The organism is Stenotrophomonas sp. Steno-C15 (genome assembly GCF_056393265.1).
This window is the reverse complement of record NZ_JBWJPF010000015.1, coordinates 1-55427: the sequence shown is the minus strand read 5'-3', so window position 1 is coordinate 55427 and position 55427 is coordinate 1. Positions and strand designations below refer to the sequence as shown.

Genomic DNA, 55427 nt, shown 5'->3' with positions numbered 1-55427 from the left:
GTGCACCGAGCAGGTGGCCGAGGTAGATGTTGTCGAGCGTCCCGGAGGCCAGCTGCAGAGCGTTGGTCAACAGCATCGGCAGCAACAACCCGAGATAGGCGCGCCACAGGGGGGGCGACACAGGCGCTGCGGACAGTGATGGGGGATTCATGGGCATTCCATGGGCAAAGCGTTGCCCTGCCCGGCCAAGGGGCCAGCAGGAGACGCAGGTGGGAGGAGTAACGGCCCGCGGTCAGCGCGGCCGCTTGCATGTGCGGGGCGGCAGGTCAGTCGTCGGTGCTGCCGGCAGGTTCGTCGAAGGCCAGACGCAAAGCGTGGCTGCGTACGTCGACAGGCCAGCTTTCCAGCACAGCCTGCAGGCGCGCGCGGTCGTGCGCGAACAGCGCACGCGTGGCTTCCTCGAAGCCGGGCAGATCGCCGCCGATGGTCTGCAGGAAGTGATACGCGCGTTCGGCGTTGCGGCGCTGCCGGTCCAGATCGGCACTGGCCCGGCTGGCCGCTTCCACCAGCCGCCGCAGCGCCACCGAGGCGCCGCCCGGCTGTCCGGCCAACCAGGTCCAATGACGCGGCAGCAGCGTGACCTCGCGCGCGACCACACCCAGTTTCGGTCGCCCGCGCCCGCGCGCCACCACCGGCTCATCGGTGGCCGCCGTCTGCACATCGGCGTGCGCGCGTGATGCCGGGAAGGCCTGGGCGATACGCACCAGCAGCTGCGCGACGCTGCCACGCGTGTCGAAATCCCGGGTCAGGCCGGTGGCGTTGTCGAACACCAGCAGCGGGCCGGCAGCCGCATCGGCACGCAGCTGCCTGAGCGCCAGCGCGGCGACGTCCGGCGTACCGGAAGCGACAAGTCGATGACCGTCGAAGCAGCTGAACGGCGGAAGGGGAGCATTGGACATGGCACGGGCACCGGGGCGATGCGGAAATATTACCCGGGCAATTTTATGGCGTCAATATCACCCGGGTATTAATCCGCACTGCCTCGACGCGGCTCACAGCCGGCTGAACGACCAGCTCTGCATGCGTCCGTCCTTGTACGGCATCACCCCGTGGAATGGACGCGGATCCGCATCGAACACCAGCGGCAGGAAATTGCGGTCGCCCTCCCACATCGGCAGCGTGTCGAGCTTGTCCAGGTCCACCCACTCCAGCGTGCCCTCATGGTTGCCGCCATGCGGGCTGCCTTCAAAGCCGTCGATCACGAACACGAACCCGAACCAGTCCTCACCGTGCTTGCCGAAACCCGGCCAGCTGATGGTACCGCGCAGACGCATCGAGGTACACGCGATGCCGGCTTCCTCTGCGATTTCGCGGCGCATGCCGGCTGCGACGTCCTCGCTCGGCTCGATCTTGCCCCCCAGGCCGTTGTACTTGCCCAGATGGTGGTCGCCGGGGCGGGTATTGCGATGGATCATCAGCACCTGGCGCCCGTCGGGCGAAAGCACATAGCCCAGGGTGGCGACGATCGGGGTATACGGCATGGCGGCATCCGGCGGCAGGTCAGCCCCGGATTATGGCCGATCAGCGCACCAGCGACAGGCGACGCTCGCCATCGGCTGCCGCGCTGCCGTCCGGATCGCGACGCAGGGTGGCCACGCCATGGCCACGCTCGGCCAGGTATTCCAGCCACTTGCCGAGGAAGGTGTTCATCCGCATGCGGTGGCTGATCAGTTCGGCCGGCGGCGGATACAGCCCCATGGTGTCCTGCCAGCGGCGGCCGACGTAGCAATGGGTGGTTTCAGCCTGGCGTGCGTCGCGGTACAGGCGCACATAGGCCGACGGGTCCGGCTCGCCGGTCACCGGGTCGGCCAGGTCGTAGGTCAGGCGCAGTTCGACGGTGTAGCGATGGCACTCGATCACGTCCAGGCGCACATCCAGGCCATCACCCACCGAAGAGATGTAGCTGCCCGCAACCAGCTCGGCCGGTGCGAACAGGCGCACCAGGTGCCGGTAGTTTTCCGCATACAGGCCCATGAGCCAGCTCAGCCGGCTCAGGCGGGGAATGCGTTCGGTTCGGGGCAAGGCTCGGGCCATGGGTCGATCCTACACGTTGGTGGTTCAACGTGGGGGCGGTTCACGCCGCAGCCAACCCACCGGCCGCGATCGTCCCTGTCCAGCCACGCGCCGACGGGTAGCGCTGGGGCATGCCCGGCGAGCACGCAGCGCAGCCATCAAGCGTGGCCCGGCATCGCCGGCGCCGCCGGGAGAGGATCAGTACATTTCGCGCTGCAGCCCCAGCGTGCCCAGCACCTTGCTGGAGATTTCCTCGATGGAAGTGTGCGTGGTGCTCAGGGTCGGAATCCTCTCCATGCGGAACATGGTCTCGGCCGCAGCCACTTCGCGCCGGCAGGTTTCCAGATTGGCGTAGCGCGAGTTCGGCCGGCGCTCCTGGCGGATCTGCTGCAGCCTGTCCGGGTCGATGGTCAGGCCGAACAGCTTCCGCCGGTAGTTGCGCAGCCGCGCAGGCAGGCGGTCGCTTTCCAGGTCTTCATCGGTCAGCGGGTAGTTGGCTGCGCGCACCCCGTAGTGCAGGGCCAGGTAGATGCAGGTCGGGGTCTTGCCGGCCCGCGACACCGCCACCAGGATCACGTCGGCATCGTCGTAGTTCACCGCGATGCCGTCGTCGTGGGTCAAGGCGAAGTTCATCGCATTGATGCGGCGGTGGTAGGTGTCGAAATCGACCATGCCGTGGGCCTGGCCGACCCGGGCCAGGCGCGGGCTGGACAGTTCCCGCTCCAGCGGCTCGATGAACGGCGCGAACACGTCCAGCATCAGCGCCCCGCTGTCTGCCAGGATCAGGCTCAGGCTCTGGTCCACGCAGGAGTTCACCACGATCGGCCGGACCTGGTAGCGCTCCCCCGCCGCCTGGATCCGGGCACAGGCTTCACGGGCCTTTTCGGGGTCATCGACGAACGACATGCGATCGGTAATGAAGCTGAACCCGGAGAACTGGGTCAGCAGGCTATGTCCAATGGTTTCAGCGGTGATACCGGTTCCATCGGAAACATAGAACACCGGGCGGATGGTCGACATGCGCGCTTTTACCCCCTACGAAGCCTAAAAAGGCCGCCAGCACAAGCTTGTGCCGACGGTACTCTGCCCGGCATCATATCGGCTTCTTCCTACGGACGCGGCCATTACAGCCCGCCTCGGGCGATGGCCAAACGGAGCATCGCGCTTGAACGAGAACATCCTGTGGTTGCACGAACTGCGTCTGGCCGACCTGGCCCGCGTAGGCGGCAAGAATTCGTCGCTGGGCGAGATGATCGGCAATCTGGCCGGTCTGGGCGTGTCGGTGCCAGGCGGTTATGCCACCACCGCTGAAGCCTTCAAGGACTTCATCGCGCACAACGATCTGTCCAAGCGCATCTTCGACAAGCTGGCCACGCTGGACGTCGAGGACGTTACCGCGCTGACCGCGGCCGGCAAGGAAATCCGTGGCTGGGTCATCGACGCTCCACTGCAGCCGCAGCTGGACCAGGACATCCGGACCGCGTACGCCAAGCTGAGCGCCGAGAACGGCGGCGGCGACGTGGCCGTGGCGGTGCGCTCTTCGGCCACCGCCGAAGATCTGCCCGACGCCTCGTTCGCCGGCCAGCAGGAAACCTTCCTCAACGTCACCGGTGCCGACGATGTCGTGCACAAGGTCAAGGAAGTGTTCGCTTCGCTGTACAACGACCGCGCCATCGCCTACCGCGTACACCACGGCTTCAAGCATGAGGACGTGTTCCTGTCCGCCGGCGTGCAGCTGATGGTGCGCTCGGGCGTGGGTTCCTCCGGCGTGCTGTTCACCCTGGATACCGAATCGGGCTTCCGCGACGTGGTGTTCGTCACCTCGTCCTTCGGCCTGGGCGAAATGGTCGTGCAGGGCGCGGTCAACCCGGACGAGTACTACGTCTACAAGCCCACCCTGCAGGCCGGCAAGCCGGCGATCCTGCGCCGCTCGCTCGGCAGCAAGGCGATCCGCATGGTTTACTCGGACGTTCCCGGCGAGCGCGTCAGGATCGAGGACACTCCGGCCGAACTGCGCAACACCTTCTCGATCAGCGACGAGGACGTGCAGGAACTGGCCAAGCAGGCGCTGGTGATCGAAAAGCACTACGGCCGCCCGATGGATATCGAGTGGGCCAAGGACGGTGTCAGCGGCAAGCTGTTCATCGTGCAGGCGCGCCCGGAGACGGTGAAGTCGCGCAGCCACGCCACCCAGATCGAGCGCTTCGCGCTGACCGAAAAGGGCGGCAACGTGCTGGCTGAAGGCCGTGCCGTGGGCGCCAAGATCGGTTCAGGCGTGGCCCGCGTGGTGAAGACGCTGGACGACATGAACCGCGTGCAGCCGGGCGACGTGCTGATTGCCGACATGACCGATCCCGATTGGGAGCCGGTGATGAAGCGCGCTTCGGCCATCGTCACCAACCGCGGTGGCCGTACCTGCCACGCCGCGATCATCGCCCGCGAGCTGGGCGTACCGGCCGTGGTCGGCTCGGGCAACGCCACCAAAGTCATCGAAGACGGCCAGCTGGTCACCGTCAGCTGCGCTGAAGGCGATACCGGCTTCATCTACGAAGGCAAGCTCGGCTTTGAGCGCACCACCACCGATCTGGGCAACATGCCGCCGGCTCCGCTGAAGATCATGATGAACGTGGCCAACCCGGAACGTGCCTTCGACTTCGGCCAGCTGCCGAACGCCGGCATCGGCCTGGCGCGCCTGGAAATGATCATCGCCAGCCACATCGGCATCCACCCGAACGCGCTGCTGGAGTACGACCGCCAGGACGCGGCAACGAAGAAGAAGATCGACGAGAAGATCGCCGGCTATGGCGACCCGGTCAGCTTCTACGTGGACCGCCTGGCCGAGGGCATCGCCACCCTCACCGCGTCGGTCGCGCCGAACCCGGTGATCGTGCGTCTGTCGGACTTCAAGTCCAACGAGTACGCCAACCTGATCGGCGGCAGCAGCTACGAGCCGCACGAAGAGAACCCGATGATCGGCTTCCGCGGCGCCAGCCGTTATGTCGATCCGAGCTTCTCGGCTGCTTTCGCGCTGGAGTGCAAGGCCGTACTGCGCGTGCGCAACGAAATGGGCCTGGACAACCTCTGGGTCATGATTCCGTTCGTGCGCACGCTGGAAGAAGGCCGCAAGGTGGTGGAAGTCCTCGCCCAGAACGGGCTGAAGCAGGGCGAGAACGGCCTGAAGATCATCATGATGTGCGAAGTGCCGTCCAACGCACTGCTCGCCGATGAGTTCCTGGAGATCTTCGACGGCTTCTCGATCGGCTCCAACGACCTGACCCAGCTCACCCTGGGCCTGGACCGCGACTCGTCGATCGTCGCCCATCTGTTCGACGAACGTAACCCGGCAGTGAAGAAGCTGCTGTCGATGGCGATCAAGTCGGCACGGGCCAAGGGCAAGTACGTCGGCATCTGTGGCCAAGGCCCGTCCGATCACCCGGACCTGGCCGAATGGCTGATGCAGGAAGGCATTGAATCGGTGTCGCTGAACCCGGACACCGTGGTCGATACCTGGCTGCGCCTGGCCAAGCTGAAGGCCAGCGCATGATGCGTTGAAGCTGCAGGCTGACGTCGTTTTCATCGACGTATGCCCATACTGCTGCTGCATGCAAGCCCCGCCTCTGCGGGGCTTGCTGTTTATGGCGTGCGCGCACGCCCTGCCCTAGGCAGCCCACTTCCGCAGCAGAGGACTACCCGCATGATCGCCGCCGCACCCGCTACGCCCGCCACGTCCTCCTGGTTCCACACCTTGAACTGGGAGCGACTGCTGGAAACCTATGGCGTGCCCCTGCTGGCCGCCATCGTGGTGCTGCTGGTCGGCCTGTGGGTGGCACGCCGCCTGTCCAACGCGATGCCGCGCGCGACCGCGCGAATGGGCGCCGACCCGATGCTGGGCAGCTTCCTGCGCAACGTGGTGTATGCGGCGTCGCTGGTGATCGTGGTGGTTCTGGCCATCGGCACGCTGGGCGTAAAGATCACCCCGCTGCTGGCCGTGCTCGGTACTGCAGGCCTGGCCGTCGGCCTGGCGCTGAAGGATTCGCTGTCCAACATCGCTTCAGGCGTGATGCTGGTGACCCTGCGCCCGTTCCGCGTGGGTGATGTGGTGACGGTCGCCGGCCAGACCGGCACGGTGCGCGAAGTGCGCATTTTCCAGACCGTCATCACCGGCGCTGACAACCAGCACACCACCATTCCGAACACCCTGATCACCGCGGCGCCGATCATCAACCTCACGGCCGAACCGACCCGTCGCGTCGAGCTGGTGGTCGGCATCGGCTACGACGACGACATCCAGTTGGCGCGCGATACCGCCCTCGCGCTGATGAAGGCCGACCCGCGCGTACTTCAGACGCCGGTGCCGGACGTAGTGGTCTACGAGCTGGGCGCGCACGCGATCAATCTGGGCATCCGCTGCTATGTGAAGTCGGCCGACTGGTTCGGCACGAAGGTGACGCTGCTCGAGCAGATCAAGCTGGGCTATGACAAGGCTGGCATCAACATTCCTTACCCGCAGCAGGACATGCATCTGTACCTGCACGGCAAGGACGGTGGCGTGGTCGAGGCCGACGCGCTGGTGCGCGACACGCCCTGACCGCTGCGCCTCATCCCGCGCTGCGCGCTCGCCGGGCATGGCCCGGCGCTACCTGCTCAAACGGTCGGCACGGGTAGCGCCGGGCCATGCCCGGCGGATGCGGAATCAGGCAGCGACGCTCTTTTCCAGCGTCGGGTAATCGGTGAAGCCCACCACCCCGCCTCCGAAGAACGTCGCGCGGTCCGGCAGGTTCAGTTCCGAACCTTGGCGCAGCCGCTCCGGCAGGTCCGGGTTGGCGATGAAGGGCCGGCCGAAACCAATCAGGTCAGCCCAGCCTTCGGCCAGTGCCTGCTCGGCGCGCTCGGCGGTGTACTTGCCGGCGTAGATCAGTGTGCCCGGATAGACCATGCGCAGCGCCTGCTTGAACGCCAGCGGCATCGGTGGTGCGTCGTCCCAGTCGGCTTCGGCGATGTGCAGGTAGCCCACGCCCAGCCCACCCAGCAGATGCGCGGCCGCCAGATAGGTGGCCTGCGGCGTATCGTCCACCGCCCCCTGCAGCGTGGTCAGCGGCGCCAGGCGCACCCCCACCCGGTCGCCGCCCGCCACCTCGACCACCGCCCGCGTCACCTCACGCAGGAAGCGCAGCCGGTTCTGCAGCGCGCCACCATAGCCATCGGTGCGCTGGTTGGCCTGCGAATCGATGAACTGGTTGATGAGATAGCCATTGGCCCCATGCAGCTCGACCCCGTCGAAGCCCGCCGCCAGTGCATTGCGCGCCGCCTGTGCATAGTCCTCGACGATGCCTGGAATCTCGTCCTCGCGCAGGGCGCGCGGCATCGAGTGCTGGATCATCTCGCCCACGCCGGCCTCCGGACCGGCACCGGTCGGGTCAACGAACACCTTCACGCCTTCGGCCAGCAATGCCGACGACGACACCGGAGCCTCACCGTTCGGCTGCAGGGCAACATGCGAAACACGGCCCACGTGCCACAGCTGCGCATAGATGCGTCCGCCGGCCGCGTGCACCGCATCGGTGACCTGGCGCCACCCCTGTACCTGTTGCGGACTGTGGATGCCCGGGGTCCAGGCATAACCCTGGCCCTGCGCGCTGATCTGGGTGCCTTCGCTGATGATCAGGCCGGCGCCGGCACGTTGCGCGTAGTACGCCGCCATTTCGGCGGTGGCAACATTACCGTGGGCCGCACGCGAACGGGTCATCGGCGGCATCACGATGCGGTTGGGCAGAGTCAGTGCGCCCAGGCGGTGGGGAGTGAACAGCATGTCGGCCATCTCTTGCGGGGGAGTGCCGCAAAGAATGGGGATGGCGCCCGCCGGGCAACAGGTACGGACTGGCAAAACAGTTGTTCCGCCGAGGCAATGATAGGCTCGCCCGAGGTCTCGCCCGGGGTCAGATCCCTTTGCACGGCAGAGGGATCTGACCCCGACACCGGTTAGAGCGTCGGCTCGATCAGGGCGCCGCCATGCGCCACGCGGTCATAGCAGGTGCGCACTACATCCTCACCGTACTTGCGCTCCAGCCGGCGCACGATGAAATGCCCGCGTGCCATGTCCTGGTAGTAGTCGGTGAACATGGTGTTGAGCGTGGCGCCGGCGGCAGCACCCACGATGGGGACCGCCTGCGCGGCGAACTTCTCGGTCACCACCACACCGAAACGCGCGGCGACCTTCTCCACCAGCTTGGCCAACAGCTTGCCGGCCTCCTTCGGGGCCACGCCCAGGGTGAGGTCGCGGCCGGTCACCACGCGGCCGGCCAGCTCGGCCGACAGGTGGCGCATCACATCGGTGGTGAAGCCGCGGGCCAGGTAGTAGCCGGTCTCGCTGGCGTCGTCGCGCGGCGAATTGCCGCCCAGCGCGAACACTTCCAGACAGGCCTGGCGTGTGCTGAACTCGGACAGGTCGAAGCCTTCGCTGCGCGCCACATCGGCCACGGCGCGCATCATGATGGTGGTCGACACCGGCAGTTCGATGAACAACGCGGCAAAACCGAAGGCACCGCCGACCGCGCCGGAGGTTGCGGCAGCCACCTTGTGCCAGCGGGTGGATGCGCCCTTGCCGGGTGAATTGTCCATGCTCCACAGCGCCGCCTGCGCGGATTTCGACAGCGCCGCCTGCACCGCGCCGTGGATGCGGCTGGACACCGACGTCGGCAGGGCCTTCACTGCGAACTCCAGCGGCGTGCCGACCAGGTTGGCCATGCGCGCGGTCAGGGTCGGCGCCTCCAGCAGTGCCACCGCCCGCTGCAGGTCGGACCAGTCGCGGGCGTCGTGGGCGATATCGCGCGGCAGCAGGATCGGCTCGTTCATGGGCCGATAGTAGCGCCACGCGGTTGAACGATGGGTAGCGCCGGGCCATGCCCGGCGTCGTCGTTCAGGCAGTCGGCAACCCCGAAAGCGCGCCCATGAACCGGCGGTAGTGGCGCAGCTCGTTGATCGAATCATGCACGTCGCTGAGTGCGGTGTGGCTGCTGTTCTTGCCGACGCCGGCGGCCACGCCCGGCGCCCAGCGCCTGGCCAGTTCCTTCACCGTGGACACATCCAGGTTGCGGTAGTGGAAGTACTTCTCCAGGCGCGGCATCTGGCGGTGCAGGAAGCGGCGATCCTGGCAGATCGAATTGCCGCACATCGGCGACAGGCCAGCCGGAATCCACTCCGCCAGGAAATTCACCGTCTGCGCCTCGGCCTGGGCAAGGGTCACGCTGCTGTCCAGAACGCGCTGCCACAGGCCGGAACGACGATGCTGGTTGCGGTTCCACTCGTCCATCGCCTCCAGCGTCTCCAGCGGATGATGGATGGCGAATTCCGGTCCTTCGGCCAGCACGTTGAGCTGGGCATCGGTCACTACGGTGGCGATCTCGATGATCGAATCGTTGTCGGTATCCAACCCGGTCATTTCCAGGTCGATCCAGATCAATCGCTCGTTGGCCGCGCCGTTCTCCACCATCGTGTCGTCTCGCTGCAGGGCTGGCCCGCGGGCCGCCGGAAAAGGAAAGGGGCGCCCATCATACCCTTTCGCTGCTCAACCCTCGTCCGCAGGGCCTTCCAGCAGCAGGGGCGGCTTGCCGCGCTTGGCCCGGAAGTAGTTGGTCAGCCGCGTGCTCGCCTCCTTGGCCAGCACACCGCCGTGGATCTCCACGCGGTGGTTGTGGCGCGCGTCGCCCAGCAGGTCGAACACGCTGCCACAGGCACCGGTCTTCGGGTCGCTGGCACCGTAGACCAGCCGCGACACGCGCGCATGCACGATTGCCATCGCGCACATCGCGCAGGGCTCCAGCGTCACGTACAGCGTGCTGCCCAACAGTCGATGGTTGGCCAGCGCCTTGCCGCCGGCACGCATCGCCACGATCTCGGCGTGCGCGCTGGGATCGTGCGAAGCGATATTGAGGTTCCAGCCCTCACCCAGCAGCTGGCCGTCGGCACCGACCAGCACCGCACCGACCGGGATCTCGTCGAACTCGCGCTGCGCGCGTTCGGCCAGCGCCAACGCATGGCGCATCCACTGTTCGTCGGCGTCGTGCACCGGTACACCCGGGGCGTCGGTCATGGCGGTTTCCGTGAGGCGGCGGAGCTCAGGCGCACAGTGTAACGCCGGGCTGCGCAGCGGATGCCAGAATGACGTCATACTGTGCTGCCTGCCCGCTTCACGTTCCCCCCCATGACCACCCTGCGCCCCTCGCGCGCCGATGACGGTGCCGCACTCGTCGACCTGTGGCGCCGCGCCGTCGACGCCACCCACGACTTCCTCAGCCCTGAAGACCGCCTGGCCATCGATGCCGAAGTGGCTGGTTTCCTGCCCCAGGCGCCGACCACCGTGGCCGTGGATGCAGATGATCGTCCTCTGGGCTTCATGTTGATCGACGGGACGCATCTGGAAGCCTTGTTCATCGACCCGGACGTGCGCGGCACCGGCATCGGCCGTCAGCTGCTGCAGCACGCACTGGCCGTGCATCCGCAGCTGAGCACCGACGTCAATGCGCAGAATGCGCAGGCAGTGGGGTTCTACCTGCGCATGGGCTTCACCGAGACCGGCCGCTCAGCGCTGGATTCACAGGGCCGTCCGTATCCGCTGATCCATCTTCGGCACGCGGGCTGAACGCCCGCGATCAGTGGGTCGCTTCGAACGCCCGGGAGTAGCGCACCTCTCCCTGCGCCAGTGGCGGCTGCAGGCACAGCGCCTGGAAGTACTCGGCAGGAACGCCCGGCAGCACCAGCCCCGGCTCGGCGCGGAAGCCGAAACGAGCGTAGTACGCCGGCTCGCCCAGCAACACGCAGCCTCGCGCGTGCTGCTGGCGAAGCGCCTCGATGGCCGCGCGCATCAATGCGGTACCGATGCCCTGCCCCTGTCGCTCCGGCAGCACCGAGATCGGGCCCAGGCCGTACCAGCCGCTGCTGCCGTCGCTGACGGACACCGGCGAAACAGCGACGTGGCCGATGACTTCTCCGGCCGCGTCGGCCACCAGCGAGATGCTCAGCTCGCCGCGCTCGCGCAGCGCATCAACGATGTACTGCTCGGTGTGACTGCTGTGTCCGGCCGCGGCGAAAGCGGCGGTGGTCAGGGCATGGATGGCGGCGATGTCGGCCGGCATTTCAGTACGGATGGAAAGTGTCATGGAGCACCTTGAGCTAGGCCACGCACCGGCCCGGAGACCGCCGCGACAGGGAACGAAGGGTGTAACAACCGTGCATCCGCGATTGTCCAACCGCGGAGGTCTCGCGGAAGACAGCGATGCAGCCTGGGCAGGCACCCGCACGGTGCTCTGCTCCGCTATGGAGATGTTCATGGAAATGGAGATCCCGTCAACATGCGGTGCGCAGCACTACCACTGGCCGGACGCTGATTCTTGGCAGCCGGCGATGACCCCTGTTGCGGTGCAGCAGTACAATAGCCTGCTCCCCCGCCCCCTGCGCCCCCGCATGAGCCCCAATTCCTCCCTGGCCGCGCAGCTGACGCCCCGCCAGCGCACCCTGATCATCCTCGCCCTGTCGCTCGGCGGCTTTGCCATCGGTACCAGCGAGTTCGCCAGCATGGGCCTGATGCTGGAAATCAGTCGTGGCCTGTCGATCACCGAAACACAGGTCGGCCATCTCATCAGCGCCTACGCCATCGGCGTGGTGGTCGGTGCACCGGTCCTGGCGTTCGTCGGCGCCAGCTTCCCGCGCCGTCGCCTGCTGCTGGCGCTGATGGGCTTCTATGCAGTCGGCAATCTGGCCAGCGCGCTGGCACCGAACTACGCCACCATGCTCATCGCGCGCTTCGTCGCGGGCCTTCCGCATGGCGCTTACTTTGGCGTGGCGATGCTGGTAGCGGCGGCGATCAGCCCGGCCGGCCAGCGCGGCCAGGCGATGTCGCGCGTGCTGCTCGGCCTGTCCATCGCCATCCTGATCGGCAACCCGCTCACCACCTGGCTGGGCCAGCAACTGAGCTGGCGTACGGCGTTTGCGCTGGTCACCCTGCTGGCCATTGCCACCGTTGCGATGATCGCGCGCTTCCTGCTGCCCGACCCGGAGGAGGTGCGCACCTCGCCGATGCGCGAGCTGCGCGCCTTCAACACCACGCAGGTATGGCTGGCACTGGCCATCGGTGCGGTCGGATTCGCCGGCATGTTCTGTGTGTTCACCTATCTTGCGCCGACCCTGGTGCAGGTGACCGGGGTTGCCGAATCGTGGATGCCGCTCGCCGTGGGTGTGTTCGGCATCGGCGCCATCATCGGCAACATCGCCGGCGGCTGGCTGGTGGACAGATTCCACTTCAAGGCCGCCGCGCTGGTACTGGCGTGGTCGATCGTGATGCTGCTGCTGTATCCGCTGGCTGCGCAGTCGGTGTGGACCATCGGCCCGATGATCATCACCGTGGGCACCATGGGTGCGCTCGCCGCCGTGCTGCAGACCCGCCTGATGGATGTGGCGGGAGAAGCGCAGACGCTGGCTGCGGCCTCCAACCATGCCGCGTTCAACACCGCCAACGCGCTGGGACCGTGGCTGGGTGGCATGGCCATCAGCGCCGGCTTCAGTCCCGCCACCACCGGCTATGTCGGCGCAGCCACGGCCTTCGGTGGCCTGCTGCTGTGGTGCATCGCGGTGATGCTGGAAAAGAACCGCGCACGCACGGTCGCCCGCAGTCACTGACACTGTCCTCCGGCCGTCCCGCAGCGCCGCACGCGGCAGGCAGGCCTGCGGCGGCGGCCGACGGGACTACACATGGCGTGGATATCCGTTCGGGCAGACTTCGATCAACACCCCCTGGTCGATCGTCCGGACCGCAATGCCTCCCCGCCGTGCCCCTGCCCACCATGACGCGGTCGCCCTGCAGGCCGGCGTGCTGGGCAGTGTGCTGGGTATCGCGCTGTTCAAGGCGTCCGCTCTGTCGGCCATCGCTGCGGGGTCACTGATGACCACCGGACTGTGGCTGCTCACCTGCGTCCTGCTGGCGGCCTGGGCCCTGGCCGCCTGCCTGGCCTGCCTGGCCCTGAGCCGGCGGGTCTTCATGCTGATGCTGGCGCTGTCCGCACTGTTCATGATCTGCGTCGCGTAGCCCGCAGATGCCACAACCGCAGAGTATCGCCACACTTGTTACTGAATAACAAGTGCAGGCAGACCGATTGCGTCGGCACGGGGTCACATTATTGAATCAGGGCACCCCCACTTTCCCAGGATGCCGTCCATGCCTACCTGCTTCGCCCCCGCCGCGCTCCGCGCCTCGGTCTATGCCGTCATGCTTGCCTCGCTCGCTGCCTGCGCCACCTATGACGACACGGCCATGCATTCGGGCTGCCAGGAATCACCGCACCTGAAGGACCTGCCGCCGCAGGTCGCCGCACGCGAAAGCCGCTGCAACAAGAGTCTTGAAGTCTGGTCCAGCGAGCGCAAGGGCGATGACAAGCCACTGGATCTGAGCGGCAAGAAGAAGGAGCTTTGAAGAAAGCTCTGACGGCGGGGTGTCTTGATGCGGCCGATGCACACAGCTGACTGCGCCGTCACGGGTGGCAGGCGAGGATGCGGACGTGTACTACTCGCGAGCGGTTATGTCCCACCCTGTCATCCGCGCTTTCGAAGCCGTCTTCAACCTGTCCGGTGGCGTTGAACGCATCACCGCGCTCACCGTCACCTGCCACCATTGCGCGGAGACCACCTCCGCCAGTGAGGACACATTGCTGCAGCTGCCAGGCGGTGCCCTGTTCCGCTGCGAGCGTTGCGGCTGCCACCAGCCGATCAGCCATGCGCGTGTTTCGGAGTGGCAGCTCCCGTCGCTGCTGGGGGTATGAGGCGATGGAGCTGACCGCAGCGCAGATCAGGATCCTGCAGGACATCGCCGACGCGCAGCCGGTGCGCGGTGACGCTGCGACCTGGGCAGTGAATGCGGGCTTTGCGGTGCAGGCCGAGGATGCGGACATCGACCTGACGCCGGCAGGCCGGCACGCCCTGGCCGGGCAACCAGGCCAGGAGCCAGGCTAGCCGCTGCGGTTGCCCCGACCCATTGGCGATGTGCAGGCCCTGCTGACATCGGTTCGGCTATGCTGCCGCACCTTCCCGCGCCGACGGCCATGCATCCTTTCCCCCTTCCCGTCTCCGCACCCGACCAGCTTGCCTATCGCCTGCTGCAGGACAGCGACTGGGCACGCTCGCCGGCGGCGGCACAGGCGCCCTGCGAGCTGCGCACGCTGCTTGCGATGATCCTCGACTCTCCGGAACCTCTGTGGATCGCCTGGGGCCAGAGCGAAAAGGCATTCTTCTTCAACGATGCCTACCTGCCGATGCTGGGTGACAAGCTGCACGGCGCCATGGGCAACCGCCTGGGCGTGGTGTGGTCTGACGTCTGGGCCGATGTGGAGCATGCCATCGATGCGGCGTTCGCGGGCCGCAGCCGCAGCTTCAAGAACCTGCCGCTGATGATGGACCGCGACGGCACGCTGCGCGAGACCTTCTGGACCTTCTCCTATTCGCCTCTGCGCGATGCCAGCGGTGCCGTCGCCGGGATCATCTGCGTGGTCAGCGAGCAGACCGAACGCGTGATCGAGCGCGACCTGCACAGCCGCCAGGTGGCCGCGATCACCGAACAGGCGCGCGAGGCGCACCTGGAACTGGTGCGGGCCCGTGAGCAGCTCAGGCAGTCGCAGAAGCTGGAAGCCATCGGCCAGCTCACCGGAGGCGTCGCGCACGACTTCAACAACCTGCTGCAGGTCATCACCGGCTCGGTGGACATGCTGCTGCATACCTGGCCGGCGGAAGATCCGCGACGCCGCTACGTGCAGGCGATCGGCAATGCGTCGGACCGGGCCACACGGCTGACAGCGCAGCTGCTGGCCTTCTCGCGCCGGCAGAGCCTGTCACCGGAGGTGTTCGACCTGTGCGAGAGCGTGCAGGCCCTGTCGGACATCATCACCACGGTACTGGGGGCACGCATCCAGGTGTCGGTCAACCTGCCTGATCGCCCGCTGCCGGTGCTGCTGGACCGCACCCAGCTGGACACCGCGCTGATCAACATCGCCGTCAATGCGCGCGATGCGATCGACGGCCACGGCACGGTCACCATCGACGTCGAGCAGGTTACGGCGGTGCCTTCGGTCCGCTTCGCGGCACCGCTGAAAGGTGACTTCGCCGCCATCAGCGTGACCGATACCGGCTCTGGCATCGACCCGGGCGTGGTGGATCGCATCTTCGAACCCTTCTTCACCACCAAAGGCATTGGTGCCGGCACCGGCCTGGGCCTCAGCCAGGTATTCGGTTTCGTCAAGCAGTCCGAAGGCGAGGTGGACGTCAAGAGCGAGGCTGGCGTCGGTACCCGGTTCACGCTGTATCTGCCGCTCACCCGTTCCAGCGAGACGGTGGCGCGGCCGGCGGCACAGCCGGGCCTGCTGCACGGGCACGGGCTGTGCGTGCTGGTGGTGGAGGACAACGTGGATGTGGCCGAGTTCGCGGTCAGAGCCCTGCGCGAACTCGACTATGAGGTGGTACTGGCCCGCAACGCCAATGAGGCACTTGCCGAACTGGAACAGGACGCCACGCGGTTCCATGTGATGTTCAGCGACGTGGTGATGCCCGGCACCAACGGCCTGGAACTGGCCCGGCACGTGCGCGATCGCTTTCCGGATCTGCCCATCATCCTGACCAGCGGCTACAGCGAGTTGCTGGCACGCGACCCCGGCCACGGCTTCACCCTGCTGCGCAAGCCCTACTCGCTCAAGCAGCTCGCCGTCGTGATGACCGAGGCCGCGGGCCGGAGGGAGGTTGCGACGATACGGGCGTAACGTCCTCCGCACGTGCCCAGATGTCCATCGCGCCATCAGGGAATAGGCACAGCATCACTGCAAATGCTAATCTTTCTCATTTGCGGTTGCCAATCCCCTCCCATGACCCTGTTCCCGCTCCGCCGCCGCGCGCTGTGCGCGGCCCTCGCCCTGCCCCTGGCGCCCCTGGCACAGGCCGCCGCCCCACCCACCACCGCGACCACCCAGCTCGACAAGGTCGAAGTGCGTGGCCGTGCTCAGACGCTGTACCGGGTTGACGACGCCGCAGTTGGCACCCGCACCGATACCCCGCTGGAGCTGGTGCCGCAATCGGTGCAGGTGGTGCCGCGCGAGTTGATCGACGACCAGGCTGCGCGCCAGGTGACCGACCTGTACCGCAGCATCAGCGGCATCAGCTTCTTCAGCTATGCGGGCGTGACCCTGCGTGGCTTCCGGCAGGAAAACGTGCTCTATGACGGCCTGCGCGGCGACCCGTATGCGGGCTTCGCGGTGCCCCAGCTGTTCAACATCGAGCGGGTGGAGGTGCTGAAGGGTCCGGCCGGCGCACTGTATGGCGGTGGTGATGCCGGCGGCGTCATCAATTATGTGACCCGCAAACCGCGGGCCACGACTGAGCGCCGCATCGAAGTCCAGCTGGGCAACGAGGATTTCCGCGCCGGCTCGGTCGAGGCCACCGGCCCCCTGGATGCGGCCGGCCGCGTGCGCTACCGCGCCGGTCTGTACGGCGACACCGAGCAGGGTGTGCGCTGGAACACCGACAGCGAAAGCGTGATCGGCGATGCATCGTTGGCCTTCGATGTGGGCGATACCGGCGAGCTGACCCTGCAGTTCACCGACATCACCCAGAACCTGGGCGGCAACCGCCTGCGGGGTGTACCGGTGAATGACGCAGGTACGTTCCTGACCGATCGCCGCTGGAACCACAACGAGGCCAGCGACTTCCTCGACATGCGCGCGAAGGTCGCCCTGGCGCAGTATCGCTTCGCGCCGGCCTCAAATCTGGATGTGGATTTCGCCGCGCGCTGGTTCACCAACAACGAACACCAGATGTATCACGAGCCGATGGGGCTGATCGACCGCGATCGCGATGGCGTGGCCGAGTGGATGACGCGCCAGCTGCGCAACCAGATCCGCGACAACGAGGCGTTTACTGTCAACGGCAATGCCGTGTGGCGGGTCAGTACCGGCCGCATCGAGCATAAAGTGCTGTTCGGCGCTGACGTGTACCAGCTCGATGCCGACTTCACCGCGCAGACCGCCAACAGTGCCGACCTCGCGCGCGGTGCGGGACCGGTGCGTGGCATCGACCTGTTCAATCCAGTGTATGGCGCCAGCACCTGGCACGACTACGCTCTGACTACCCTGCCCTGGCGCAGCACCTCCACGCGCAGCACCCGCTACGGCGGCTACCTGCAGGACGAACTTGCGCTGGGCACGCGCTGGCATGTGCTGGCCGGCCTGCGCTGGGATGGCTTCAAGGACGAGGATCGCCTCGGCGGCAGCAGCGTGGATGGGCACGACCTCAGCTGGCGGCTGGGCAGCACTTTCACCGTGCGCGAGGGGCTGAACCTGTACGCGAACGTGGCCAGCGGATTCGTGCCACAGAGCGCGGCCAACCAGGACCGTGCTGCCGGCGGCCCGTTCGACGCTGAACGCAGCAAACAGTGGGAGATAGGCATGAAGTCGCTGCTGGCCGAGCGTGTGACCCTGAACATGGCGGCCTACCGCATCGACCGCAGCAACATCGTGCAGGCCACCGGCGAAGTGACCGCAGGCGTGAACCAGCTCGCCGCGCTGGGCCTGGTGCGCAGCACCGGCATGGAACTCGATCTGCTGGCCGATGTGACCGATCGCTGGGTGGTGAACCTCACCTACGCGTACAACGACGCACGGGTGAAGGATGCGGGCCCGAACGGCATCACCAACGCCTCCGGAGACCGCTTCGCCAATGCACCGCGCAACACGCTCGGCCTGTGGACGCGTTACGACCTGCCTGCGCTGAACTCGGCCATTGGTTTCGGTGCCGACCATGTCGGCGAGCGCATCAGCCTGGACGGGCAGAGCGTGAAGGCCTACACCGTGTTCGACATGAGCTGGAAGACCACGTGGAAGCAGTGGCAGTTCCAGGCCAACGTCAAGAACCTGTTCGACAAGGTGTATGCGGCCAGTGGCTTCATTGCGCGCAACGGGCACTTCCCCGGGGAACCGCGCCGGGTGTACGTGCAGGCGGCCTACCGCTTCTGACGGGCGATCGCGCTGCCGGCCCCGCGCAGGGGCCGGCAGCCTGCAGCACCTGCGTTACCGGGCGGGTGCCGCCGGCACCAGCACGCCATCCTTGAACGAAAGCGGGATGGTCACCGCCCCCTGCGGCGATGACAGCTGAAGGGTCAGCGACTGGCGGGCCGACGTGCAGGACGAGGCGATGCCCTGGAACCAGGAGCGCTCCGGTACCTGTGCATTGATGGCCTGCAGCTGCGCGGCAGGAACCGCGACGCCATCCACCTTCAGGCCAGTCAACCTGACCGGACCCGGTGATTCCACCACGAGCTCGAACACGCGGCTGCCACAACTCATCTGGTGCTGCGAGGTGTAGCGGTTGGCAGGCACCCCATCTTCGCTGCGCAGCACCGCCAGCCCTGGCGAATCGGCACGCGCCACCGGCGCACAGGCTGCTGTGCCCACGGCCAGAACGGCCACCGCCCATGCGGCCTCTATCTTCATAGCGTCGTACCCAGTGTTTCCGCATCGCGGTCGTTGAAATCATACTCACGGGTCACACCATCGGGCCCGATGATGTAGTAGCGGAACTCTTCGGCATTCATGCCGTTGTCGCGCAGCAGATCGGCCACGCCCCAGTCTCCGCCTTCGTAGGCCACGCCGCCAACGGTGCGGTTGTCGGACGGGTACTTGTTGACCTCATGCGTCTCCGACGGGAAGACCCCGGCCGGATGGGAATGGATGATGCCCACCACCTGGCCCGGCGAGATGCCCCACTCCAGCAGCGGATAGCTGATGGCCCCGGGATTGCTGGCATCACCGCGCGCCAGTGGGCTGGTCTTGATTTCACCGGTCACTGCGTCGCGGTAGATCACCGTGCCCAGCTCCTGGCTCTGATAACCCGGATCGGCCTTGATCAGTGCCTCCACCTCACGCGCGATGGTGTCAGCCTGTCCATCGACCTGCTCATACGCGCTCGGCGGCGCTTCGCCACCGCCACCGCCGCCACCACCGCCATCGCCCGGGTCCCACGGATCGGTCCAGTCTGGCGGATCGATATCCGGCCAGCCGCCGTCATCCGGCGGCAACGCATCCACCGGCGGCAGATCGGTGGTGTCGATCTGCGCACCGCCAGAGACCAGTGCGAGCTCTTCCAGCGACAGCTCGCGAATTCCATTTTCCTGCATGCGTGCAACTCCTTGCTTCGAGCGTGAGGTGTGGTGTTTAGCGCAGCAACTGCGTGAAGGTCAAATAGCACATTCGCATTACGTCAAGATGAAGAATCGTCGTTGCGCAAGTGCGATGCGCGTTCATTTTTATCGTCTATCACCCTTCCGTCCGAATCAGATTTTTCTGACAGAGCACTGTCCACTTCGTGTGATAAATGTCCGAGGGCCGCATGAAGGCGGCAACGACGCATCCGTAATCTGCATCGGACAAACAAGGAGTTGTGAGATGTCTGCAAGTGGAGTTCGTGATCTCTCCCCCGAAGAACGCGCACTGGTCTCCGGTGGCGCGCAGGTGGACACCACCGATCTGCCGCCGGTCGATGTGACCCCACCGGACGACTGGGGTCCCAACCCGGATCCGCCGGACTGGCCTGATCCGTGGGATCCGGGCGATGGCGGTGGCGGCGGTGGCGGCGGTGGTGGTGGTGGTGGCGACGGCGGTGGTGACGGTGACGGACAGCCGGACTTCACCTTCATCGATGTCAAGCCTTTTGAAAGCAAGCTGACCTACACGCCGGGCGAGAATGGCGAGCCGGGCTTCAACAAAGCGGTGTTGACCTACCCGATTCCCAATGAATTCGGCCAGTGGACGGTCAGCACCGAGCTGAAGTTCAACACCGACGGCACCTTCAAGGACGGCAAGGGCACATTGGATTTCGTCGGCAACGATGGCAGTCTTCTCAAGTGGCAGCTGAACGAAGGTTCCTGGACCTCCACCGTCAATGGTGGTTACTACTGGGATATCGGCGCCGGCTTCGGCTTTCAGATCAACCTGATCTACAACTCAGCGGACAACGACATAAAGGGCGAAGCCCAGTTCCTCTACAACAAGAGTCCTTGATCCCTCTTGGGATGCCGCGTCCGCGGACGCGGCATCCATCTGGAGTCCCATGCGTCCCCTTTTACTTGCATTGCTGCTCGTTTCATCCTGTGCTGGTGCCGCTGAGACAACCCGCGTCACGCAGATATTCAACGACCCCACGCCGGTCAGCCAAGCGCTGGCTCAAGGTGATGTCGCTGCACTACGGCAGCTGCAGGTCAATGCAACCAATACCGTCGTAAAGAAGATGGCCAGGGCCGCCGAACGCCGCGTTCTGCTGGACGTTCCTGGAGCCCGCGAAGCGTCAGATGAATGTATCCAGATGGCGCAGCAGACTACGCATCTGGCCGGGCTGACTGTCTGCGGAGCACTGCGAGCTGGCGTCGAGGTGGTAGCGGGTGACCTGCCTGCATGGGCACGCCTGTCGATGCAGGCGCGGGAGCGCGTTCGGGCCGCTGCGGAGAAGCGGGGCAAAACATTGGGAAATGTCGATGTATTCACCCGCATTCCAGACTACGCCGCGATGGCCGGTCGGCCCGCTCCCAAAGTCGATTCATCTGGCCAAGGACGTATCGCCCTGCACACAGGAACGGTTACGGTAGCGTCCAGCCAGGATCACGACGGCGGCCGTGTCGCTTATCCCAACATGGCGCAACTGCAGATTGACGGAAAGACTCTTGAGGTCTTGGTCGACACAGGCTCGGCACTGACCATAGTGCATCCCGCGGCGATAACTGCGCCCCCGCTCATGGAGGGATTCACGCTGTCCGGCGTGCTGGGCGACTCACAACAGCGCAGCAGGATCGCCCAGCCACAGACCCTCCAGTTTGGTCCGTTGATCATCTCGCAGCCATTGGTATCCGTCAGCGAACGCATTCCTGCGAACCTTCTTGGCCTCGATGTTCTATCTCGTCTCGGCCGAGTCCTGATCGGCAAGGATGGCCTGCAGGTGCTCGCGGAGGGATCTGCCGCTCCGGCCTGCGACGCCCCGATGTTCTCGGCGGCAGACCTGAGCGGTACGCAGACCGTCCCAAGGTTGTTCATTACTGTTGACGGCAAGCGCCAGGAAGCAATGCTGGATACTGGTAACAGTGGCGAGTTGATGGAAGCCCTGCCAATCGGTGTGGCTCTGCCACCAGGTTCAGTTCAACACAGTGTTGTTCAAGGCGTACAAGGACAGCAGCGAAGAGCATCGGTCGCGCGCGAAGCCGTTGTGCAGACCTTGGACGGCTCTGCAGAATTGCAGATGAGCACATCCACTGGAAACCATCCAAGCAAGACGCGCTATGTGCTGGGCGGCGGCAGCCTGCGCAAGGTCTCCATCTATCTGGATTTCATCACAAACAAGGCCTGCCTGATGTCTTTGGGGGCTACCCAGTCGGCACACTGATATCGCATCCTGTTTGAATCTCCGCATCAGCACAGCCACTCAGGCCAGAATGGAATCAGCCGGCTGATGATGAAGAGCCTGATACGATCAATTGAAGGGGTCTGCTGCAGTGCAGAGCAAACTACTCGTATTCGTGGCTGTCGTTGCGATGGCATCCTGCAGCAGCCATGGCGACGCCTATCTGGCGCAGGGGGCTCGTGAAACCACGGCTGCACGCCAATGCATGGACCAGTGTCGGGACCACTATGCCAGCTGTCATTCCGCCGGAAGCAATAGCGGCTGCCTGGGCTCGGCATCCCAATGGGGTGGCAACTGCGAAGAAATCCAGGACAGGGATCTTCGTCGATCATGCCAGGCGAGCGTGGATTTCTGCCGGAATCGCCTTCCGGACATCAAGTGCGGGGAAATACGCGACCGCTGCCTCAGTGCCTGCGGTGGGGGCTAGCGTGTCGCAGCAAGCGGCCGCTGAACGAAAGCAAGCGCAGGGCGCGTTCATTTTTGTCGTTTATCACCCTTCTGTCCGAATCAGATTTTTCTGACAGAGCACTGTCCACTTCGTGTGATAAATGTCGGAGCGCCGCATGAAGGCGGCAACGACGCATCCGTACTCAGCATCGGACAAACAAGGAGTTGTGAGATGTCTGCAAGTGGAATTCGTGATCTCTCCCCCGAAGAACGTGCACTGGTCTCCGGTGGCGCACAGGTGGACACCACCGATCTGCCGCCGGTCGATGTGACCCCGCCGGACGACTGGGGTCCCAACCCGGATCCGCCGGACTGGACCGATCCGTGGGATCCGGGCGATGGCGGCGGTGGCGGTGGTGGCGGCGGCGGCGGTGGTGGTGGGGACGGCGGTGGCGAGACCACCTTCAGTTCCAACGCCAGCATTGATGGCAACGGTGTAGCCAGCGCGACCCAGACATGGGTCTTGCAGGACTACAACCTGACCTTCAATCTGACCGAGAACCTGAATCTGACCAATGGCAACTGGGGCCTGGCCGGTAACGGCAGCTTCCAGTATGCAGGCCAGACCTACACCCTGGGCCTGACCACCGATCACTTCAATGTGAGCAACTACAACGCCAGCTTCAACCAGGACTTCGGTAACGGTGTGTCGTTCAACATCGGCCTGACGTTCGATCCGAACACCAACTCGTTCACCGGCCAGTTCAACCTGGTCATCAGCGGGTTCTGACGCTGCACCGGAACATCGGCCGCCCGGGAGACCGGGCGGCCGATACGTGTCACAGAGGAGCTGAGGCAATGAAATTCCTGATGTCCGCAGTGATCGCACTGGGCGTGGCCGCCCCCGCCGGGGCCCGCGATGTGGTCGCTGAAGACAGCCATGGCATCACCGTAGCGGTGATGCAGGGCAACAGCGCGGCCCTGGAGCGGATCGGCAAATCCAATACCACGGCACGGCTGGCCGCACGTGCCGGCTACCACCGCACGCGTGGCGAAATCGCCCAGTCCAATCGCTGGGCCGACACCTGTATCGCCGACGCTGCCGTGGTGGCCGAAAAGAGCCAGGGGGTCATGTACCTGTGCCGGAGCCTGCGTGCCGGCAACCGTCTGCTGGAAGGCGACATCGCCGGCTGGGCCGCCGACATGCAGAAGGTCCGCGCGCTCTATCAACAGCATGTCGCGCCGTCGCTGCGTGCAGGCGAGGAAGTAAGCGGCATCACCGCCCCCGCGTTCGAGTCCTTCAGCCAATGGCCGCGATCGGCCACGCTGGCCGCACCGCCGCCTGCCGGAACCCGCCTGCCGCTGTCGGCCAAGGCCGGTGTTCCTGTCATCCGCGGCAAGATCCGGGGCGGCCAGGATGGAAAGCAGCGCGACATCGACTCCGATTTCATCATCGACACCGGCGCCACCCGTTCGCATATCAGCCGCAAGGCCGCACAGGCGATGGGCCTGGCGGTGACCGACGGCTTCGCCACCGACAATTCGCGGCCCGGGCAGACCGTGGCGATCGGCCTGGCCGCTCCGGTCGATGTGCAGCTGGGCGATCTGCACTTCAGCAACGTCGCCTTCACGGTCACCGACCAGATCGAGTTCAACATCATCGGCCTGGACCTGCTGTACCGGCTGGGTCCGCTGGTGCTGCGGCCCACCGAGCTGGAGCTGCTGAAGACACTGCCGGCCGATACCTGCCGGCAATCCCTGGCAACCACCTCTGCACTGTGGGGCGGCCAGTACTCGCTGCGCCTGCCGATGCGCATCGGCAAGCGCGACGAGCTCGTCCTGCTCGACACCGGCACCGATGTCGCACTGGAAGCCTCCGGCGTGGACCTGTCCACCTACCCACAGGCCAGCCTGGTGCAGCGACGCCGCTGGACAATGCACGGCCTGCAACCGGTCCGCTACGCCGAGGCCACCGCCCCGGTCACGTTCAATGGCCGCACGGTCACCCTGCAGACCCAGGTCTCCGACCAGCCCGCCAACGTGTTCCCGATCTCCTGGCGGGTGGGCTTCGGCCTGCGCGACGATTACGACTACTACGTGGACGTGGCCGGTGGCCGTGGCTGCCTTGCGCCCCGAACCGCGCGATGATGTCCCTACCCATCCCACTCTCCGCAACGACGCGGCACCGCAGGCCACATGGAACCAGCCAGAAAGGATGAGACGGCGGATGTGATTCCGCTGTTCCGCAACGAAGCGATCGAGGCCGCCACGCAGCGCTTCGGCTCACCGGTGCAGGCACCGGGTGTCGGCATGTGGCTGGCCACCGGCTTCGTGGTTGCGCTGCTGGGCCTGGCGGTACTGTTCCTGGTGACCACCTCGTTCCCGCGCAAGGAAACCGTATCCGGTGCGCTGGTCCCCTCGCGCGGCTTGTTGCCGATCATCAGCCAGCGCTCGGGCATCGTCAGCAACGTGCATGTGGAGGAAGGCGCGAAGGTCCGCCAGGGCGACCCCATCGTCAGCGTCTCGGTGGATTCGGTGATCGACACCGGCGAAAGCACCGGTGCCACCCTGTCCGGCATGGCCGAGCGCCTCACCCAGGCGTCGGTCGATCGCGAACGCGCCACCGAAGCATCCCTGGAAAGCCAGGAGGCCGGCATCCGCGAGCGCATGCTGGGCACCACCCGCCAGCTTTCGGTACTGCGTGACAACGTCACGCTGTACCAGCAACAGCAGGCCATCGCCGAGAAGACCGTGCACGACCTGGGCCGCCTGCGCGCGGACAAGCTGGTATCCGAACTGCAGTACCGCGACGCGGAGGTGCGGGTACTGAACGTGCGCCAATCGGTGGCCGAAGTGCAGACGCGCATTGCCCAGCTGGAACAGGAGCACGAGCAGATGCGGCACGAGCTGGGCCGCCTCAAGGCCGAGCGTGACGCCAACCGCGCCACCGCGCTGTCCGAACTGCTGGGCGCACGCGAGAAGGCGATCAACTACAAGCTGGGCACGCAGTTCAATCTGGTGGCGCAGTCCGCCGGGCAGGTCACCTGGCTGCAGGCCAAGCCGGGCGCCACGGTCACCGCCGGGCGCACGCTCGGGGTGATGATGCCGGAAGGCTCGCAGCTGTTCGCCGAGCTGTGGGTGCCCTCCTCGGCCATCGCCTTCGTCAATGTCGGCACCGACGTGCGGCTGATGTACGACGCCTTCCCCTACCAGAAGTTCGGCGTCGGCCGCGCCCGGATCGTCAAGATCGCGCGCTCACCGACATCACCAGAGGAACTGCCCGCCGACCTGCAGGCCGTGGAAAGCCAGTACCGCCTGCTGGCCGCGCTGGACGACCAGCAGATGCAGGCCTATGGCAAGGCGCTGGCACTGACCCCGGGCATGCGCCTCAAAGCCGATCTGGTTCTGGAGAAACGTTCGCTGCTGGACTGGCTGCTGGAACCGCTGCTGGCGGCGAAACGACGGCAGGAATGAGGTTGACGGTCGGCGCCGTCGCGGAACCGCAATGCCCACGCTCCGCGCAGAGCTGGCGATGAGGTGGCTTCCATGTGGCGACTTGGCGGCCATCTCCAGGAACAGGAACGATGAACCTCAATCTCTCCCGGAAGCATCTCCTGCTGCCTCTGTTGTCTTTGACCCTGTCACTCGCATTCCAGGCATCTGCTGAAGACGGCGCCCGAGGAAAGGACAGCAACGAGAATTCACTTGAAGACGTGATTCAGAAGCTTGCCGATGCCCCTTGGCCGCTGGGCTTCGATTTCTTCCGAAGCATGGGCGCACGTGAATTCATGCAGCAGGGCAACAGCAATACCGACCCCGTCGTTTTCAGGTCAAGCCCGATCGAGACCCGCGATGGTTACCGGATCGCCTATACCGAATTCAGGATCCATCCGCGCCTGGTGCAGGGAATCAGTTTCTTCTATGCCAAGCTGGAACAGGGTCATTGCTATCCCGCTGCGTCCTTGAAGGAAAAATACGCGCTTGAGCAGTTCATGTATCCGCCGAGCCCGCACAATGCAGCCGCTGAACGAGTGAGCAGGGAATCTGCTTACGAGCTTCGTTCCAATGGGACTGTCCTGCACTTCACTACCGATGGATCCCGCGACGAGTGCCTGCTCAGCTTCTATCGCGCCGCACGCTAGGATATGCGCCCCACCGTGCAGTGAAGGATGGCGATTGTCGGGCGCTGAGCGCCCGGTAATTCTGGTTGGATGCCCGCATCGGCGTGGTTTCATTCCTGGCTGTAGCACGCCTCAAAGCCTGTCTGGTTCTGGAGAAGCGTTCGCTGCTGGACTGGCTGCTGGAACCGCTGCTGGCGGCGAAACGACGGCAGGAATGAGGTTGACGGTCGGCGCTGCTGTGGGCGCCGCTGCGGTGGGCTTGCGGGTATCGCCCACCACCCTGCCCTGATCGATGCGCACCAGACGGTCGGCCAGGCGCATGGTGTCGGGGCGGTGGGTGATCAGGATGCGGGTGATATCCAACTGCGCCAGCGCCTGGTAGATGCGGCTCTCGCGCGCCACGTCCAGGTTCGCGGTGGCCTCATCCAGCACCAGGATGCTGGGCTTGCGGTACAGCGCGCGGGCCAGCAGCAGGCGCTGCTTCTGGCCGCCGGAGAGGGTCGAGCCCATGTCGCCCACCAGCGTTTCCAGCTGCATCGGCATGCGCTGCACATCCTCCTTCACTGCCGCCATCTCCAGGCACTGCCAGACCAGCGCGATGTCCGGGCGCTCGGCGAAGAAGGTCACGTTCTCCACGATCGAACCGGTCAGCAGCTCATCATCCTGCATCACCACGCCCATCCGCTGACGGACCACGCGCGGCCCCCAGCTGGCGATGTTCAGCCCGTCATAGAGCAGCTCGCCGGCGCTGGGCGGGTACAGCCCGGTCAGCACTTTCACCAGCGTGCTCTTGCCACAGCCGGACGGGCCGGTGATGGCCACGAACTCGCCCGGCGCAATGGCCAGGTTGATGTCCTTCAGCGCCGGCGCTTCCTGTGCCGAGTACTGGAAGTACACCGAACGCAGCTGGATGTGTCCTTCCATGCTGTCCGACGCCGAAGGATCCTTGCTGAAGCCCTCTTCGCTGGGACTGAGGGCAATATCGGCAATGCGGTCCGAATGCAGCTCGGTCAGGCGCCAGGCGATGCACTGGTCCACCAGCGTGGTCAGCCGGTTGCTCAGCTGCTGCCGGTAGGCCACAAAGGCATACAGCGCGCCTACTGTCAGCGTGTTGGCCAGTACCGCCTGGGCGCCGATGTAGACGATGGCCACCAGGCTGAGGCCATCAAGCAGGGTGCGCCCCGCGCCGATGCCAATCTGCAGGTTGGCGCTGTTCAACGAAGCACGCACCAGATCGGCGTACTTGTTGGCCCAGATCGATTCGCGCGAGAACTCGCCGCCCATGGTCTTGATCGACTGCATCGCGCGCAGCGTTTCGATGCGCGTCCCGCGCTCGGCGATGTTCGCCTGCAGACTGGCCATGCCCATCTTCATCGACATCGGGATGGCGGCCACCCGCATCAGTACGTACAGCCCCAGCGCAGTCAGTGCGACCAGACTCATCAGCGGCGAGTAGACGAACATCAGCACGATGATGCCCAGCGCCAGCACACCGTCCAGCAGTGCGCCGATGAGCCCGTTGGCGATCAGCTGGCGGATCGGGTCGATCGACTCCATCCGCGACAGCGCATCGGCCAGACGGCGTCGATGGAACCAGGTCAGCGGCAGGCTGACCAGATGATGGAACAGGCGCCGGCTCATGTCCCAGCCCATCAACGCCGACGCCCGCTGCAGCGTGACCCCGCGCAGCGCCTCGGCCAGGCTGTTGAACACGGCCACCGCACCGAACCCCAGCGCGAGCGCCATCAGGAAGCCGCGGTCGCCGCGCAGCACACCCTCGTCCACCGCCAGCTGCATGAAGAACGGTGACAACAGCACGAAGCCCTGCAGCAGCAGCGTATAGACCAGCGTATGGAACAGCGCGGTGCCGACGCCGCCCTTGAAGCGGATCATCGACCAGATGTTGAGCGGCGAACGCTGCTTGCGCGGCCGGAAGCTGGGCGAGGAACTGACCTCCACCGCGATGCCGGTGAAGGCCTGGGACAGCTCCGCTTCGCTGAAGGACAGCGATCCATGGGCCGGGTCGATGATGTGGTAGCGGCCGCGTGAGACCTTCTCCAGCACCACGAAATGATTGAGCTTCCAGTGCAGGATGGCCGGCGTGCCCAGATGCTGCAGATCGCTGGGCTCGCAGCGCACCGGCCGGCACTGCATGTCCAGCGCGCTGGCCAGCGCGATCAGCTGGTTCAGGTCCACACCGCGCTGGGAGTTGTGGTACTTGCGCCGCAGCTCGCTCATTTCCAGATCCGCGCCCAGCATGGACGAGCAGATCGCCAGGCATGCCAGCCCGCATTCGCTCACTTCAGACTGCACCCGCCAATAGCGCTTGTTGAACATCAGACATCCTCGTTCCGGTCGGGCATGGCCGGCTGCTGTCCCAGCCATGCATACAACTCGATTGCCGTGCAGTGCCAGGCGTACAGCCCTTCCCAGCGACCGTACAGTTCCGCCTCGCGCAGGCGCACTTCGTAGCCGCCACGGGACAGCACCGTCAGCACCTTCAGCGGGATGAAGCAGGCCTGCGGAAGCCCGGCGCGGTGCAGGCAGAAATTGAACAGCGCGCGCCCCAGCCGGCCATTGCCGTCGGCAAAGGCATGCGCATTGTTGGCCAGCGCCAGCAGCTGCACCGCAGACCGCAGGCCCTCAGCCGGATCGGGCGCGGCCCGTTGCCGCAGCAGCTCGTCCCAACGCGCGGCCCCCTGCAGGGCCGGCACCATCGGCAGCTGCGCGCGCCCATCATGGGCGCGGATCCATACCGGCCCGCTGCGCAGCGCGCCGTCACCGCCGGTGCTGAGCGAGACGAAGCGCTGTACATCGGCCATCGACAGCGGCCCCTGCACGGTGCGGTGCCACTGCCGATAGACGTCGGCCTCGGCAGCCTCCGCCGCAGCCAGCGCGGCCAGATCGAACGCCGGCATCTGCATGTGCGCCGACAGCGGATGGCGCAGCTGCTGCACCGCCGCCCGCAGCCGCGGATGCCCGCGATGGGACCACAGCGTTTCGCAGGGCTGCGCACAGGGCAGCAGTGCGGGCAGCCTGAGGTTGCACGCCTGCAGCCGCTCTGCCAGCGCCGGGGACGGCTGCGGCGGCGGCAGCGGCATCAGCGCCCGTTCGGTGGCGACGGGGATATCCGTGGGCGCGGTGGCCAGGCGTGCGGTCATCACTGCCCCGTCCCGGTACCCGGCAGCAACAGCACCAGGCCATGTTCGCGCGCTTCGGTGCCCGGCCGGCGCGATTGATACAACTGGGTGAAGTACGAGGTCAGCTTGACCATCAGCCACGGCTCGGCGTCGCACGGCACGAAACGCATGTCGATGTGTTCAAGCAGGAACTTGCGGGTCAGCCGCTGCAGCGCACGCCCCGGCTCGAAGCGGACGTCTGCCCGCGCACTGTAGAACACCACGATGTCCAGATCGTTCGGCACGGCATTGGAGACGTCCACGAAGCTGCCGCCCACCAGACAGCAGTGCACCTGCACCACCTGCGCCAGGTCGGCGAGTGCGCGCCCCAGCGCCGCCAGCCGCACCCGACGCAGGCTGCTGCCGCCGAACGCGCGCTCGAAGGCCGCACGGTCGGCCAGCCAGGGGGAGGCATTGCCCGGTGTACTGGCAGCGATGGGCAGCAGGTACTGCGGCAGGCCCGCATCCACGATGTGCTGGAAGGGGGTTTCCACGGCGCCGGCGGGCGCGGCACCGGCCGGCCGGGCAGCGGGCGCCGGGCCCGCAACGCCCAGATAGGTACGGATGCGCCCTGCCTGTGCGCGCACGAGCGCGGCCTGGTCCGGGAACACCGCGACCGAGACGTAGGCGAAGCGGTCGGCCACTGAAAGTGAAAGCGCATCGAATGCCTTGCGCACTGCGATGCGCTCGTCGGCGGGGAAATCACGCTCCGGGAAGCGGGCAGCATCGGCCGACGCCGCCGTCGGCGCCGAGCACCGCTGATACAACCCGGCGTTGACGATGGCCAGATCCAGATCGGAAAACGCGGGATCGAAAGCCGCGCCATCGCGCAGCGAAAAGCCGAAGCGGGCCGAGCCGACAATCTGCACATCGGCCACCGGCACCGCCAGCAGCTGGCTCACTCCCCGCAGCAGCGGCGCAAGGCTTTCGGTGTCGCCGGCACACAGTGCCGGCCCATCCAGCGCGGCCTCGGCGATCTGCTCGGCCGCCACACTGCGCGCGTGCTGTTCGCGAATCCATTCAGCGTAGTTCATCAGGCATCCAGGCCAACGGTGGAACGTCTCAACGCTAGCATATCCACGCGTCGGGCTTGTGCACGCAGCCCCGCAAATACATGCCTGAACAGGCAGCGCAATGCGTCGGACCAGTACCGCTGCCGCAGAGCGTGGTCTACTGTCGTCCCCCAAGGATGAGGCACATCGCATGATCCACCCCCGTTCCGCGCTCGGACGCGCGTTGCCGCTGGCCCTGCTGGCCCTGCTCTCGGCCTGCCAGAGCGAGAAGGTCGGCGAGTTCTTCAACCCACCGCAGGAGGTGCAGGCGCACAGCGAGTTCCGTGTCAGCGGGCTGCCGGCGCTGGCCTACCCGAACCTGGTCTCGTCGGCTTCGGTGGAAGGCGGGCAGGCCCGCGTCGATGGCAACGGCCCCGGTTACATGGATCTCCAGTTCTTCCCCATCACCTCCGCCGATGCGCTGGACAGCACCGACGCTGCGTGGGCCCGGCAATCGCAGTACCGCGCGCCGGATCTTTCCGGTATCGACTTCAGCACGCAGTTCGCCTTCCTGGTGGCGCACCCGGAGCTGTCCGGCTATGCCGCGATGACCAGCGGCCAGTACGCCACGTTCTTCAGCACGGTGAAGGTGGCGTACCTGGACGACCGCGTCGTGGTGCATCTGGACGCCAGCCGGCTGGGCAACATCAATCCGATCACGGCCCTGGGCAGCCCCTGGGCCGGCAAGCTGTACACCCTCGAACGGCGCGGCCGGACACAGCTGGAAGTGAAGCTTTACGAGAACCGCTACCGGTTCACGCTGGTGCCGGACACCGCGCCTCCGATGGCGCCCTAGCGGACCTTGTACAGCACCGCGGCGCCAGGGCGCGGCTCGAAGGCCGGCACGGTCTGCTGGCTCAGCGCCCCGCCCTGGGCATCCCACACCAGGGTTTCCACCGGGTACTCGTCCTTGCGCGTCATCGCGTCGATCTGGCCGATGACCACGGTCGCTGCCGCTGGAACGTCCGGGTTCCAGCCGAACACACCTACCCGGCCGTAGAACACGGCCGGCGCGCTGGCGTCCAGGCGCCGGTCCGGGCACATCACCAGGCCACGATCCAGCATCACCCGCAGCGCGCCGACCGGGACCTTCTTCACCGTGGGCGTGGTGCGCTCGGCGCTGTGGCCGGGGCAGACATTGGCGGCGCGGGTGACCATGTGTTCGGCCACCTCGCGATCGGACTGGGCGAAGGCCAGCGTGGGGGCGAGGCAGAGTGCGAGCAGCGTGAGCGAGGACATCCGGGTCATTGCAGGTTCCTGTTCGGGGTGCGCAGCGACCTTAGCAATGGCGGACGGCGGAAATGCAAACGAGGCGTGAGGGACAACAGGCGGCTCAGGGAACGAGGCAGCGCTCGATCTGCATCGACAGCGCATGGCAGGCGTCGAACATGCCATGGACCAGCGCCGCCGAGGGATAACCGTCCGGATCGTCGTTTTCTCGGGCCACGTGGGATGCCTGCAGCACTGCCGTCAGCGCGGTGATACCGGATGCGCATCGGGTCGCCAGGGCCAGATCGAACGCACGCCCCGGGCTGAGGCGGGTTTCGGTCCAGGGCTGGCCATCCGCGCGCAGGTTCCTGCCATGGCCCAGCAGATGGGTGAAGAACGCGGACGGTGGCGAGGACGCGGCGGCATCGCTGAGGGCGTCTTCCATCTTTTCAGCAAGGGTGTTGGGAAGATCACGCAGCGCATCGCCGAGCAGGGCGTGCAGGCGGGGATAGTCGGGGCGCAGATCAGGCATGGCGGCAACCTCACAGGTGGGCCACCCGCGGAGGCAAGGTGGCGGACGGTGCGGGTTGGCGTGCCGGATACATTGTCCAATGCCGGCGGATCAAAAGATCCCCACACACCGTCCGCCATGAACTGGCAGACGGTGCATTGTCGTGATTGCAATGGGAGGTGCAACCGCGACTCGACGGACAACGTATGTTCGGGACGCCAATCCCGGCCAGGGCGGGTGCCTTGGCGCGGCCATCGTTTGCCCTGCGCGGCCTCTGGAAAAGAGGCAGATGCGGCATTTGGCGCAGCACGCGACAGAGCGCCGCGAGTGAAACATCAACTTGTGACCGCCTTCACTCGACGCCGCTGACCGAGGCACGCCTGCGTTGATCCAGAACCCGCAGCACCACGGCGGGTCGCGACACAGTGCGGCCTGCCATCCGCCTCGCCGCCTATTCAGCCAACCCGACCTGAACCGGCGCATCATGGAGCCCTGGTCTGCAATGGAAGCGAACCATGGGACGGAACTGGATTGTGATGGGGGACCCGACCTCCAGCGGCGGACGGGTCATCACGGCCTCAAGTGAAACCGACATCGACGGCATCGGCGTCGCGCGGGTCAGCGACAAGGCGACCTGCCCTACCCTGCATAAAGGCGTCTTTCCAATTGTTGAAGGCGATGCCACCTTGATGGTGGACGGCCAGCCGGTGGCGTTGCACGGCAGCGCGCTGGCCTGCGGCTGCCGGGTGTTGTCCAGCCAGCAGGCCGTGGTGCATGTCACGGGGGGCGGAGGGGGTGGTGGCGGCGGCGGGGCCGCAGGCGGTGCCGGCAAGGCGGCCGCGGTCGCCAGCACGGCCGCACAGCTGGCGCGCGCACTGCCCACCGCGTTCGATCAGGCCATCCGTTTTCTCGGCCTGCAAGGCGCACCGTTGGCCGAGGTGCCGTACACGCTGCATCTGGCCGATGGGCAGACCCTTTCCGGCACCACCAATGCGCAGGGCGAGACGGCGCGGGTATCGACCGCGCAGAGCCAGGCCATCGTGCGTGCCGAACTGCGCCCGCCGACACAGCCGACCGGCTGCTGTGCGCGCACGGCACCGGCCAGCACCGACGAAGCGGAAGTGTTCGATGTGGACGGTGTGGTGACCACCGCCGAGGGCATGGGCACCTCCGTGGTACCGGTAAGCGCGCCTGGCCACGAACGCGCCATGACCGCCGGCGAGATCGAAATGGCACGCCTGGTGTTCGGCGATGCAGTCGACTACAGCACCGTGAAAGTCCATAACCACGGCTACTGGATGTTCTTCGGCTTCCAGGACAAGGACACTGCCGTGACGCCCAACGGGCAGATGTATTTCCCGAAGGGTATCTATCGGGAGGATTACTCCGCCGACGACATCGATTTCCAGCAGTTCTTCATCCACGAGATGACCCACGTCTGGCAGTATCAGCTCGGCTACAACGTCAAACTGGTACGGGCGCCCCGGCCGAACATGAGCTACGACTATCTGCTCGACGAAACGCGCCTGTTCCATGAGTACAACATGGAGGCACAGGGCAATATGCTGGCAGATTACTTCCTGGTCACCTTCCGTGACTCCCAGTGGCGCATGAACAATGTCCGTTATCGCGCGACAGCTGATATCGGCGCGCAGCTGGAACGCGCCCTCTCCCAGTTCCTTGCCGACCGCAGCAGCAAGGACAACCTGCCGAGGACGACCCGATGATGCGCGTGCGATTGCCAGTAGCCCTGTTTGGTCTGCTGGGTCTGCTGCTGCCGATGATGGCCAGTTGCTCGCAGCCGCGAGGAACCTATCAGCGCGCAACGATCCAGGAGAGAGAAGGCACACTCTGTTTTGGTGTGCCCGACACGCGTGAAACGCGTGACGCCCCGCCGCTCATCGCCGGCGTGACAGTAACGGAAGTGGGTAAAGGAAATCAGCCTGTATGGCAGCGCATTTTCCTGCGCGAAGGGGCTCCCGAACCTGCGATGCCTCCAGACCAGTGCTTGACGTATGGCGCAGGCAAGACAGCCGCCCCGGCACTGGGGGTGGGCAAGTATTACCAGGTGGTTCTCTCGGGTTACACACCCGGCGCACCAGGCAGGGAGGGCGAGGCGCAGAAGCGCGTCTTCAACGCCTGCTTCCATGTTGAGGACGTCGCCGGCAAAGGCGCGGTGAAGCCTGTCGTTTCGGACTGCGCAACGGCGTCCTCTTCCGCATTACGATCTGCGCAGCCAGCCGGCAAGTAGCGGATGCCTCTTTGAGGACGACGCCATGACGAGACTGCCGCTGACCTTGCTGGGCCTGCTGCTGCCCATGATGGCCATCGGTTCATCGCCAGCCGGCCGGTACCAGCAGGCGACGATACAGGACCGTGATGGCGTGCCCTGCTTCGGCGTGCCCGATACCCATGAAACGCGCGCCAATGCTCCCCTTGTCACCGGCGTGTCAGTGATGGAAGTGGGCACCGGTGGCATCCCGCTGTGGGAACACGATTTTCTGCGCGAAGGGACAACCGAACCCGCGCTGCCCCCCAGCCAGTGCCTTACCTACGGCAAGGGCGCGGCGTCCGCTCCCGCGCTGCGGCCGGGCAAGCGCTACCACGTGGAAATATGGGGGCGCACACCCGGCAAGCCGGGCAGGAAGGGTGAAGCACAAGCGCGTGTGTTCAGTGCCTGCTTTCATATGGTGGACGTGGCCGGCAAAGGCGTGAAACCCGTCATGTCGGACTGCGCGACCGTGGTCTCGGCGGGACCGCCAACGGTCCGCGAAGATTAGCGAGGCTCCTACGGACAAGGCGAGTCCATTTTGCCCACTGATAATTTAACTGCGTCTGCGCCGCCAGCGTATGCTGGTACGGCGGAGTGGTTAGAGCGCGGCAAACGCCTGCAATGACGACGTGGCGCCGGTCACCGGGTCCAGCCTCGGATACGCGGCGGTGATCTGGGCGGAATGGCACATGGTGCAATTCAATCACGCCCAGATTCCGCAACGCGTGATCATGTGGAGGTCTACCGGTAGCGGTTGGCCTTGATGTAGAGCCAACTCGCTCCGACTACCAGGGCCGCCAGCATCCCCCACAAGAATGCGGGCGTCGCCCACCAGTCCAACGCAGGGTCTGCGCCTCGCAGTACGAAGAATTCCGGAGCGCTGGTGCCTTTGGCAATCAACGCCGGCCACGATGCAAACCACAGCCCCGGGACAAGGAATTGCCACGGATTGCTATACCCCAATGAGCTGGCGAGCCACGATGCCAACCCATAGAGCACCAGCACTCCGAGCACTCTCACCAACGCCGTCAAGATCACTTCGAAATTCAGACCGGACTTGACCGACAGCCACCAGGTGAACAATGCCAAAGGGATAGCTAGTGCACCTGCCACCCAGAGTACGTCGCTGCTTTCCCTCATTCTGAGGCACCATTTCTAGACGGGGTTGAGCCGTTATCGGCCGGCGGCTCCAAATCTTGAGACGCAAGAGGATCGCCCCCGGTGATGGCCGAATCACAACCGCGATGGCAAACGGGAAAAGCTGCGCTTGCCTATCTCGTGCGCCAGATGACCGGCATGAGCACGACCTTCACCTATGGCGAGATCAAGGCCGGTCGCTTCCGCATCGGTCGCCGCGCTCTATGGATCCAGTCCGAGGTGCAATGCTGGGTTCGTAGAAAATCGCGCATGCTGGATGCAAAAAAAAGCCCCTGTTTCCAGGGGCTTTTTTGAGCGATTGGCGGAGAGAGTGGGATTCGAACCCACGGAAGGTTTAACCCTTCGCCGGTTTTCAAGACCGGTGCCTTAAACCGCTCGGCCATCTCTCCGTATCGGCCCGGCACTGCTGGCCGGGCACGCATTCTCGCACGGCCGGGCGATTTGCCCAAGACCGTCGTCGCGGTCGGGGCTGGCCCGGCGTTACCGCCCCAGGCTCAGCCCGCATCCACCGCCAGCGCACCCAGCGCGCTGGCCTTGATGCGCTCCTTGGCCTTCTCGCAGGCGCCATCGCAATGCAGGCGCGAGGCCTCCAGCTGCGGCGGCAGGTGCTCGGCCAGGAAATCGATGAACACGCGCACCGCCGGCAGCAGGCCCCGACGCGAGGCAAACACGGCGTGGCACACGCCCTGCGGCAGCGACCAGTCCGGCAACACCACCTCCAGTTCGCCATTGCGCACAGCATCGGCGCACACGGTTTCCGGCAGCATGGTGATGCCGAAGCCGTCCTTCACCATGCTCTGCAGCAGCGGGAAGTCGAAGCCGGCCACGCGCGGCTGCAGGTCCACCCGGCGCACTTCGCCTTCCGGGCCATGCAGTTCCCAGCGCTGGCGCGCCTCGTCCTCGCTGATGCTGAGGGTGACGTGCTGGGTCAGCTCTTCCGGCTCCTTCGGGCGGCCGGCGCGGTCCAGGTACTTCGGGCTGGCCACCAGCAGTTCCTGCACCTGGCCGAAGCTGCGCATCACCAGGCTGCCATCGTCGTCCAGGCGCGAGCGCACGCGCAGGGCCACGTCGTAGCCTTCGTTGATGATGTCCACGCGGCGGTTGCTGATGTTCAGCTGCAGCCGCACCTTCGGGTACTGCTCGAGGAACTTGGGCAGCAGCTTGGGCAGCTGCATCTGCGCCAACGACACCGGCACGCTGGCGCGGACCACGCCGCGCGGCTCCGCACTGAGGCGGTCCACCACTTCGCGTGCGGCCTGTGCTTCGGCCAGCATGGTCTGGGCGTGACGGTGCACGCTGGTGCCGACATCGGTGACCGCGAAGCGGCGCGTGGAGCGCTGCAGCAGGCGCACGCCCAGGTCGGTCTCCAGCTGGCTGATGCGGCGGCTCAGGCGTGACTTGGGGATGCCCAGGGCGCGCTCGGCCGCGGCGAACCCGCCGTGGTCGACCACCATCGCGAAGTAGTACAGATCATTCAGGTCATGCATACCCGAGTTCCATATCTAGAACAATACGTGGCATTCAACCACCTTTATTCCGCCTTTGCAACAACCTATCGTTCTCTCCGTCGGCGGCAAACCCGCCCTTCCTTCCAGAACATAGGTGACTGCCATGAAGCTTCTGCATCTCGACGCCAGCGTGCTTGGCGACAATTCCGTCTCCCGCCAGCTGTCGGCAGCGGTGGTGGCCCGGTTCAAGGACCAGATCGACGGCCTGCAGGTCGATTATCGCGATCTTGACGCCAATCCGGTACCGCATCTGCGCAGCAGCTCGCTGGCCAAGACCGATGCGGCCGAGGCGACCGACGCTGAACAGGTGATGCAGCAGTTCCTCGATGCCGACGTGGTGGTGATCGGCGCGCCGATGTACAACTTCAGCATCCCCTCCACCCTGAAGGCCTGGATCGACCGCGTGGCCGTGGCCGGCCGCACCTTCAAGTACACCGAGAATGGCCCGGTGGGTCTGGCCGGTGGCAAGCGGGTGATCATCGCCAGCAGCCGTGGCGGCATCTACACCGATTCGCCGGCCGACTTCCAGGAGCCGTTCCTGCGCCAGGTGTTCGCCTTCATGGGCATCAATGAGGTCGAGTTCGTGCGTGCCGAGGGCATCGCCTACTCGCCGCAGCACCGCGAAGACGCCATTGCCGGTGCACTGGCTGCACTGCCCTCGCATGAGGCGGCGGAAGCGGCAGCGGCGTGACGCGTTCCAGCGTTCAGCGCCCCTCTCTCCTCGTCTGGGCGTTGAACGCGGGCCGGGATTCCCCTCCCCCCTCCCGGCCCACCCCGACGGCCCCGCAATGCGGGGCCGTTTTTTTGTGGCCCGGCGGAGACGGTACAGTGGGCCATGAACTACATCGTGACGACCACGCACCGCAGCGAATTCCCACACCCGATCACCCTGCTCCGCGGCCAGGCGCTGGTGGTAGGCGAGCGCTATGAAGGCCCGGAGGGCTGAGAGGACGGGTTCCTGTGCCAGGCCGAGGGGCAGCAGCCTGGATTCGTGCCGGCACCGGTGATCGGTCGCGATACGCAGGGTGACGCGTTTGCCACCGCGGATTACTGCGCGCGGGAGCTGGATGTGAATCCGGGGCAGAGGCTGCGCGGGCTGCGCACACTGAATGGTTGGGCGTGGTGCATGCCCGAGGCGGGCGAAGCGGGATGGGTGCCGTTGGAGAAGGTGCGGGTTGTGGAGTGATCGCGGGGTTCATCCACGCAGGGCGTGGATGTAGCCGCATTGCAGATCCACGCCATGCGTGGATTCGGTGCCATGCAAGCATGGCACCCACCTGAGCCGGTTGTCAGGCGATGGTTTCCAGCCCACCCATGTACGGGCGCAGCGCTTCCGGCACGGTGATGCTGCCGTCGGCGTTCTGGTAGTTCTCCATCACCGCGATCATCGCGCGGCCGACCGCCACGCCCGAGCCGTTCAGGGTGTGCACCAGCTCGGGCTTGCCGGTGGCCGGGTTGCGCCAGCGCGCCTGCATGCGGCGGGCCTGGAAGTCACCACAGTTCGAGCACGAGGAGATCTCGCGGTAGGTCTCCTGTGAGGGCAGCCAGACTTCCAGGTCGTAGGTCTTGATGGCCGAGAAGCCCATGTCGCCGGTGCACAGCAGGACCTTGCGGTACGGCAGGCCCAGCTTTTCCAGCACGACTTCCGCACAGCGGGTCATGCGCTGGTGCTCGGCCTCGCTGTCTTCCGGCTGGCAGATCGAGACCAGCTCGACCTTCTCGAACTGATGCTGGCGGATCATGCCGCGCACGTCGCGGCCGCCGCTGCCCGCCTCGGCACGGAAGCACATCGAATGCGCGGTCATGCGCAGCGGCAGGCGCTCGGCGTCGACGATCTCGTCGCGCACGATGTTGGTCAGCGGCACTTCCGAGGTGGGGATCAGGTAGCGCGTGGACTCGCCGACGGCCGTCTTGAACAGGTCATCCTCGAACTTCGGCAGCTGGCTGGTGCCGCGCAGCGATTCGGCGTTGACCAGCAGCGGTACGTTGGTTTCCTCGTAGCCGTGTTCGCCCGTGTGCAGATCGACCATGAACTGGGCCAGCGCACGGTGCAGGCGCGCGATCGGGCCGCGCAGCACGGTGAAGCGCGAACCGGACAGCTTGGCGGCGGTTTCGCCATCCAGCCAGCCGTTGCGGGCGCCCAGTTCAACGTGGTCCAGCACCTTGAAATCGAACTGGCGCGGGGTACCCCAGCGCGCCTGCTCCACGTTGTCGTTCTCGTCGGCACCGGCCGGTACGTCGTCGGCCGGAATGTTCGGAATACCCAGCGAGATTGCTTCGATCTTCTCGCGCAGCTCGTCCAGCGCCACTTCCGAGGCCTTCAGTTCGTCGGCGAAGGCGGCGACCTCGGCCATGATGGCCGAGACATCCTCGCCCTTGGCCTTGGCCTGGCCGATGGCCTTGGAGCGGCTGTTGCGCAGGCTCTGCAGCTCCTGGGTCCGCACCTGGATGCGCTTGCGATCGGCCTCCAGGGACTCCAGGGCAGACACGTCGAGCTCGAAGCCGCGGCTGGTGCGCAGGCGTTCGGCGAGGTCGGCGGGCTGGTGGCGGAGCAGGGCTGGATCAAGCATGGCAGGTGTCGTGGTGGGTGTCAGGACCGGGATTATCGCCTGTTATGCGGATTTCTGCCGCCCGGTTCATTCGGGCCGTGGCAGAATCGGGCTATTCCGTACTGGTCCGGTCCATGTCTGCACCCCGCTCGTCGTCCGCCAAGTCGTTCACTGTGCATATTCCGCGCAACGCCCTGAAGATCGCCGGCATCGCTTTCGGCGTGGGGGTGCTGCTGTTCGTGGTGGTCTGGCTGACCGGCCGCGACAAGGAATTCTTCCGCGCCGACCCTGCGGCACAGACGCCGCAGGAAACCGCCCAGGTGGAGCCTCTGCCGGAACCCCTGCCGGCGGCAGCCGGGTCCAGCGACATGCCCGACGCCAAGCCGGCGCCGGCACCGGAAGACGCCCCGAAGCTGGTGGAAACCGCTCCGCCCCCGCCGCCTGCAATGGCTGAACCGGCACCCGCTGCGCCCGGCACCGTGCCGGCCGCCGGTGGCGGCAGCCAGCCCATGCCGATCGCGGGCCAATCGCCGCCGCCGGCCTATCCAGCCGCCGCACTGCGTGCCGGCGAAACCGGCAGTGTGGTGGTGCGGGTAGAGGTGGACGCTACGGGCTATCCGAACAACGTCACCGTCATCCAGCGCAGCGGCTCGCGTGACCTGGACCGCGCAGCGACCGACGCGGTGCGCCGCTGGCGCTTCACCCCGGCGCAGAGCAACGGGCAGGCGGTGCCGGGCACCATTGAAGTGCCGTTCGACTTCAAGACGCAGTAACTGAACGCATACCGGAAGGCAAACTGAACCCTCCCGGTTGCGTTGACGCAACACTGACACTTTTCTTCGTGGCCTCGGGCAACACTCGGCACGTCGTCAACCGACGTAAGGAGTTTGCGATGACTGTCACCACCCATGAAGACCTTCATTCGCCGCAGATGCAGCAGGACGGTACGCCGCGCCGGGCCACATCGCCCTGGCTGTGGGTCGCGCTGATCGTGGCGATGTTCGCGGCCGCGCTGCTCTGGCTGCGCTATTCCGGACCGGATGAGGTGGCGCCTGCACCGGTCGGCGAGCGCATGCTGCCAGCCACCGAACAGACGCCTGTTGCCGAAACGGCACCGCCTGCCGCACGACAGGCCACGCCGGCCACGAGCGAGCGCAAGACAGTGCCGGCGGTGCGCAACCGCGAGGCGCGCCCGCTCGCCAGCAACAGCAAGCCGGACTATCCGGCAGCTGCGCTTCGTAACGGTGTGCAGGGCAGCGTGATCGCCAGCCTTGATGTGGATACCCGCGGCAACGTCACCAATGCCGCGATCGTGTCGCGCAGTGGCGAACGCAGCCGTGACCTGGATCGTGCGGTCCTGCGCACGGTCCAGAACTGGAAGTTCCAGCCGGCCATGCAGGATGGCCGTGCTGTGGCCAGTGTGGTGCGGGTCCCAGTGGATTTCCGTACCGAGCAGCGTTGATCGCGGACGAGGGGTTCGTGATGTTCGACGGAGGCTTCGGCCTCCGTCATTTTATGCGGAAAAGCGTGCCAACCAAGGTTGGCACCTACCGCGCAATGCGATCCGCCGGGCATGGCCCGGCGCTACCGATTCGGCGGGCCTGGCCAGGCATGGCCCGGCGCTACCGATGATCTGAGAGATTGAATCCGGCGCTGCGTGCCAGGCCGTCGAAGTCGGGGAACGAGGTGGCCACGTTGGCGATGTCGTTGATCCGTACTTCGCCGTCGCTGATTTGGCCGGCAATGGCAAAGGCCATGGCGATGCGATGGTCGCCGTGGCTTTCGATGGTGCCGCTGCCCAGACGCGTGCCGCCATGCAGGGTCGCGCCGTCTTCGGTTTCATCCACCTGCATGCCCAGCGCGCGCAGGCCGGTGGCCATCGCTGCCAGGCGATCCGATTCCTTCACCCGCAGCTCTGCTGCGCCGCTCACCACGGTCTGGCCTTCGGCGGCGGCGGCGGCGACGAACAGGGCCGGGAATTCATCGATCATGTCCGGCACCAGCGCTTCGGGAATGCGCGCGCCCTTCAGCGGCGCGTAGCGCACCACCAGGTCAGCGACCGGCTCGCCGCCCTGCTCGGCTGGATTTTCTTCGGTGATGTCCGCCCCCATCAGCCGCAGTGCATGCAGCAGGCCGGTGCGACGCGGGTTTAGGCCCACCTGCTTCAGGCGGAGCTCGGAGCCGGGAATGATGCTGGCGGCCACCAGGAAGAACGCTGCCGAGGAAAAATCGGCAGGCACCGCGATGTTGGTGGCACGCAGGCGCTGGCCACCGTGCAGGCGCGCCTTGCCCGGCGAGAACTCGATCTGCACGCCGAACGCGGACAGCATGCGCTCGGTGTAGTCGCGGGTGGGGTGCGGCTCGACGACGCTGGTTTCGCCCTGTGCGTACAGGCCCGCCAGCAGCACGGCCGACTTGATCTGCGCGCTGGCCACCGGCGAGGTGAACGCGATGCCGTGCAGTGTCTGGCCGCCGTGCACGTGCAGCGGCGGCGTGCCATCGTCCTGGGTATCGATCTTCGCGCCCATCTGCGACAGCGGGCCGGTGACACGGCGCATCGGCCGGCCGGACAGCGATTCGTCGCCGATCAGGGTGCAGTCGAACGACTGCCCGGCCAGCAGGCCCGCCAGCAGGCGCATGCCGGTGCCGGCGTTGCCGCAGTCCAGCGCTGCGCTGGGCGCCTGCAGGCCATCGATGCCGACGCCGTGGACGATGCGCTGCGACGGGCTGGGGGTTTCGATGCGCACGCCCAGCTGGCTGAAGATGCGCGCGGTGGCGCGGGTGTCTTCGCCTTCCAGGAAACCCTCGATGTGAGAGGTGCCGTCAGCCAGCGCGGCAAACATCACCGAACGGTGCGAAACCGACTTGTCGCCGGGAATGGTGAGGCTGCCCTGCAGCGGCTGGCCCTTGCGGGCGATCCAGTGTTGCGCGTTGCTCATCGTTCGATCATTCCGTAGACGCCGGCGGGCCGGCGGTGCATCAAGGGTCGGTGGCCGCGGCCACCGCGGCAGGCATCAGGGCACGGCCACCGGATAGGAGCCGAGGACCTTGATCTGCGCTGAGTGTGCTTCCAGTTCGGCCAGCGCGGCCTGCATCGGCGCGTCGTCGATGTGGCCGGCCAGGTCGATGAAGAAGCCGTACTCCCACTTGCCGTGGTGCGAAGGCCGCGACTCGATGCGGTTCATGCTGATGCCGTGGCGTGCGAACGGACTGAGCACGTCGAACAGCGCACCCGGCTTGTCATGGATGAAGACCAGCACCGAGGTACGGTCATGGCCGGAGGTCGGGAAGATGTTGCGGCCCACCACCAGGAAACGGGTGGTGTTGTCGGCATCGTTCTGGATCGGCTTGGTCACCACCTTCTTCAGGCCGTACACGTGGCCGGCACTTTCGCCACCGATGGCCGCCGCATCGTCGGCGTTGCGCGCGCGGCGTGCGCCTTCGGCGTTGCTGGAGACCGGAATCTTCTCGGCCTTGGGCAGGTTGGCGCGCATCCACGCCGAGGTCTGCATGAACGACTGCGGGTGGCCGTAGACGCGTTCGATGTCCTCGATGCGGCCGCTGCGCGACATCAGGTACTGCTGCACGCGCAGTTCCACTTCGCCGCAGATCTTCAGGTTGGAGGTCAGGAACATGTCCAGGGTGATCTGGATGGTGCCCTGCCCCGAGTTCTCCACCGGCACCACGCCGAAATCGGCGTTGCCCGCTTCCACTTCCTGGAAGACTTCTTCGATGCTGGCCAACGGCAGGCCCAGCGCCGAGCGACCGAAATGCTTGAGCACGGCCTGCTGGCTGAAGGTGCCTTCCGGGCCGAGGTAGCCGATCTTCAATGGCTCCTGCTGGGCCAGGCAGGCCGACATGATCTCGCGATAGACGTGCACCAGCACTTCATCGCTGAGCGGGCCTTCGTTGCGGTCCACCACCATGCGCAGCACCTGTGCTTCACGCTCGGGGCGGTAGTAATCGACGGCGGCGGCAAGCTTGCCCTTGGCCTTGCCGACCTGGTGGGCGAACTGCGCGCGCTCGGCGATCAGGCGCTGGATGTCGCGGTCGATCTGGTCGATCTTCGAACGCACGTCGGCCAGTGCCAGCGGCGCCTGGGTGGGGGCCGGCGTCGATGCAGCCCTGGCCTTGGACGTGCCCTTGGACGCAGCGCTGTCCTTGGCCGGTGCGGCCTGCTTCGGCGCCTTCTTGCTGGATTTGCTTGCCATCGGAATTCCCTGTTGCGTGGGCACGCACCCGACGGTGCGCGCCGTTCATTGCTCAGCCGTAGCGCTGCTGGAAGTCGGCCATGAAGGCGACCAGCGCCTCCGCACCCGCCAGCGGCATGGCGTTGTACAGCGAAGCACGGATGCCGCCGACCACCTTGTGACCCTTCAGCGCCAGCAGGCCGGCGGCCTTGGCCTCTGCGACGAAACGCGCATCGAGGTCGGCGTTGGGCAGGAAGAACGGGATGTTCATCCGCGAACGCGCCGCGTGCGCGACTTCATTGCGATAGAAGCCGCCGGACGCATCGATGGCGCCGTACACCAGCGCGGCCTTGGCCGCATTGCGCCGGGCGAACTCGGCCACGCCGCCTTCGGCCAGCATCCACTTGAACACCAGCCCCGCCAGGTACCAGTTCCAGGTGGGCGGGGTGTTGAGCATCGAGTCGCGCGCCACGTGCGAGCGGTAGTCGAAGATGTCCGCGCGCGGCTGGCCACTGCGCTCCAGCAGGTCGCGACGGATGATCATCACCGCGATGCCGACCGGGCCCAGGTTCTTCTGCGCGCCCGCGTAGATGACGCCGTAGCGGCGCACATCCAGCGGTTCGCTGGCGATGGACGAACTGAAATCGGCCACCAGCGGCACATCGCCGGTATCGGGCACGTCACGGAACTCGACGCCGTGGATGGTCTCGTTGGCGGTGATGTGCACATAGGCCGCATCGGGCGAAAGCTGCCAGCTGCTGCGCGCGGGCAGCTCGCGGTAGCCCCCGTCCTCGCTGCTGCCAGCGATGTTGACGTCCACATAGGGGCCGGCCTGCTTGACCGCCGTCCTGCCCCAGTGGCCGCTGACCACGTAGTCGGCACGCTGGCCGGGGCTTGCGAAATTCAGCGGGATCAACGCCTGCTGGGTGGTGGCGCCGCCTGACAGGAACAGCACGGCGTAGTCCTCGGGAATGTCGAGCAGGCGGCGCAGGTCCGCCTCGGCCTCGGCGGCGACGGACATGAATTCCGCACCGCGATGGCTCATTTCCACGATCGAGGCGCCGGTACCGTGCCAGTCCAGCATTTCCGCCTGCGCCTGGCGCAGGACCGATTCCGGCAAGGTTGCAGGGCCGGCACTGAAGTTGAACGCGCGCGTCATGTCACACCTGTGGGGCAAGATCCCTAGTATGCCGCAGTGCACCAGCCTTGCGGCCTTGCGCGGCAAGGGAAATTTGGTTTCATCGGAATCCATCGCCCGCGGCACTGCGCCGGCAGTCGCCGACCTGGGCCGGCGCCTGCCCGAAGCACGGAGACGACAGGCTCAGCGCGCGCCGAACCAGAGCAGCAGGCTGAGCAGCGCAGCCAGCAGCAGTGCGCTGACCAGCAGCCACGGCCAGCGGCGGACCCGGCGCGGAGGAAGGGGCTCGGCAGGCGCCCGTTCGGCCTCGTGGCTGGACTCATCCTCGGCCGCCAGCGGCCGCCGGCGCGGATCACGCGGCACTTCCAGCACGAAACGGTGCTGGCCATCGAATACCACCTGGTCGCCCGGCTGCAGCCAGCAGTGGCGCACGGCCACGCCGTTGACGCAGGTGCCATCGGCGCTGCCCAGGTCACGCAGCAGGACGCGATCGCCGTGCACTTCCACGCGTGCGTGCTGTTCGGCGAACGCCGGATCGTCGATGGCGATGTCGGCCTCGGTGCCGCGGCCGATCACGCGGGCGCGCGACAAGGTGAAACTGCGGCCATGGTGCAGGCCACCGACGCCCCGCAGCAGGCGCTGCTCGTCGCCGGCATCTTCGCCGTCCGGTGACGGCGCCTGCAGCAGGCTCTCGGCTTCGCCCCGCAGGACCATTTCCACGCCATCGACATACACTGCATCGCCGGCGCGCAGCAGCGCCATGCGCCGTACCGGACGGCCGTTGACATGGATGCCGCGGATGCCGTTGCCGACCTGGAGCCAGAGGCCGCGATCATCCATGCAGAACTGCGCCAGCAGCAACGCGCCGTTGCCTGCTTCGCCCAGCCGCACGCTGCCGTTGGCATGGCGCACGATGCGTTGCACCCCGGGCCGCAGCGGCTGGTCGGGCTGTTGTTGTTGACTGAAGTGAACAAGCAGGTTCTGCACGCGGCGCAGCCTAGCAGGTTGGCCGGCATCGAAGAAGAACCCCGGATGAGCGCTTGGCGCGGACGCGATCGATGCGCACAATGCTCGCCCTCTCTGATCACCCCGCCCTGCGCCAGGAGCCTGCATGTCCACCATCGATGTCCGCCACGCCCACGCCCTGCCCGACGCACAGGCGCGCGAGGCGATCGAACAGGTTGCCGCCAAGCTGGCCGAGCGCTTTGGCCTGAAGTCCTCGTGGAGCGCCGATGTGCTGAATTTCTCCGGCAGCGGCGTGGACGGCGCGATCGAGCTGCAGCCGGGCGCCGTGCGGGTGACCGCCAAGCTCGGCTTCCTGCTGTCGGCAATGAAAGGCATGGTCGAAAGCGAAATCCAGCGCGTGCTGAAGGAAAAGCTGGGCTGAACCACGACAGCGGCCGTCACGGCCCTGCAACGGCGGCGCGCGCTACTCTCGGGGCAGGTCCAACTCCCACGGGAAGTGCGATGAACCGCTACGAAAACGACGACCGCCGCGACGACGACGCCACCTTTGGTGAACAGGCCGGACGCTTCTCACGCAAGCTGAGCGATTCGGCCCAGCAGGTCTGGCTGGCCGGACTGGGTGCGCTGGGCCGGGCACAGGCCGAAGGCAGCCGTTTCTTCGATGGGCTGGTGAAGGAAGGCGAGGCCTGGGAGGCCCGCCGCCGTGAGCGCGCCAGCGAGCAGGGCCCGGGATGGCGCGACAACGTCGAGTCCTCGCTGGATGAGGCGCGCGAGAAGGCCTCGGGCACCTGGAACAAGGTCGAAAAGGCCTTCGACGACCAGGTGCAGGGCGTGCTCAAGCGCCTGCATGTGCCCACCGCCGACGAGCTCACCGCGCTGGAGGCACGCCTGGACGCCCTGCATGCGCGCCTGGCCAAGCTGGAGACGCGGGCGGCCTCGGGCAGCGATGCGCCGGCCCCGGGCAGCCACCAGTCGCCGGGCAGCGTGCCCTGACGATGGATTGTTGCAATGCAATAAAATTTGCCTGACAATCGCGAGCAACCCGCCAATCGCTTCGCCTGCCGTTTGTTCCCTCCCCTCGCGGCTTCAGGATTGGCGGGTTTTTCGTGCCTGCGGAACGCCGATCTGAGCGTTCCATCACGCTTGCTGTGGGGAACGTCCTGACCCTGCCAGGCAGTGCGCGCTTTACACTGTCTGCTTCCGTTTTCGCCCCTTCCGCGCTCTCCCTGCATGCTTCCCTGGATTCTGGCCCTGCTGTCGGCCCTGCTTATCTGTTCCCTGGCCGTCGTTCACCTGTGGTGGATCAAGCGGCGGCAGAAGGAGATGCAACTGGGCCTGCAGGCCTTGGCCGGCATGCACTGGCGGGAGTTCTCCGCGCTGGTCAAGCGGATGCTGCGCGAGCAGCGCGGCCTGCGCGAACTGGAGGTTCCTGCCGAGGATGCCCGCGAGCCCAGCAGCGATTTCCTGCTCAGCGATGGCCCCAATACCTGGCGGGTGTCCTGCAAGCATGGCCTGGCCTATCGCATCGGTACCGCTGCGGTGAACGAACTGGGCGCGGCAGCGCGGCTGGCCGGGGCCAAGGGCGGCGTGCTGATCACCGAAGGCCGGATCCAGCGCGATGGCCGCAGTGCCGCCGAGCTGCAGGCCGTGGAGGTGTTGGACGGCCCGCGCCTGTGGCCATTGCTGCAGCCCTATCTGCCGGCCGACATCGATGCGCGCGTGCGCGCCACTGCGCGCCACGAGGCCCTGCGTCGCATCGCCATTGCCGCGTTGGCCTCGGTAACCGTCGGCCTGCTGGTCGGCCTCGGCCTGCAGGGCCTGCACGTGGCGTCACCGGCGCCGCAGGCGGTGACCGCCCCTGCCTCCGCCGACATCGCCGCCGCGGCGCCTGCCGCTGTCTCCCAGGCGCCCGCACCGGCAGCGGCGGCGCCTGCTGCTGCCGTTTCCACGCCGGCGGACGATGGCCACAGCGATCCCAACCCGGATATGGCGACCCTTGACCGCTACCAGGCGGATCTGGCCCGGGCGCTGGCTGGACAGCCCGGCATTGCCAGCGGCGTCTGGCTGACCCGGCAGACCCTGGCGATCAACCGCACCGGCGAACTTGACGATGTATGGCCGCGCGTCTGCACGCAGGTCCTGCGCTACCCCGCGCTGCGCACGGTGCGCGTGCAGCTCAATGCCCGCCCCGGCGTGGATGAGCCGGTGCGCTGGCGGCAGTGCGCGACGTATTGATCTGAACGCGCGGAAGCGTGCGCTCTAGCGCGCGCCGGGCGCGAAGCGGGCCACCAGATCCCAGGCATCGCCGAGGAACACCTGGCGCACGCGGGTGATGGGCTGTTCGCCCCGCCAGGTCAGGCGTTCGATCACCAGGCAGGCGGTGCCCGGCTTCACGTCCAGCAGGCGGGCAGACGCCGTGTCCGCACCCCACGCGCTGATGCGGTGCTGCGCCCGGGTCCAGGACACGTTCTGCAGCAGCCAGCTGCCCGGCGCGGTGGTGCTGAAGTCCACCTCCAGCACCTCCGGTACACCCACCGGGCTGATCAACCGGTGCTCCAGCGCCAGCGGGCGGCCGTCGGCAAGATGCAGGCAGCGCATCGCCAGCAGCATTTCACTGCCGGCCAGCTCCACTTCACCGGCATTGCCGGCGTCGGCCAGGCGCAGCTCGCGCTGCAGCAGCCGGTACCCGTACTGGTGGCCACGCGAGCCGACCTCCATCGCGATGTCCGGAATCTCCAGCGCCACCTGTTCCAGATGCGGTGGCTGCCGGGCGACGAACGAACCGGCCCGGCGGCGACGCTCGATCATGCCGCTCTCGGCCAGCGCGGTCAGCACCTTGTTGACGGTCATCCGCGAGCAGCCGTACTGCTCCATCAGTTCGTGCTCATAGGGGATGCGGAAACCCGGCGCCCACTCTCCGCTGAGAATGCGGCTTTCCAGGTCGCTGCGGATGCGCTGGTTGAGCGTGGCGGACTTGCTGGCCTTCACGTGACAGGTCTCGGTGGCGGGAAGCGATCAGCCCAGCACGCCGCGCAGGGCGGTAGCGAAGGCGGTGGTGATCGCCTCGCGCTGGAGGTGGCGGCCTTCGGCCACGCATTGGCGGCCATGGCGCCAGACCGATCGCAGCGCGCCATTACGTGCGGCGAACACCCAGCTGTCAAGCCATGCGTCATCCCGTCGCGCCTGCAGCGCGGGGTGTGCGGCGTCCAGTTCGAGCAGGTCGGCACTGGCCCCGACCTGCAGACCTGCGGCCACGCCCAACGCCTGTGCGCCGCCGTGCAGCGCGCCCTCGAACAGGAATCTGCCGCTGCTGCGGCTGGCATCGGCAGCCAGCACGTTGCGCCCGCGCAGCGCCAGGCGTTGGCCGTATTCGAGCAGGCGCAGTTCCTCGGCCGCATCGATCAGCACGTTGGAATCGGACCCCACGCCGAAGCGCCCGCCTTCGCGTGCGAACGCCTGCATCGGGAACAGGCCATCGCCCAGATTGGCTTCGGTGATCGGGCACAGGCCGGCGACGGCCCGGCTGGCGACGATGGAGGCGCGCTCGTCATCGGATATGTGGGTGGCGTGCACCAGGCACCAGCGCGCGTCCACCTCGGCGTGCGCGTACAGCCACTGCACGGGACGCTGTCCACTCCACGCCAGGCAGGCGTCGACTTCGCGCACCTGCTCGGCGATGTGGATGTGCACCGGGCCCTCGTTCAACGGCAGCAGTGCTGCCAGTTCATCGCCGGTGACGGCCCGCAGACTGTGCGGGGCGATGCCCAGCACCGCATCGGGCAACGCGGCCAGCGCAGCACGGGCACCCTCCAGCAGCCGCGCAAAACCGTCCACGTCGTGAATCAGCCGACGCTGGGCCGGGTTCGGTGCCGCACCACCGAAATCGGCGTGGGCATAGAACACCGGCAGCAGGGTCAGGCCGATGCCGGTCTGTGCCGCGGCTGCGGCAATACGTGCACTCATCTCGGCCCGGTCGGCGTAGGGCCGCCCCTCCGCATCGTGGTGCAGGTAATGGAACTCGCCGACACGGGTGAAGCCGCTTTCCAGCATCTCCATGTATGCCTGGGCAGCGATGGCCTGCACTGCGTCCGGGCGCAGGCGGGCAAGGAAGCGGTACATCAGTTCGCGCCAGCTCCAGAAACTGTCGCCGTCGCCGCCCCCGATCTCGGTCAGGCCGGCCATGCCGCGCTGGAACGCATGGCTGTGCAGGTTCGGCAGGCCCGGCACCAGGATGCCGACCCGGGCATCCCCATCCTGCGCGGGCTGCCCCACATCGATCGCGGCGATGCGCCCCGCCTGCACCTGCAGGCGGACATCGCGGGCCCAGCCATCGGCGAGCAGCGCGTGGGCGGCATGGAAACAGGACGGGGAACGCGAATCGGACATGGCTGGACAACCCGAAATGGACACCTATATTGTATAGACATATAAGCACAGCCGCAGTGTGGATGCCATGCATGTCGATATCCTCTGGTCCAACGTCCATCTGATCACCCTCGACGGTGAGGGCCTGGGTGTCCTCCGTGACGGCGTGCTGGCCTGCGCGGGCGGCCGCATCGTCCACGTCGGCCCAGCCGGCAGCGATGCCCATCTGCAGCCGACCACCCGCATCGACGGCGAAGGCCGCTGGGTCTCGCCCGGCCTGATCGACTGCCACACCCACCTGGTCTACGCCGGCAACCGCGCCAACGAATTCGAGCAGCGCCTGCAGGGTGTGAGCTATGCCGACATCGCCCGCGCGGGCGGCGGCATTGTCTCCACCGTGCGCGCCACCCGCGCCGCGACGCCAGCCCAGCTTGCCGCCGAGAGCCGTCCTCGCCTGCTGGCGATGCGCGCCGAGGGCGTGACCACGATCGAGATCAAGTCCGGCTACGGCCTGACCCTGGACGACGAGCGCAAGCAGCTGCAGGTCGCACGCGCGCTGGGCGAGGAATGCCGGGTGAATGTGGTGCCGACCTTCCTGGGTGCCCATGCGGTTCCCCCGGGCCGCCAGGCGCAGGAGTACATCGACGAGGTCTGCGACGTGATGATTCCGGCCATCGCGGCCGAGGGCCTGGCCGAAGCCGTGGACGTGTTCTGCGAGAACATCGCCTTCTCCCCTGCGCAGGCGCGGCAGGTGTTCGACGCCGCACGCGCGAACGGACTGGCGGTGAAGATCCATGCCGAGCAGTTGAGCAACCAGCACGGGGCAGAGCTTGCCGCCGGCTTCGGCGCGCTGTCGGCCGATCACATCGAACATCTGGATGACGCCGGCATCGCCGCGATGGCGGCGGCCGGCACCGTTGCCGTGCTGCTGCCGGGCGCGTTCTATTTCACCCGCGATACCACCCCGCCGCCGATTGCCGCGCTGCGTGCAGCGGGTGTGCCGCTGGCACTGGCCACCGACAGCAACCCGGGCACCTCGCCGCTGACCAGCCCGCTGCTGGCGATGAACATGGGCGCGACCCTGTTCCGCCTGACGGTGGAAGAGTGCATCGCCGGCTTCACCCGCGAAGCAGCGCGTGCGCTGGGCCATGGCGACCGCATCGGCCGCCTGGCCGTGGGCATGGACTGCGACCTGGCGATCTGGGACATCGACGCGCCCGCCGACCTGGTCTACCGCATTGGATTCAACCCGCTGCACGCGCGCGTGGTGCGCGGTCAGCCCGACCTGCCTGCCTCCTGGAGCAACACATGAGCAACACCCTGGTTCTTCGCCCCGGCCATGTCACCCTCGCCCAGTGGCGACAGGTCTATCGCGGTGCGCCGCTTGCGCTGGATCCGGCGGCGCTGCCGGTGGTACGCGCCAGTGCCGCCGCCGTGGCGGCCATCGTCGCCAAGGGTGCGCCGGTGTACGGCATCAATACCGGCTTCGGCAAGCTGGCCAGCGTGCGCATCGAGCGCGAAGACCTGGCCACGCTGCAGCGGAACATCGTGCTGTCGCACGCCGCAGGCGTGGGTGAGCCGATGCCCGCCAGCGTGGTGCGGCTGATGATGGCGCTGAAGCTGGTCAGCCTGGCCCAGGGGGCTTCCGGTGTGTGCGAGGAGACGCTGCTGCTGCTGGAGGCGATGCTGGTCAAGGGCGTGTTGCCGGTGGTGCCGGCGCAGGGCTCGGTCGGCGCATCGGGTGACCTCGCACCGCTTTCGCACCTGGCCAGCGTGATGCTGGGCGTGGGCGAAGCCTTCATCGGCGATGAGCGGCTACCGGCCCGGGACGCACTGGCGCGGGCCGGCCTGCAGCCGGTTGAACTGGGCGCAAAGGAAGGCCTGGCCCTGCTCAATGGCACCCAGTTCTCCACCGCCTATGCACTGGCCGGCCTGTTCGAGATCGAGACCGTGTTCCAGGCCGCGCTGGTCACCGGCGCACTGTCGGTGGAAGCGGCGAAGGGATCGGATACACCATTCGATCCGCGCATCCATGCCATTCGTGGCCAGCGCGGACAGATCGCCACGGCCGCCACGCTGCGCACGCTGATGCAGGACTCGGGCATCCGTGAATCGCATCGCGACAACGACGTGCGGGTGCAGGATCCGTATTGCCTGCGCTGCCAGCCGCAGGTGATGGGTGCGGCACTGGACATCCTGCGCCAGGCCGCCACCACGCTGGAAATCGAAGCCAACGGCGTGTCCGACAATCCGCTGGTGTTCACCGACACCGGCGAGGCGCTGTCCGGCGGCAACTTCCACGCCGAGCCGGTGGCCTTCGCGGCCGACATGCTGGCGATGGCGGTGTGCGAGATCGGTTCGATCAGCGAACGCCGCCTGGCCATGCTGGTGGATCCGGCACTGTCCGGCCTGCCGGCTTTCCTGACCCCGCGCCCCGGCCTGAATTCCGGCTTCATGATTCCGCAGGTGACCGCCGCCGCGCTGGTGTCCGAGAACAAGCAGCGGGCCTATCCGGCCAGTGTGGATTCGATCCCGACCTCGGCCAACCAGGAAGACCACGTGTCCATGGCCGCACACGGTGCGCGCCGGTTGATGCAGATGGCCGAGAACGCGGCCAATGTGATCGGCATCGAACTGCTGGCCGCCGCACAGGGCTGTGACTTCCATGCGCCGCTGCGCTCCAGCGCTGCCCTGGAGAACGTGCGCGCCACCCTGCGCGCGCAGGTGCCGACCCTGCAGGACGACCGCTACTTCCACCCGGACATGGTGGTTGCCACCTCGCTCGTGCGCAGCGGCGCGCTGGCACGGGGCCTGGAAGCTGTCCTGCCGACCGTGGAGCCGCAGGCATGAATGCCCACCCCGACTGGCTGACGGTGCACGAGGGCGATGCTCCGCTGATCGTCAGCTTCCCGCATACCGGCAACGAACTGCCGCACGATCTGATCGGCGACTATCACTCGCCGTGGCTGGCGCGTCGCGATACCGACTGGTGGGTGCACGAACTGTACGACTTCGCACGCGGCATGGGCGCGACCACCGTGCGGTCGGCGATCTCGCGTTCGGTGATCGATCTCAACCGCGATCCCAGCGGGGTATCGCTGTACCCGGGCCAGAACACCACCGGCCTGTGCCCGCTGACCACCTTCGACAACCAGCCGCTGTACCACGCCGGGCGCGAGCCGGACGAAGCGGAGATCGCGCGCCGTCGGGACACCTATTTCGCGCCTTACCACGACGCGCTGGCCGCGCAGATCGCGCGGCTGCGCGCACGTCACGGCACGGTGGTGGTGTATGACGCGCACTCGATCCGCTCGCACATTCCACACCTGTTCGACGGTGAACTGCCGCAGTTCAATCTCGGCACCGCCGGTCCGTCCGGCGCACCGGATACCTCCTGCGACAACGCACTGAGCGACGTGGTGGAAAACCTGCTGAAGATCAGCGGCATGAGCCAGGTGCGCAACGGCCGCTTCAAGGGCGGCTGGATCACCCGCCACTACAGCAACGTGGCCGGCGGCGTGCACAGCCTGCAGATGGAGCTGGCCTGTCGCGGCTACATGCACGAACCCCTGCCGGACCAGGTGGACGAGCACAGCTGGCCCACCCCGCTCGACCCCGACCACGCCGCACCGCTGCGCCACACCCTGGCGCAGGTGCTCAATGCCTGCCTTGAATTTGCTACGAACCGGAGCGCCGCATGACCCGCAACGACCCGTCCCGCACCCTTGCCGCACCGACCGGCACCACGCTCAACGCCAAGAGCTGGCTGACCGAAGCACCGCTGCGCATGCTGATGAACAACCTGCATCCGGACGTGGCCGAACGGCCGCAGGAACTGGTGGTGTACGGCGGCATCGGCCGCGCCGCGCGCGACTGGGAGAGCTTCGATGCCATCGTCGAAACGCTCAAGCGCCTGGACGATGACCAGACCCTGCTGGTGCAGTCGGGCAAGCCGGTGGGCGTGTTCCGCACGCATGCCGATGCGCCGCGCGTGCTGATCGCCAACTCCAACCTGGTGCCGCGCTGGGCCAACTGGGACCACTTCAACGAGCTGGATAAGAAGGGCCTGGCCATGTACGGCCAGATGACCGCCGGCAGCTGGATCTACATCGGCGCACAGGGCATCGTGCAGGGCACCTACGAGACGTTCGTGGAAATGGGCCGCCAGCACTTCGGCGGCGATCTCACCGGCAAGTGGTTGTTCACCGGCGGCCTGGGTGGCATGGGCGGCGCGCAGCCGCTGGCGGCAGTCATGGCGGGTGCGTCCTGCCTGGCGGTCGAGTGCCGCAGGAGCAGCATCGACATGCGCCTGCGCACCGGCTACCTGGACACCTGGACCGACAACCTGGACGAAGCCCTGCGCCTGATCGATGAAGCCTGCAAGGCGGGCACGCCGAAATCGGTGGGCCTGCTCGGCAACGTTGCCGATGTGCTCGCCGAACTGCTCAAGCGCGGCGTGAAGCCGGACCTGCTGACCGACCAGACCTCCGCGCACGACCCGGTGAACGGCTACCTGCCGCAGGGCTGGACCGTCGAACAATGGGACGAGAAGCGGGTTTCCGCACCGAAGGAAGTGGAAAAGGCCGCGCGCGCCTCGATGGCCAACCATATCCGCGCCATGCTCGGCTTCCACGCACTGGGCGTGCCGACCGTCGATTACGGCAATAACCTGCGGCAGATGGCGCTGGAAGAAGGCGTGGCCAATGCCTTCGATTTCCCCGGCTTCGTCCCGGCCTACATCCGTCCGCTGTTCTGCCGCGGCATCGGCCCGTTCCGCTGGGCCGCGCTGAGTGGCGATCCTGAAGACATCGCCAAGACCGATGCCAAGGTGAAGGAGCTGATTCCGGACAACCCGCACCTGCACCGCTGGCTGGACATGGCCGCCGAGAAGATCAAGTTCCAGGGTCTGCCGGCGCGCATCTGCTGGGTGGGCCTGGGTGACCGTGATCGGCTGGGGCTGGCCTTCAACGAAATGGTCGCCAACGGTGAGCTGAAGGCGCCGGTGGTGATCGGCCGCGACCACCTGGACAGCGGCAGCGTCGCCTCACCGAACCGCGAAACCGAAGCCATGGCCGACGGCTCCGACGCAGTCTCCGACTGGCCGCTGCTGAACGCGCTGCTCAACACCGCCAGCGGTGCCACCTGGGTATCGCTGCACCACGGCGGCGGCGTGGGCATGGGCTTCTCGCAGCACGCCGGCATGGTCATCGTCTGCGATGGCACCGAGGCGGCCGCCAAGCGCATCGGTCGTGTGCTGTGGAACGACCCGGCCACCGGCGTGATGCGCCACGCCGATGCCGGGTATGAGATTGCCCTGGAGTGCGCGAAGGAAAAGGGGCTGGACC

General features: G+C 66.5%; 57 protein-coding genes, 1 tRNA gene and 1 pseudogene (1 of these 59 running past the window's edge). 32 read left to right on the top strand and 27 right to left on the bottom strand.

Annotated elements, in window-relative coordinates; genetic code table 11:
* The 5 genes from AC06FB_RS12640 to ppsR all read right to left on the bottom strand — a co-directional run.
* Positions 1–151 carry the 5' end (the start) of an MATE family efflux transporter gene (locus AC06FB_RS12640; protein ID WP_459040225.1) on the bottom strand. It extends 1211 nt beyond the left edge of the window, so only the first 151 of its 1362 coding nucleotides appear in the window; it begins with the start codon at positions 149–151; its stop codon lies beyond the left edge, outside the window.
* 115 nt (positions 152–266) lie between these two features.
* Positions 267–899, bottom strand: coding sequence for a DUF2239 family protein (locus AC06FB_RS12635; protein WP_197601005.1), 633 nt, complete (start codon positions 897–899; stop codon positions 267–269).
* Between the two features lie 93 nt (positions 900–992).
* Complete coding sequence (locus tag AC06FB_RS12630; protein ID WP_053517878.1) at positions 993–1481, bottom strand: NUDIX hydrolase; 489 nt, start codon at positions 1479–1481, stop codon at positions 993–995.
* A 40-nt stretch (positions 1482–1521) separates the two neighbouring features.
* Positions 1522–2034 carry a DUF1249 domain-containing protein gene (locus AC06FB_RS12625; RefSeq protein ID WP_053517876.1) on the bottom strand — a complete coding sequence of 171 codons (513 nt, stop codon included), beginning with the start codon at positions 2032–2034 and terminating at the stop codon, positions 1522–1524.
* Between the two features lie 177 nt (positions 2035–2211).
* Complete coding sequence (gene ppsR / locus AC06FB_RS12620; protein WP_053517875.1) at positions 2212–3033, bottom strand: posphoenolpyruvate synthetase regulatory kinase/phosphorylase PpsR; 822 nt, start codon at positions 3031–3033, stop codon at positions 2212–2214.
* A gap of 145 nt (positions 3034–3178) precedes the next feature.
* On the opposite strand from ppsR, the gene ppsA reads away from it, so the two are divergent.
* Entirely contained in the window at positions 3179–5557 is a 2379-nt protein-coding gene (gene ppsA, locus AC06FB_RS12615; RefSeq protein ID WP_478053754.1) for a phosphoenolpyruvate synthase, read from the top strand.
* A gap of 150 nt (positions 5558–5707) precedes the next feature.
* Positions 5708–6601: a mechanosensitive ion channel family protein gene (locus tag AC06FB_RS12610; RefSeq protein WP_065175325.1), complete on the top strand. Its 894-nt coding sequence runs from the start codon at positions 5708–5710 to the stop codon at positions 6599–6601.
* A 105-nt stretch (positions 6602–6706) separates the two neighbouring features.
* Here the strand turns inward: AC06FB_RS12610 and AC06FB_RS12605 are convergent, their stop codons facing one another.
* The 4 genes from AC06FB_RS12605 to tadA form a co-directional block, all read right to left on the bottom strand.
* Positions 6707–7822 carry an alkene reductase gene (locus tag AC06FB_RS12605; RefSeq protein WP_478053753.1) on the bottom strand — a complete coding sequence of 372 codons (1116 nt, stop codon included), beginning with the start codon at positions 7820–7822 and terminating at the stop codon, positions 6707–6709.
* Positions 7823–7992: 170 nt separating this feature from the next.
* Positions 7993–8865, bottom strand: a complete 873-nt coding sequence (locus AC06FB_RS12600; RefSeq protein WP_053517871.1) for an EcsC family protein — start codon at positions 8863–8865, stop codon at positions 7993–7995.
* Positions 8866–8929: 64 nt separating this feature from the next.
* Positions 8930–9502 (bottom strand): oligoribonuclease, encoded by a 573-nt coding sequence (gene orn / locus AC06FB_RS12595; RefSeq protein WP_053517870.1) that lies wholly within the window; start codon positions 9500–9502, stop codon positions 8930–8932.
* Between the two features lie 75 nt (positions 9503–9577).
* The gene (gene tadA / locus AC06FB_RS12590; protein ID WP_053517868.1) at positions 9578–10102 is read right to left on the bottom strand and encodes a tRNA adenosine(34) deaminase TadA; all 525 of its coding nucleotides are present in this window, start codon (positions 10100–10102) and stop codon (positions 9578–9580) included.
* 111 nt (positions 10103–10213) lie between these two features.
* Here tadA and AC06FB_RS12585 point away from each other — a divergent pair, with 111 nt between their 5' ends.
* Positions 10214–10651, top strand: a complete 438-nt coding sequence (locus AC06FB_RS12585) for an acetyltransferase (RefSeq protein ID WP_164153107.1) — start codon at positions 10214–10216, stop codon at positions 10649–10651.
* Positions 10652–10661: 10 nt separating this feature from the next.
* Here the strand turns inward: AC06FB_RS12585 and AC06FB_RS12580 are convergent, their stop codons facing one another.
* Entirely contained in the window at positions 10662–11168 is a 507-nt protein-coding gene (locus tag AC06FB_RS12580; RefSeq protein ID WP_478053752.1) for a GNAT family N-acetyltransferase, read from the bottom strand.
* Positions 11169–11472: 304 nt separating this feature from the next.
* On the opposite strand from AC06FB_RS12580, the gene AC06FB_RS12575 reads away from it, so the two are divergent.
* The 7 genes from AC06FB_RS12575 to AC06FB_RS12545 all read left to right on the top strand — a co-directional run bounded on the left by AC06FB_RS12575 (position 11473) and on the right by AC06FB_RS12545 (position 18047).
* Entirely contained in the window at positions 11473–12684 is a 1212-nt protein-coding gene (locus AC06FB_RS12575) for an MFS transporter (RefSeq protein ID WP_277380827.1), read from the top strand.
* Positions 12685–12820: 136 nt separating this feature from the next.
* Positions 12821–13090, top strand: coding sequence for a hypothetical protein (locus AC06FB_RS12570; protein WP_053517866.1), 270 nt, complete (start codon positions 12821–12823; stop codon positions 13088–13090).
* A gap of 129 nt (positions 13091–13219) precedes the next feature.
* Positions 13220–13474, top strand: coding sequence for a hypothetical protein (locus AC06FB_RS12565; protein ID WP_053517864.1), 255 nt, complete (start codon positions 13220–13222; stop codon positions 13472–13474).
* Between the two features lie 106 nt (positions 13475–13580).
* Positions 13581–13820 (top strand): hypothetical protein, encoded by a 240-nt coding sequence (locus tag AC06FB_RS12560; RefSeq protein ID WP_053517863.1) that lies wholly within the window; start codon positions 13581–13583, stop codon positions 13818–13820.
* A 4-nt stretch (positions 13821–13824) separates the two neighbouring features.
* Positions 13825–14010 (top strand): hypothetical protein, encoded by a 186-nt coding sequence (locus AC06FB_RS12555; RefSeq protein ID WP_111187042.1) that lies wholly within the window; start codon positions 13825–13827, stop codon positions 14008–14010.
* Positions 14011–14099: 89 nt separating this feature from the next.
* Positions 14100–15803, top strand: a complete 1704-nt coding sequence (locus AC06FB_RS12550; RefSeq protein ID WP_478053751.1) for an ATP-binding protein — start codon at positions 14100–14102, stop codon at positions 15801–15803.
* 102 nt (positions 15804–15905) lie between these two features.
* Positions 15906–18047 (top strand): TonB-dependent siderophore receptor, encoded by a 2142-nt coding sequence (locus AC06FB_RS12545; protein ID WP_478053750.1) that lies wholly within the window; start codon positions 15906–15908, stop codon positions 18045–18047.
* A 54-nt stretch (positions 18048–18101) separates the two neighbouring features.
* On the opposite strand, the gene AC06FB_RS12540 is transcribed toward AC06FB_RS12545, so the two are convergent.
* Together AC06FB_RS12540 and AC06FB_RS12535 are read right to left on the bottom strand one after the other, a co-directional pair.
* A complete protein-coding gene (locus AC06FB_RS12540) occupies positions 18102–18524 on the bottom strand; it encodes a hypothetical protein (RefSeq protein WP_180877047.1) in 423 nt (140 codons plus the stop codon).
* Positions 18521–19207, bottom strand: a complete 687-nt coding sequence (locus AC06FB_RS12535) for a hypothetical protein (RefSeq protein ID WP_478053749.1) — start codon at positions 19205–19207, stop codon at positions 18521–18523. Before AC06FB_RS12535 ends, AC06FB_RS12540 begins: the two co-directional genes overlap by 4 nt.
* Positions 19208–19475: 268 nt before the next feature.
* Here AC06FB_RS12535 and AC06FB_RS12530 point away from each other — a divergent pair, with 268 nt between their 5' ends.
* The 6 genes from AC06FB_RS12530 to AC06FB_RS12505 all read left to right on the top strand — a co-directional run bounded on the left by AC06FB_RS12530 (position 19476) and on the right by AC06FB_RS12505 (position 26006).
* Positions 19476–20090, top strand: a complete 615-nt coding sequence (locus AC06FB_RS12530; RefSeq protein ID WP_197601012.1) for a hypothetical protein — start codon at positions 19476–19478, stop codon at positions 20088–20090.
* 49 nt (positions 20091–20139) lie between these two features.
* Positions 20140–21459 (top strand): retropepsin-like aspartic protease, encoded by a 1320-nt coding sequence (locus AC06FB_RS12525; protein WP_262218788.1) that lies wholly within the window; start codon positions 20140–20142, stop codon positions 21457–21459.
* 637 nt (positions 21460–22096) lie between these two features.
* Entirely contained in the window at positions 22097–22654 is a 558-nt protein-coding gene (locus AC06FB_RS12520) for a hypothetical protein (RefSeq protein ID WP_197601014.1), read from the top strand.
* A 68-nt stretch (positions 22655–22722) separates the two neighbouring features.
* Positions 22723–24012, top strand: a complete 1290-nt coding sequence (locus tag AC06FB_RS12515; RefSeq protein WP_346480592.1) for a retropepsin-like aspartic protease — start codon at positions 22723–22725, stop codon at positions 24010–24012.
* A 48-nt stretch (positions 24013–24060) separates the two neighbouring features.
* The gene (locus tag AC06FB_RS12510) at positions 24061–25338 is read left to right on the top strand and encodes an HlyD family secretion protein (protein WP_080375280.1); all 1278 of its coding nucleotides are present in this window, start codon (positions 24061–24063) and stop codon (positions 25336–25338) included.
* A 110-nt stretch (positions 25339–25448) separates the two neighbouring features.
* Positions 25449–26006 (top strand): hypothetical protein, encoded by a 558-nt coding sequence (locus tag AC06FB_RS12505; RefSeq protein ID WP_111187022.1) that lies wholly within the window; start codon positions 25449–25451, stop codon positions 26004–26006.
* 111 nt (positions 26007–26117) lie between these two features.
* On the opposite strand, the gene AC06FB_RS12500 is transcribed toward AC06FB_RS12505, so the two are convergent.
* From AC06FB_RS12500 to AC06FB_RS12490, 3 genes are read right to left on the bottom strand one after another with little or no spacing between them, the layout of a single operon-like run.
* Positions 26118–28322 carry a peptidase domain-containing ABC transporter gene (locus AC06FB_RS12500; protein ID WP_164184964.1) on the bottom strand — a complete coding sequence of 735 codons (2205 nt, stop codon included), beginning with the start codon at positions 28320–28322 and terminating at the stop codon, positions 26118–26120.
* On the bottom strand, positions 28322–29146 hold the full coding sequence (locus AC06FB_RS12495; RefSeq protein ID WP_164153095.1) for a Fic family protein: 825 nt from the start codon (positions 29144–29146) through the stop codon (positions 28322–28324). The genes AC06FB_RS12500 and AC06FB_RS12495 overlap by 1 nt, the downstream gene beginning before the upstream one ends.
* Positions 29146–30198 carry a DUF6932 family protein gene (locus AC06FB_RS12490; RefSeq protein WP_322523152.1) on the bottom strand — a complete coding sequence of 351 codons (1053 nt, stop codon included), beginning with the start codon at positions 30196–30198 and terminating at the stop codon, positions 29146–29148. The genes AC06FB_RS12495 and AC06FB_RS12490 overlap by 1 nt, the downstream gene beginning before the upstream one ends.
* Positions 30199–30367: 169 nt before the next feature.
* Here AC06FB_RS12490 and AC06FB_RS12485 point away from each other — a divergent pair, with 169 nt between their 5' ends.
* Positions 30368–31012, top strand: coding sequence for a hypothetical protein (locus tag AC06FB_RS12485; RefSeq protein WP_065183049.1), 645 nt, complete (start codon positions 30368–30370; stop codon positions 31010–31012).
* On the opposite strand, the gene AC06FB_RS12480 is transcribed toward AC06FB_RS12485, so the two are convergent.
* Together AC06FB_RS12480 and AC06FB_RS12475 are read right to left on the bottom strand one after the other, a co-directional pair.
* Positions 31009–31440: a hypothetical protein gene (locus AC06FB_RS12480; RefSeq protein WP_322523201.1), complete on the bottom strand. Its 432-nt coding sequence runs from the start codon at positions 31438–31440 to the stop codon at positions 31009–31011. The genes AC06FB_RS12485 and AC06FB_RS12480 overlap by 4 nt on opposite strands.
* Before the next feature lie 109 nt (positions 31441–31549).
* Positions 31550–31957, bottom strand: a complete 408-nt coding sequence (locus AC06FB_RS12475; RefSeq protein WP_322523151.1) for a hypothetical protein — start codon at positions 31955–31957, stop codon at positions 31550–31552.
* Between the two features lie 515 nt (positions 31958–32472).
* Here AC06FB_RS12475 and AC06FB_RS12470 point away from each other — a divergent pair.
* From AC06FB_RS12470 to AC06FB_RS12460, 3 genes are read left to right on the top strand one after another with little or no spacing between them, the layout of a single operon-like run.
* The gene (locus AC06FB_RS12470) at positions 32473–33663 is read left to right on the top strand and encodes a PAAR domain-containing protein (protein ID WP_322523150.1); all 1191 of its coding nucleotides are present in this window, start codon (positions 32473–32475) and stop codon (positions 33661–33663) included.
* On the top strand, positions 33660–34187 hold the full coding sequence (locus AC06FB_RS12465) for a hypothetical protein (RefSeq protein ID WP_128989615.1): 528 nt from the start codon (positions 33660–33662) through the stop codon (positions 34185–34187). Before AC06FB_RS12470 ends, AC06FB_RS12465 begins: the two co-directional genes overlap by 4 nt.
* Positions 34188–34212: 25 nt before the next feature.
* Positions 34213–34716 carry a hypothetical protein gene (locus tag AC06FB_RS12460; protein ID WP_461288418.1) on the top strand — a complete coding sequence of 168 codons (504 nt, stop codon included), beginning with the start codon at positions 34213–34215 and terminating at the stop codon, positions 34714–34716.
* Positions 34717–34949: 233 nt separating this feature from the next.
* Here AC06FB_RS12460 and AC06FB_RS12455 read toward each other — a convergent pair whose 3' ends face one another.
* On the bottom strand, positions 34950–35348 hold the full coding sequence (locus AC06FB_RS12455) for a hypothetical protein (RefSeq protein WP_065183054.1): 399 nt from the start codon (positions 35346–35348) through the stop codon (positions 34950–34952).
* 84 nt (positions 35349–35432) lie between these two features.
* Between AC06FB_RS12455 and AC06FB_RS12450 the strand changes: the two genes are divergently transcribed.
* Positions 35433–35660: a hypothetical protein gene (locus AC06FB_RS12450; protein WP_081284464.1), complete on the top strand. Its 228-nt coding sequence runs from the start codon at positions 35433–35435 to the stop codon at positions 35658–35660.
* Between the two features lie 5 nt (positions 35661–35665).
* Here AC06FB_RS12450 and AC06FB_RS12445 read toward each other — a convergent pair.
* Both AC06FB_RS12445 and AC06FB_RS12440 read right to left on the bottom strand, forming a co-directional pair.
* Positions 35666–35755 (bottom strand) — tRNA-Ser (locus AC06FB_RS12445).
* Between the two features lie 105 nt (positions 35756–35860).
* A complete protein-coding gene (locus AC06FB_RS12440) occupies positions 35861–36853 on the bottom strand; it encodes a LysR family transcriptional regulator (RefSeq protein ID WP_053520355.1) in 993 nt (330 codons plus the stop codon).
* Between the two features lie 124 nt (positions 36854–36977).
* On the opposite strand from AC06FB_RS12440, the gene AC06FB_RS12435 reads away from it, so the two are divergent.
* Together AC06FB_RS12435 and AC06FB_RS12430 are read left to right on the top strand one after the other, a co-directional pair.
* Positions 36978–37565, top strand: a complete 588-nt coding sequence (locus tag AC06FB_RS12435) for an FMN-dependent NADH-azoreductase (RefSeq protein WP_074899233.1) — start codon at positions 36978–36980, stop codon at positions 37563–37565.
* A gap of 144 nt (positions 37566–37709) precedes the next feature.
* Positions 37710–38060 (top strand): annotated as a pseudogene (locus tag AC06FB_RS12430) (SH3 domain-containing protein).
* Between the two features lie 103 nt (positions 38061–38163).
* Here the strand turns inward: AC06FB_RS12430 and serS are convergent.
* Positions 38164–39444, bottom strand: a complete 1281-nt coding sequence (serS, locus tag AC06FB_RS12425; protein WP_111186122.1) for a serine--tRNA ligase — start codon at positions 39442–39444, stop codon at positions 38164–38166.
* A gap of 113 nt (positions 39445–39557) precedes the next feature.
* On the opposite strand from serS, the gene AC06FB_RS12420 reads away from it, so the two are divergent.
* Positions 39558–40196 (top strand): energy transducer TonB, encoded by a 639-nt coding sequence (locus tag AC06FB_RS12420; protein ID WP_180876858.1) that lies wholly within the window; start codon positions 39558–39560, stop codon positions 40194–40196.
* A 119-nt stretch (positions 40197–40315) separates the two neighbouring features.
* Entirely contained in the window at positions 40316–40885 is a 570-nt protein-coding gene (locus AC06FB_RS12415; RefSeq protein ID WP_197571562.1) for an energy transducer TonB, read from the top strand.
* 160 nt (positions 40886–41045) lie between these two features.
* On the opposite strand, the gene aroA is transcribed toward AC06FB_RS12415, so the two are convergent.
* The 4 genes from aroA to AC06FB_RS12395 form a co-directional block, all read right to left on the bottom strand.
* Complete coding sequence (gene aroA, locus AC06FB_RS12410; protein WP_197601022.1) at positions 41046–42362, bottom strand: 3-phosphoshikimate 1-carboxyvinyltransferase; 1317 nt, start codon at positions 42360–42362, stop codon at positions 41046–41048.
* Between the two features lie 75 nt (positions 42363–42437).
* Entirely contained in the window at positions 42438–43634 is a 1197-nt protein-coding gene (gene pheA / locus AC06FB_RS12405; RefSeq protein ID WP_053515513.1) for a prephenate dehydratase, read from the bottom strand.
* A 52-nt stretch (positions 43635–43686) separates the two neighbouring features.
* On the bottom strand, positions 43687–44772 hold the full coding sequence (serC, locus tag AC06FB_RS12400) for a 3-phosphoserine/phosphohydroxythreonine transaminase (RefSeq protein WP_053515512.1): 1086 nt from the start codon (positions 44770–44772) through the stop codon (positions 43687–43689).
* 162 nt (positions 44773–44934) lie between these two features.
* The gene (locus tag AC06FB_RS12395) at positions 44935–45738 is read right to left on the bottom strand and encodes an FHA domain-containing protein (RefSeq protein ID WP_065176024.1); all 804 of its coding nucleotides are present in this window, start codon (positions 45736–45738) and stop codon (positions 44935–44937) included.
* 124 nt (positions 45739–45862) lie between these two features.
* On the opposite strand from AC06FB_RS12395, the gene AC06FB_RS12390 reads away from it, so the two are divergent.
* The 3 genes from AC06FB_RS12390 to AC06FB_RS12380 all read left to right on the top strand — a co-directional run bounded on the left by AC06FB_RS12390 (position 45863) and on the right by AC06FB_RS12380 (position 47952).
* A complete protein-coding gene (locus AC06FB_RS12390) occupies positions 45863–46138 on the top strand; it encodes a polyhydroxyalkanoic acid system family protein (RefSeq protein ID WP_053515509.1) in 276 nt (91 codons plus the stop codon).
* 80 nt (positions 46139–46218) lie between these two features.
* Entirely contained in the window at positions 46219–46710 is a 492-nt protein-coding gene (locus AC06FB_RS12385) for a phasin family protein (protein WP_053515508.1), read from the top strand.
* 237 nt (positions 46711–46947) lie between these two features.
* The gene (locus AC06FB_RS12380) at positions 46948–47952 is read left to right on the top strand and encodes a restriction endonuclease (protein ID WP_476341118.1); all 1005 of its coding nucleotides are present in this window, start codon (positions 46948–46950) and stop codon (positions 47950–47952) included.
* 24 nt (positions 47953–47976) lie between these two features.
* Here AC06FB_RS12380 and hutC read toward each other — a convergent pair whose 3' ends face one another.
* Both hutC and AC06FB_RS12370 read right to left on the bottom strand, forming a co-directional pair.
* Entirely contained in the window at positions 47977–48705 is a 729-nt protein-coding gene (gene hutC, locus AC06FB_RS12375) for a histidine utilization repressor (protein WP_053515504.1), read from the bottom strand.
* Positions 48706–48732: 27 nt separating this feature from the next.
* On the bottom strand, positions 48733–50103 hold the full coding sequence (locus AC06FB_RS12370) for a formimidoylglutamate deiminase (RefSeq protein WP_065176026.1): 1371 nt from the start codon (positions 50101–50103) through the stop codon (positions 48733–48735).
* Positions 50104–50170: 67 nt separating this feature from the next.
* On the opposite strand from AC06FB_RS12370, the gene hutI reads away from it, so the two are divergent.
* The 4 genes from hutI to hutU form a co-directional block, all read left to right on the top strand.
* The gene (gene hutI, locus AC06FB_RS12365) at positions 50171–51394 is read left to right on the top strand and encodes an imidazolonepropionase (protein ID WP_478053748.1); all 1224 of its coding nucleotides are present in this window, start codon (positions 50171–50173) and stop codon (positions 51392–51394) included.
* Positions 51391–52932, top strand: a complete 1542-nt coding sequence (hutH, locus tag AC06FB_RS12360; RefSeq protein ID WP_478053747.1) for a histidine ammonia-lyase — start codon at positions 51391–51393, stop codon at positions 52930–52932. The genes hutI and hutH overlap by 4 nt, the downstream gene beginning before the upstream one ends.
* On the top strand, positions 52929–53783 hold the full coding sequence (gene hutG, locus AC06FB_RS12355) for an N-formylglutamate deformylase (RefSeq protein WP_478053746.1): 855 nt from the start codon (positions 52929–52931) through the stop codon (positions 53781–53783). The genes hutH and hutG overlap by 4 nt, the downstream gene beginning before the upstream one ends.
* On the top strand, positions 53780–55427 hold a 1648-nt coding region (gene hutU / locus AC06FB_RS12350), incomplete at its 3' end, for a urocanate hydratase (protein ID WP_478053745.1). The genes hutG and hutU, both read left to right, overlap by 4 nt.

Excerpts from the sequence above, each read along its gene's own strand:
- AC06FB_RS12600 (WP_053517871.1), bottom strand. The coding sequence starts at position 8,865 with ATGAACGAGCCGATCCTGCTGCCGCGCGATATCGCCCACGACGCCCGC.
- AC06FB_RS12625 (WP_053517876.1), bottom strand. The coding sequence starts at position 2,034 with ATGGCCCGAGCCTTGCCCCGAACCGAACGCATTCCCCGCCTGAGCCGG.
- AC06FB_RS12440 (WP_053520355.1), bottom strand. The coding sequence starts at position 36,853 with ATGCATGACCTGAATGATCTGTACTACTTCGCGATGGTGGTCGACCAC.
- AC06FB_RS12580 (WP_478053752.1), bottom strand. The coding sequence starts at position 11,168 with ATGACACTTTCCATCCGTACTGAAATGCCGGCCGACATCGCCGCCATC.
- serS (WP_111186122.1), bottom strand. The coding sequence starts at position 39,444 with ATGCTTGATCCAGCCCTGCTCCGCCACCAGCCCGCCGACCTCGCCGAA.
- AC06FB_RS12520 (WP_197601014.1), top strand. The coding sequence starts at position 22,097 with ATGTCTGCAAGTGGAATTCGTGATCTCTCCCCCGAAGAACGTGCACTG.
- AC06FB_RS12570 (WP_053517866.1), top strand. The coding sequence starts at position 12,821 with ATGCCTCCCCGCCGTGCCCCTGCCCACCATGACGCGGTCGCCCTGCAG.
- AC06FB_RS12530 (WP_197601012.1), top strand. The coding sequence starts at position 19,476 with ATGTCTGCAAGTGGAGTTCGTGATCTCTCCCCCGAAGAACGCGCACTG.
- AC06FB_RS12630 (WP_053517878.1), bottom strand. The coding sequence starts at position 1,481 with ATGCCGTATACCCCGATCGTCGCCACCCTGGGCTATGTGCTTTCGCCC.
- AC06FB_RS12515 (WP_346480592.1), top strand. The coding sequence starts at position 22,723 with ATGAAATTCCTGATGTCCGCAGTGATCGCACTGGGCGTGGCCGCCCCC.
- hutH (WP_478053747.1), top strand. The coding sequence starts at position 51,391 with ATGAGCAACACCCTGGTTCTTCGCCCCGGCCATGTCACCCTCGCCCAG.
- AC06FB_RS12545 (WP_478053750.1), top strand. The coding sequence starts at position 15,906 with ATGACCCTGTTCCCGCTCCGCCGCCGCGCGCTGTGCGCGGCCCTCGCC.
- AC06FB_RS12525 (WP_262218788.1), top strand. The coding sequence starts at position 20,140 with ATGCGTCCCCTTTTACTTGCATTGCTGCTCGTTTCATCCTGTGCTGGT.
- AC06FB_RS12535 (WP_478053749.1), bottom strand. The coding sequence starts at position 19,207 with ATGCAGGAAAATGGAATTCGCGAGCTGTCGCTGGAAGAGCTCGCACTG.
- aroA (WP_197601022.1), bottom strand. The coding sequence starts at position 42,362 with ATGAGCAACGCGCAACACTGGATCGCCCGCAAGGGCCAGCCGCTGCAG.
- AC06FB_RS12585 (WP_164153107.1), top strand. The coding sequence starts at position 10,214 with ATGACCACCCTGCGCCCCTCGCGCGCCGATGACGGTGCCGCACTCGTC.
- AC06FB_RS12420 (WP_180876858.1), top strand. The coding sequence starts at position 39,558 with ATGTCTGCACCCCGCTCGTCGTCCGCCAAGTCGTTCACTGTGCATATT.
- AC06FB_RS12560 (WP_053517863.1), top strand. The coding sequence starts at position 13,581 with ATGTCCCACCCTGTCATCCGCGCTTTCGAAGCCGTCTTCAACCTGTCC.
- AC06FB_RS12540 (WP_180877047.1), bottom strand. The coding sequence starts at position 18,524 with ATGAAGATAGAGGCCGCATGGGCGGTGGCCGTTCTGGCCGTGGGCACA.
- AC06FB_RS12380 (WP_476341118.1), top strand. The coding sequence starts at position 46,948 with ATGCTTCCCTGGATTCTGGCCCTGCTGTCGGCCCTGCTTATCTGTTCC.
- AC06FB_RS12505 (WP_111187022.1), top strand. The coding sequence starts at position 25,449 with ATGAACCTCAATCTCTCCCGGAAGCATCTCCTGCTGCCTCTGTTGTCT.
- AC06FB_RS12610 (WP_065175325.1), top strand. The coding sequence starts at position 5,708 with ATGATCGCCGCCGCACCCGCTACGCCCGCCACGTCCTCCTGGTTCCAC.
- hutI (WP_478053748.1), top strand. The coding sequence starts at position 50,171 with ATGCATGTCGATATCCTCTGGTCCAACGTCCATCTGATCACCCTCGAC.
- AC06FB_RS12500 (WP_164184964.1), bottom strand. The coding sequence starts at position 28,322 with ATGTTCAACAAGCGCTATTGGCGGGTGCAGTCTGAAGTGAGCGAATGC.
- AC06FB_RS12455 (WP_065183054.1), bottom strand. The coding sequence starts at position 35,348 with ATGAGGGAAAGCAGCGACGTACTCTGGGTGGCAGGTGCACTAGCTATC.
- AC06FB_RS12575 (WP_277380827.1), top strand. The coding sequence starts at position 11,473 with ATGAGCCCCAATTCCTCCCTGGCCGCGCAGCTGACGCCCCGCCAGCGC.
- AC06FB_RS12415 (WP_197571562.1), top strand. The coding sequence starts at position 40,316 with ATGACTGTCACCACCCATGAAGACCTTCATTCGCCGCAGATGCAGCAG.
- AC06FB_RS12475 (WP_322523151.1), bottom strand. The coding sequence starts at position 31,957 with ATGCCTGATCTGCGCCCCGACTATCCCCGCCTGCACGCCCTGCTCGGC.
- pheA (WP_053515513.1), bottom strand. The coding sequence starts at position 43,634 with ATGGCAAGCAAATCCAGCAAGAAGGCGCCGAAGCAGGCCGCACCGGCC.
- AC06FB_RS12390 (WP_053515509.1), top strand. The coding sequence starts at position 45,863 with ATGTCCACCATCGATGTCCGCCACGCCCACGCCCTGCCCGACGCACAG.
- AC06FB_RS12465 (WP_128989615.1), top strand. The coding sequence starts at position 33,660 with ATGATGCGCGTGCGATTGCCAGTAGCCCTGTTTGGTCTGCTGGGTCTG.
- AC06FB_RS12450 (WP_081284464.1), top strand. The coding sequence starts at position 35,433 with ATGGCCGAATCACAACCGCGATGGCAAACGGGAAAAGCTGCGCTTGCC.
- AC06FB_RS12385 (WP_053515508.1), top strand. The coding sequence starts at position 46,219 with ATGAACCGCTACGAAAACGACGACCGCCGCGACGACGACGCCACCTTT.
- AC06FB_RS12555 (WP_111187042.1), top strand. The coding sequence starts at position 13,825 with ATGGAGCTGACCGCAGCGCAGATCAGGATCCTGCAGGACATCGCCGAC.
- AC06FB_RS12605 (WP_478053753.1), bottom strand. The coding sequence starts at position 7,822 with ATGCTGTTCACTCCCCACCGCCTGGGCGCACTGACTCTGCCCAACCGC.
- tadA (WP_053517868.1), bottom strand. The coding sequence starts at position 10,102 with ATGACCGACGCCCCGGGTGTACCGGTGCACGACGCCGACGAACAGTGG.
- hutG (WP_478053746.1), top strand. The coding sequence starts at position 52,929 with ATGAATGCCCACCCCGACTGGCTGACGGTGCACGAGGGCGATGCTCCG.
- serC (WP_053515512.1), bottom strand. The coding sequence starts at position 44,772 with ATGACGCGCGCGTTCAACTTCAGTGCCGGCCCTGCAACCTTGCCGGAA.
- AC06FB_RS12370 (WP_065176026.1), bottom strand. The coding sequence starts at position 50,103 with ATGTCCGATTCGCGTTCCCCGTCCTGTTTCCATGCCGCCCACGCGCTG.
- orn (WP_053517870.1), bottom strand. The coding sequence starts at position 9,502 with ATGGTGGAGAACGGCGCGGCCAACGAGCGATTGATCTGGATCGACCTG.
- AC06FB_RS12565 (WP_053517864.1), top strand. The coding sequence starts at position 13,220 with ATGCCTACCTGCTTCGCCCCCGCCGCGCTCCGCGCCTCGGTCTATGCC.
- AC06FB_RS12460 (WP_461288418.1), top strand. The coding sequence starts at position 34,213 with ATGACGAGACTGCCGCTGACCTTGCTGGGCCTGCTGCTGCCCATGATG.
- AC06FB_RS12635 (WP_197601005.1), bottom strand. The coding sequence starts at position 899 with ATGTCCAATGCTCCCCTTCCGCCGTTCAGCTGCTTCGACGGTCATCGA.
- AC06FB_RS12470 (WP_322523150.1), top strand. The coding sequence starts at position 32,473 with ATGGGGGACCCGACCTCCAGCGGCGGACGGGTCATCACGGCCTCAAGT.
- AC06FB_RS12550 (WP_478053751.1), top strand. The coding sequence starts at position 14,100 with ATGCATCCTTTCCCCCTTCCCGTCTCCGCACCCGACCAGCTTGCCTAT.
- ppsR (WP_053517875.1), bottom strand. The coding sequence starts at position 3,033 with ATGTCGACCATCCGCCCGGTGTTCTATGTTTCCGATGGAACCGGTATC.
- AC06FB_RS12495 (WP_164153095.1), bottom strand. The coding sequence starts at position 29,146 with ATGACCGCACGCCTGGCCACCGCGCCCACGGATATCCCCGTCGCCACC.
- AC06FB_RS12435 (WP_074899233.1), top strand. The coding sequence starts at position 36,978 with ATGAAGCTTCTGCATCTCGACGCCAGCGTGCTTGGCGACAATTCCGTC.
- AC06FB_RS12510 (WP_080375280.1), top strand. The coding sequence starts at position 24,061 with ATGGAACCAGCCAGAAAGGATGAGACGGCGGATGTGATTCCGCTGTTC.
- AC06FB_RS12485 (WP_065183049.1), top strand. The coding sequence starts at position 30,368 with ATGATCCACCCCCGTTCCGCGCTCGGACGCGCGTTGCCGCTGGCCCTG.
- AC06FB_RS12490 (WP_322523152.1), bottom strand. The coding sequence starts at position 30,198 with ATGAACTACGCTGAATGGATTCGCGAACAGCACGCGCGCAGTGTGGCG.